Raw genomic sequence first — 56000 nt, forward strand, 5'->3', positions numbered from 1 at the left:
CTTTTTTTATTTTTTGGTGCGCCCCCGGGGGTTGTGGGGGGGGGGGCCGCGGTTTGTTTTTGTTGGGGCCCCCCCCCCCCCCCCCGGGGGGGGGGGCCCCCCCCCCCCGGGGGGCCCCCCCCCCCCGCCCGCTCCCCGGCCCGGCCCCGCCCCGTCGGCGGGGCTCCGAAGCCGGGCTAGCTGCTGTACACGCCGACCTCGTGCAACGAGTACCCCCACTGGGTGCCGCGCTGCACGCCCTGCACGCGGACGTACCGGGCCGGGACGCCGGGGAACCGTGCGGTGTCCAGGCCGCCGTCCCCGGTCGTGGTGGACCACACCGACCGCCAGGTGCTCCCGTCGGTGGAGACCTCGATCCGGTACGCCCGCCCGTAGGCGCGTTCCCAGTCCAGCGTGACCCGCCCGACCAGGCCGGTGGAACCGAGGTCGACCTGGAACCACTGGTCGTCGCTCCACTCGCTGGCCCAGCGGGTGCCCGGGTCGCCGTCCACCGCCCGGCCGGGCGCGTAGCTGACGAACGGGTTCCACCACTCGGTGGTGCTGGCGGTGGCCGGGCGGTTCGCCGCCAGGTTCTCCGTCGACCGGTGCCGCTCCGCGGCCCCCCACGTGGTGAGGTAGGACTCGGCGCCGCGGAAGAGGTCGTCCACCACGCCCTGGCCGCCGACCTGCCGGATGTCCTCCAGCCAGTCCGGCACCAGGCCGTAGTGGGCGGCGCCGTCCGTGTTGATGTCCCAGGTGCGCGAGCCGGTGGTCTGGCGGTCGATCAGGGACCCGCCGTCCGCGCTGCGGAACGGGTAGCGCACCGGGTTGGCGGTGTCCGCCCCGCGCGGGCCGGGCCAGCCGCCGACGCCGTTCATGTCGGTGCCGTAGCCGTACCCCACGTTGTACTTGTCGCGCAGCGCGTCGGTCCGCTTGGCCTCGGCGCTGAACGCCTCGGCGCCGTTCATGTACTGGGCGACGAAGCCGCCGAGCTTGTAGACCCGCTCGATCCAGTCGAGGTCCATCCAGCTGTGCGAGGAGATCACGCCCGGGTAGGACTCCGACTCCAGGATGTCGAACGAGCGCGCGGCCGCCTTGACGCTCATGTGGTCGACTTCGAGCATCATCTTGCGTTTCATCATTCCGCGCACCGCGTACTCGCCGAGATCGGTCAGCCCGCGCGTGTTGCACTGGGCGCCGCCGGCGTAGGCCGGCACCGCGACCCCCGCCGGGAGCTGCTGCTGCGCCTCGGGCGCCGGGGCGAGGCCGATCGGGTTGTCGTGCTGCGGCCCGGCGCACTGCTCGGTCTTCCAGAAGGTGCCGGTCGACAGGAACTGCCCGACGTTGATCGCCGTCCCGAGCGCGCCCTCGTCGAAGCGCACCCCGCAGAGCGCGTTGTCGAACTTGTGGCAGAGGAACATGCTGCGCACGCCCAGCCCGTACAGCTCGTCCAGGCCGCGGTCGATGTCGGCCCTGCTGCACTGGGCGACGTCGAGGATCTGCTTGCAGCCGAAGGGCTCGGAGGTCTCCACGCCGAGGATCACGGCCAGCTTGCCCTGCTCGATGACCTCGCGGGCCTGCGCGCTGTCCGTGACGATCCGGAACCAGCCCTTGCCCGGCCCGCCGTACATCGTGTCGACGTAGGCCTGCAGCTCGTACGTCTTCTGCGCCTGGAGGCGGATGGAGGTCATCTCGTCGCAGCTGCGGTCCTTGAAGAAGTAGACCGAGCAGATCACCCCGTTGGTGACCAGGTCGTTGACCAGCACCCGCTGGCCGCCGCGCCAGGCCCGTTCGATCCAGGCGTAGTAGTTCTGCTGGTGGGTGAGCGAGTCGTGAGCCGGCCAGTCCTTGAAGGTCGGCCAGCCGACCGGGTCGTGCTTGCCGTCGCCGCCCTTGGTGATGAAGTCGAAGATGGCGAGCGAGCCGTCGGGGTAGTGCTCGGGGCAGTCCTTCAGCGCGTCCGCGATCCCGGCTTCGGAGAAGGACTTGCCGCAGATCAGCCGCCCGCCGAACGCCTCGTTGGCCATGATGTGGTCGTGCGCGTCGACGAAGCCCCGGACCCGCCCCTGGGCGTCGGTGCCGCGGAACGGTTCGCCCGTGACGCCGATCTGCGAGTCGGGCGCGGGGCGTGCGGTCGGGTTCCACCAGTCCGTCCCGCCCGCCGCGGCGGGCGCCGGCCCGGCGAGCGCCATGGCGGCGAGGGTGAGGAGTGCGGCCAGCAGTGCGACGAGTCCGCGTCTGCCGTGGGGGAGTCGGTGCATGGTCACCACCCGTGTCCGAGGTGAGGGGGTGGCACGGCCACGCGCGGGCCCGTCCGGGGCGCGGACCGACCCTTCCGGGCCGGCTGTCATGGACCGCGCACTCGGTGTGATGAGAATCGCCACTGTTGGACTGGTAGTCAATAGGCGTGCGCGGATTCCGGTGCGGATTCCGGTGCGGATTCCGGGCCGGCCCCTGCGGTCCTCGACGAGCCGATCGCATCCGCCTCTGTCAGGCTGATGGAGCGGTGCCGAGCGGCACCGCCGCGCGCGAGGAGGTCCGTACGGATGTCTGAGCGGGAACCGGGGCGGAAGCCGGATCCGGCCGACCGCAGGGCCCACACGGCGGCCTTCCGGGCCGCGGAAGCCCGCCGGGAGCGGCGCCGGCGGTGGCTGGTGCGCGGCACGATCGGCCTGGTCGCCGTGGCGGCGGTCGGCGGGATCGCCGCCGTGATCGCGACGAACCAGGGCTCGTCCGGTTCCTCGCACGGGATCCCGGCGCAGCCGCGGATCACGGCCGAGGGCCGCACCACGCCGCCGCCGTGGGACGCGCCGAGCGACGTCGCGGCCGCGGTGGCGGCGGCCGGGCTGCCGATGCTCGGCACGGAGGGCTCGGCGCTGCACATCCACACCCACCTGGACGTCCTGGCGGACGGCAAGCCCGTCGAGGTGCCGGCGCTGATCGGCGTGGACGAGGCCGCCCAGCAGATCAGCCCGCTGCACACCCACGACACCACCGGCATCATCCACGTCGAGTCGCCGGTGCACGCGGACTTCAGCCTCGGGCAGTTCCTCACCGAATGGCAGGTCTCCGCCTCCGCCGACCACCTCGGCGGCCTGAAGACCGACGCCACCCACACACTGAAGACCTACGTCAACGGCAAGCAGACCGACGGCGACCCGGCCGCGCTCCTGCTGCACGACCACGACGAGATCGCCCTGGTCTACGGCACGGCCGCGGAGGACGCCGGCGTCCAGGTGCCGAGCGGCTACACCTGGCCGAGCGGGCTGTAGGGACGGCCATGGCGTACGAGCCCGAGAGCCCCTTCCGCTCGCCCATCGTGGGTGACCTCAACCTCTCCCGGCCCGGGCCCGCGCCCGGGAGCGAGCCCGGCTCCCCGCCGGGGCTCATGCTCGGGGCCGTCGAGGAGGTCGACCCGGAGCAGCAGGTGCCGATGCTGATCGAGCTGAACCTGCGCTACCCCGGCGGGCTGCAGGTGGTCCGCGACGAGTTCTACGCGCTCTGGGAGCGCTACGCGGGACGGTCCCGCGGGCAGTGGCCCGACGAGGTCACGTCGGGGAGCCACGTGCAGCCCGAGGTGCCCCCGGGGCTCGCACTGGTCGCGCCGAAGCTGTACCAGACCGTCCTGTCCCGGGCGGACCTCGGCGAGCTGGTGGAGGACGACCGCCGCTCCGCCGCCCGCACCGGGCGACCGCCGACCGTCTTCCGGGTGTGGCCGGACTACCTGCTGCACCCGCAGATCGACCGCTCCGCACCCACGGTGAAGGCCAACGCCGCCTGGCGCGCCTACGACGCGCGCGGGAGCGGGATCGTCTGGGCGGTCATCGACAGCGGCATCGACGCGACCCACCCGCACTTCTCCGGGCTGGAGCTCGCGGCCGAGGGGCGCGGCGAGGACTTACCGCAGGGGCGGACCAGCGGCCTGCACCGGGACTTCAGCTTCCTGGTGAACCCGGCCGACCCGGTGGCGCAGCCGCCCGGCGGAGCGGCGGCCGGGGCCCCGGCGTCGCCGCTCGTGGACGACAGCGGGCACGGCACGCACGTCGCCGGCATCATCGCGGGCTGCACCCCGGACGGCATGACACCGCGGGTGGCCACGCCGGACGAGCCCGGGGACGGCGGGTTCGTCGCCAGGGCCGGAGCGGATCGGCTGTCGGGGATGGCGCCGGCCTGCGAACTGGTCAGCATCAAGGTGATGAGGCTCAGCAGCCAGGGCACCTACGTGACGTCCTCCAGCGCGGTCATCCGCGCGCTGACCTACCTGCGGACCGAGGTCAACGTGGACCCGGCGGTGCTGCGGGTGCACGGCGTCAACATGAGCCTCGGTTGCGAGTGGCGGCCCGACCAGTACGCCGCGGGCCAGTCGCCGCTGTGCCAGGCGGTGGGCCAGGTGGTCGCCTCCGGTGTGGTCGTGGTGGTCTCCGCCGGCAACTTCGGTGCCCGGAGCACGTCCCGGGACACCGCGGACACCTCGGCCGTCATGGGCTCGATCACCGAACCGGCGCACACCGAGGACTGCATCGCGGTCGGTTCCACCCACCGGGAGGCTCCGCACGCGTTCGGCGTCACGTGGACCTCGGGAAAGGGCCCGACGCTCGACGGGCGGATGAAACCCGACGTCGTGGCGCCCGGCGAGTGGATCGCCTCGGCGGCCAGCGGCAAGGTCCGGGCCACCGCCGGGCTGACCCCGGCCCCGGGGGACCCGCTGCCGGCGAGCCTGCTGACGTACGCCGAGCAGTCCGGCACCTCGATGGCGGCGCCGCACGTCTCGGGTGTGATCGCGGCCTTCCTCTCCGCCCGCCCGGAGTTCATCGGCCGGCCGCAGCAGGTCAAGAGCCTGCTCACCGCCTCCGCCACCGACCTCGGCCGGGAGCGCTACGCGCAGGGGGCGGGGCTGGTGGACCTGATGCGGATGCTGGCGAATGTCTGACGGACGGACGAACGGCCACCCGAACGGCCACTCGAAAGGCCACTCGAAAGGCCACCCGAAAGGTCACGCGCGATGAGACGACTGCCGACGAACGAGCCCGTGTGGGACGTCACCTTCGACGCGCAGGGGCTGCTGACCGCCCCCGCGGCGGCGGACTTCCTCGACCAGGTCACCGCCGAGGGGGTGCAGGACCTGTTCGTCTTCAGCCACGGATGGGGCACCGCCCAGCAGAGCGCCCGCGAGCTCTACGACGCGATGTTCCCGCTGATCCGGGAGGCCGTGAGCGACGCGGCGAGCCTCGGCACGGTCGGATTCGCGGGCGTCTACTGGCCCTCGCTTTGGTTCCCGCCCACGCCGGCCACCCCGCCGGCGGCGGCCGCCGCGCCGCAGGCCGGGGACGGTGCCGTGGTGGACCTCAGCGCCGGAACGGCGGCCGTCTCCGGGGCCGACATCGCCGCGTCGCTGGTCCAGGGCTTCGCCGACCCGGCGCAGCAGCAGACGGTGACGGACCTCGGCCGGCTCATCGACGAGGGGGTGGCGGCGGTCGGCTCGGACGAGACCGTCGAGGTCAAGGAGCAACGGCTGGTGCGGATCCACCAGTTGGTCCGGTCACTGGTGCCGCCGCCCGCGCCCGACGGCACGTTCGAGGACTCGGGCGAGCAGGCGCTGCTGCAGGACGCCGACCCGAAGACGGCGTACCAGGCGGCCGCCGAGGCCTTCGGCAGCGCGCCGCCCGGCTCCTCCACGCAGGGCATCGGCGACTGGTTCCGGCACGCCGTGACCGGGGCGAAGGACGCGCTGCGGGTGCTCTCGTACTCGGTCATGAAGGCCCGGGCCGGCGACATCGGCCGGACCGGCCTCGGGCCGCTGCTCGCCGCCCTGCACGCCCGCGCGCCCGGCCTGCGGGTGCACCTGCTCGGGCACAGCTTCGGTGCCCGGCTGGTCTCCTTCGCCCTGGCCGGGGTCGGTGCGCCGGCCGACAGCCCGGTCGCCTCCCTGCTGCTGATCCAGGGGGCGTTCTCGCACTGGTCCTTCGCCCACGCCCAGGACAACCCCTTCGGCAGCGCGGGCGCGCTGAACACCTTCGCGGACCGGGTGCACGGCCCGCTCGTCTCCACCTTCAGCGTCCACGACTGGGCGGTCGGCGTGTGGTACCCGAAGGCCTCCTTCCTCGCCCGCCAGGACTCCGAGGCCGACGTCGCCGGGCGCTGGGACGGCATGGGCGCGGACGGGTACCAGGCCGTGGCACCGTCCGAGGACCGGGTGATGCCCGCCGACGGCGGAGCCGCGTACGGCTTCGTGCCCGGGTCCTTCTACCGAGTGAACGCCGCCGCCGTCATCGACAACGTGGAGGGCGAACCGTTCTCCGGTGCGCACTCCGACATCCGCAAGCCGCAGGTGGCCGCGCTCGCGGCGGCCGCCGCCGGGGCGCACGCGTAGCAGGGGCTGGGGGTTCGGCGGGTCGACGCCGACGGCCACCTGCCGCCCGCGACGCTACCGGCCGGGCGCGGTCGGCGGCGGAGTCTCCAGCACCCGGAAGGAGATCCCCGCCGCGACCAGCCGGTCGATCAGCGGCCGGCCCATCGCCACCGCCGTGGTCAGCTGCCCCGCCAGCGGCGGCAGGTCGTCGTACGCCAGGCACAGCGCCGACTCCGCCAGCATCTTCGCGGTCTCCTGGTAGCCGGGATCGCCCCCGGACACCTCGGTGAGGACCGTCCGCCCGCCCTCCGCCCGGGCCACGAACCGGACGGCGAACCAGGACCGTGCCCGCTGCTCCGCGCTCGGCCCGGCGCCGGGCGCGCGCAGCCGCCCCAGGGCCCGGCGCAGCGGCGGCAGCTGGGCGGCGAGGGCGAGCGCCGCCACCGCGGCGACACCGCCGAGGGCGACCGGCAGGCGCCGTACCGCCGCGTAGTGCGCGTAACCGAAGTCCGGGCCGTACTCGTCCAGCGCGGCGGCCGAGCGGGACACCACCTGCGGGTCGATCGTGGGCATCGGCACCGCCCAGGCGCGGGCCGTCCGCGACCGGTGCGGCCGGCCGGCCGGGGTGCGGACCAGCCGGCCCTTCGGCCGGGGCTCGACCGCGCGGCGCTCCCGGGCGGCCCGGGCCATCGCCCTCGGCCGGGAGAGGGCCGTCATCGCGGAGGCGAAGGTGCCGCCGGAGACGGTGCCGCCGACGCGGACGAAGCCCTCGACCGACACCCGGGCCGCCGGGCCGCCGCGGTGCAGCAGTTCGTCGACGGTGAACAGCACGCCGAGGTCGTGCGGCACCGAGTCGAAGCCGCAGGCGTGCACCAGCCGTGCGCCGGTGGCCACCGCCCGCTCGTGGTGCCGGAGGTACATCCGGTCGACGAACTCCGGCTCGCCGGTGAGGTCCACGTAGTCGGTGCCGCTGTCGGCGCAGGCCGCGACCAGCGGCTCGCCGTGCCGCAGGTACGGGCCGACGGTGGAGACCACCACCCGGGCCGAGGCGGCCACCTCGCGCAGCGCCGCGCGGTCCGCGGCGTCCGCGACCAGCAGCGGGAGGTCGGCGCAGCGCGGGTCGATCGTCGCCAGCCGCGTCCGGACGGCGGCGAGCCTGCGCCCGTCCCGCCCGGCGAGCGCCCAGCGGCAGCCCTCGGGCGCGGTCCGGGCGAGGTACTCGGCGGTGAGCCCGCCGGTGAATCCGGTGGCTCCGAACAGGACGAGGTCGTACGGGCGGGTCTCGGCCATCAACAGTCCCTACGTGCAGCAGTCCCTACCGGCGGGTAATCGACTGCGCCACGCTAGGAGCCCCGTGCGGCACTGTCAACGGTTCCGAGCAGGCGGCGCGGGCGGCACCGTCGAGCGGGCCGGGGGCGTCGCCGACCGCGCGTTGACCGCTTGTCTACCACGGACTCCTACCGTCCGGGCCGTTGGCACGTTCCTCACGGCTCAGAAGGATTCCCATGATCGACCCGGCCGCGCCGTCGTGCGGTGACACACCCCGGATCGCCGACGATCCGCGCTTCGTCGAACTGCGCACCGCGTACCGCAGGTTCGTCTTCCCGGTGACGGCGGCGTTCCTGCTCTGGTACCTGGCGTACGTCCTCTGCTCGGCCTTCGCCCGCGACCTCATGGCGACCGAGGTCGTCGGACACGTCAACCTGGCGCTGGTCCTCGGACTGCTGCAGTTCGTCTCGACCTTCGGCATCGCCCTGGCCTACGGCCGATTCGCCGCCCGGCGGTTGGACCCGCCGGCCGCGGCCCTGCGCAGCGCGGCGGCGTGCCGTCCGACCACCCCGGGCCCGGCAGGCCCCGGCGGCGACCAGGAACCGACGGAGAACCGGACATGACCCAGCACCTTCCCACCGCCACCGCCGCGGCGGCCTCGGCATCGCACAAGGGCCTGACCATCGGCCTGTTCGTCGCCCTGGTGGCGGTGACCCTCGCCATCACCCTCCGGGCGCGGCGCAGCACCCGCGGCACCGGCGGCTTCTACACCGGCGGCGGCCAGTTCTCCGCGCTGCAGAACGGGATCGCGATCTCGGGCGACTACCTGTCGGCGGCCTCCTTCCTCGGCATCGCCGGGATCATCGCGCTCTCCGGCTACGACGGCTTCCTCTACTCGATCGGCTTCCTGGTCGCCTGGCTGGTCGCGCTGCTGATGGTGGCCGAACTGCTGCGCAACACCGGGCGGTTCACCATGGCCGACGTGCTGGCCGCGCGGCTGCGCAGCGGGCCGGTGCGGACCGCCGCGGGTGTGTCGACCATCGTGGTCTCGATCTTCTACCTGATCGCGCAGATGGTCGGCGCGGCGACGATCGTGGGGCAGCTGCTCGACGTCAAGGGCGCCTCCGCGCAGATCTGGACCATCGTCGGGGTCGGCGCCCTGATGATCGTCTACGTCGTGGTCGGCGGGATGAAGGGCACCACCTGGGTGCAGATCGTCAAGGCGGTGCTGCTGATGGCGGGCGCGGCCGTGATGACCCTGTGGGTGCTGGCGAAGTACGGGTTCGACCTCGGTCACCTGCTCGGGGACGCCGCCACGGCGTCCAAGAAGGGGGAGGCGTTCCTGCGGCCGGGCCTGAAGTACGGGGCCACCGACGGCTGGTCGAAGCTCGACCTGGTCAGCCTCGGCATCGCCCTGGTGCTGGGCACCGCGGCGCTTCCGCACGTCCTGGTCCGCTTCTACACCGTCCCGACCGGCCGCGACGCGCGCAAGTCGGTGAACTGGGCGATCGGCATCATCGGGGTCTTCTACCTGATGACCCTGGTGCTCGGCTTCGGGGCGGCCGCGCTGGTCGGCACGACGACGATCAAGGAGAAGGACCCGTCCGGCAACACCGCCGCCACCCTGCTGGCCGAGCACCTCGGCGGTGGCGCGGGGACCACCGGCGGCTCGCTGATGCTCGCCTTCGTCGCGGCGGTGGCGTTCGCCACCATCCTCGCGGTCGTCGCCGGGCTCACCCTCACCTCGTCGTCGTCGTTCGCCCATGACCTGTACGCCAGCGTCATCCGCAAGGGCACGGCCACCGAGCGGCAGGAACTGGTCACGGCGAAGATCGCCGCCGTGGTCATCGGTGCGGTCGCGGTCGCCCTGTCGATCTTCGCCAGGGACCTCAACGTCACGTTCCTGGTGGCCCTGGCCTTCGCGATCGCGGCCTCGGCCAATCTGCCGGCGATCCTGCTGACCCTGTTCTGGAAGCGCTTCACCACCTTCGGCGCCAAGTGCGGCATCTACGCGGGCCTGGTCGGCTCGATCGGCGTGGTGCTGCTCTCCCCGATCTGCTGGGGCGGCGCGACCGGCACGGTCCACGCCGTGAAGCTGACGGCCGCACAGGCGAAGGACTGCGGCGTGGAGGCGTCCAGCAAGCAGGTCGGCAACGCCACGGCGCTGATCTCCTGCACCGCCACCGCGCCCGTCCCGCTGCAGAACCCGGGCGTCGTCTCGATCCCGGTCGGGTTCGGGGCCGCCGTCCTCGGCTCCCTGCTCGGCGGCCGCCGCCGCCGCGACGAGGAGTCGGACCGGCGCGGGTTCGAGGAGCTCCAGGTCCGCGCGCTCACCGGGGTGGGGCAGTAGACGTGGAACCGGGCTCGAACCTCGACGAGTTCCTCTCCGACCTCGCGCGCATCGGCCCCCGTCGGGGACGGGGGCCGATGCGCGCGGCGCGGTCAGGCGTACGCCCTGGTCAGGGGTACGCCCCGGTCAGGCGCGGGGCTACGGGCACTTCTCGTCGATCCGGTACTGCAGGGCCCTCGGGTAGTCGTGCCGGCTGAGCCGGACCCGGGCCAGGATCGGCGCGTGGTTGAGGTCGTTGCCGGGATCGGCGATCTCCGTCAGGAGCGATTCGAGCTCGGCGTGGGTGGTGAGTTCGCGCCCGTGCATCCGGTCCTTCTCGGTGCCGAACACCTCGGCCAGCATCTCGTAGCGCCACGGGTGCAGCACGTTGTAGAAGTCGGCGCCGTTGGACGGCTTCTCCTTGTAGTAGCAGGGGCTGACCAGCATCTGCTCGATGCCGTAGAAGCCCTCGTTGTCCAGGACGAAGACCACCGGCCGCAGGTGGTGGCGCACCTGGGTGGACAGCTCCTGGCAGATCTCCTGGAAGGAGCCGTCCCCGACGAACACGAGCGGGCGCTTCAGCGGCTGCTGGCGGCCCAGCGCCACGCCGGTGGCGGCGCCGACGGAGTAGCCGATGGACAGCCAGCTGTTCTGGGCCAGGAAGCCGGCCCGCTCGGTGATCCGCAGGTTCATCGAGCCGAGGAGCGCGAAGGCGGCGTCCGAGACCACCGTGAACGGCGAGGGGGCCTGCGGGTCCCCGCCGGTGGCCCGGTGCTCCAGGAAGTGGTTCATGTGCTCGAAGAAGCTGTCGTAGGTCAGCTCCGCCGGGTACTGGTCGCTGCTCAGCGAGTCCAGGAAGTCGGCCGTGCTGGCCGGGACGTCCAGGCCCGCCGCGTGCGCCAGTGCGAAGTGGTCGGCGGCGAAGGTCCTGCCGCCCAGTGCGTCGCGCAACGCCCGGACGAAACGGCCGAGTTGGATCTCGGGGAAGTACTTGGCGCCGACGCTGACACCGTCGCGGGCCGCCACGATCCAGTCGTCGCCGATCGACTGCTCGCCGCCGAGGTTCTTGGACGTGGACCAGGTGCCCAGGCCGATCCGGCACCCGGCGTTCTTGAAGGTCGCCCGGATCTCCGGCAGGCTCGCCTTCCCGTTGTAGACGCCGGCGAACAGCGGGTGCCGTTCGGACACCACGGACTTCGCGCCGACCGTGGTGCAGAACTGCATCCGGGTGGCCTGCACGAAGTCCAGCAGCTCGTCCTCCAGCCGCTTGCGGACCAGTTCCTCGCCGGCCCACACGATCGGGGTGCCGAACGCCTCGATCAGCTCCACCGCGGCCGCGACCGCCTTCTCCAGCATCTCCTCGTTCCGCTGGGTGAACGGCCGCTCGTGGGCGCGGAGTTCGCCCTGCGGAGGCGCGCACGGTGCGTGCCAGAGGTCCTCCATCACCTCCAGGTAGACCGGCTTGCGCTCGGTGAGGCACGCGGTGATCGCGCTGTCGATCTGCGAGGGCGCGAGGCCCGGGTTGGAGAGCACCTGTGCGTCCACCGTGACCTGCCGGTAGACCTCCAGGTTGCTCTCCCGGCGCGTGCTCATGTGCGAGGTGAGCAGGCCGACCGCCTGCTGGTTGAGCCACTGCTCGTAGGAGGGCGCGGCGTTGATCGCGATCAGCGGCACGTCCTCGACGTACGCGCCGCCGACGGTGTTGAGCAGGCTGAACGCGCCCACCCCGTAGGTCACCGCGACGGCGCCGACGGCCTGTTCGCCCGTGGCCGGGTCGATGTCGGCGGCCCGCACCCGGGCGTAGGCGTCGGCCGCGTAGCCGCCGCCCATCTCGGTGGGGGTGCCGATCCAGCGCACGCCGGTGGTGGACTGCATGATCGTCAGGAACGGGCCGAGGAAGTCCCCCGGCACCCCGAACAGGTACTTGACGCCCAACTGCTCCAGCCGGGTGGCCAGGTAGCGGGCCACCGTCCATTCGTCGCCGCTCATCCGCGCAGTGCCTCCTGTCGGCTCTCCGACCGTCCTTCCTCCCGGGCCCGGGCCTCGGGCCGGAGCTCCGGTTCCGCCCGGGCCGGCGGCGGCGGGGCCTCGTGCACCGCCATGGCCGACCGGACGGCGGTCTCCACCGCGCCCTCGATCCAGGCGTGCTTGAACGAGACGTGCTCGCCGGCGAAGTGCACCGGGCCCTCCGGCTTCATCACGTCGAGGTGGAAGCTGGTCATCTGGTGGGGGGTGTACACCGCCGCCTCGCCGAAGGCGTACGGGTCGCGCAGCCAGCTCTGGGTCTGTCCGTAGCCGGTGTAGAACACCTCGATCCGGCGGCCGTGCACCGACTGGAGGTTGCGCAACGCGTACACGTACCGCTCGTCGTCCTCCATGGAGTCCCAGCGCACCGCGTCGTCCGACCAGCTGTAGCTCGCCAGGACCACGCCGCCGCCGTCGCCCTCGGGCACCGGGTGCGAGGGGTAGTACATGAAGCGGTTCGGGTTGTCGGTGGTCGAGCCGCCGCCGAAGCAGTCGGTGGCGGGGCGCACGCTCGCCCGGAGCAGCGGGGTGTGCTGGTAGACCTCCCGCTGGCCCTGGCCGATCCGGCGCTCGTCCACGCTCGCGTGCGCGCCGAGCAGCACCTCCGGCAGGTTGCGCGGGGGCCGGTGGCCGTTGTGGGCGGCGGCGACGGCCGCCTCGGCGTCGTCCTCGCCCGCCCGCTGGTAGTACTCGTACAGGCCGGGGGCGATGGAGTCGAGTTCGACCTTCCAGTCCGCCTCGGTGAACTCCCACCACCGGCGGGAGAACTCCAGCAGCACCTTGGTGGCCTGGTCGTAGTGGGTCTCGATGATCGCCCGGCGCTTCTTGTAGGAGAACGGCGGTGTCACCTGGACGAACCGCAGGGCGGAGAACGGGACGGTGACGATCGCGAAGTCGCCCTTCCAGACCGTGGGTTCGGCCTCCGGGTCGTCCTCGGGAACGGTGCTGACGGCGACCTGCGGCCCGATCGGGCCCACCTCCCGGGCTCCGCCGCCGTCCCGGCGCGAGTCCCAGTACTCCATCCGGATCATCCGCCGGCCCATCCGCAGTTCGTCGCGGAGCTCGTCGGCGAGCGCTTCGGGCAGCTTCCAGCTGCCGCCCTCGATCTCCCAGTAGGTGGCGTTCGGGTTGATGTCGCTGCGGCCCAGGAAGGTGTGGAAGAAGGCCAGGTGCAGCCGCGAGGTCATGTTCTCGATCGTGCCGATCGCCTCGATGGCCTCGTCGCTGAAGCCCGCGTACTCGCGCAGGAAGCGGCCCATCGAGTAGCCGTCGAAGTCGCGGATCACCCGGGCCCAGCCGTCCAGCCACTCGGCGAACGGCTTGTTCACCCGCTTGCCGTCCTTGATCTCCGAGTAGTAGTCGCGAACCGGCTCCAGGGCCTGGTTGACCATGTCGGCGGCGGTGATCCGCACCTCGTCGCCGGTGAGGTGGAAGCCCTCGTTGATGCAGCTGGGGTCGGCCGCGTACTCCTTGCGGCGGGCCTGGATCCGGTTCGTGCGGATCCAGGAGTTGAAGCGCTTGGCCGGTTCGCGGAAGTCCGGGCTGTCCGCGCCGTACTTCCAGACCTTGCCGGGCTCGAAGGACTCGTAGACCACCGGCGGGACGGGCGCGTTCTGGTTGCCGGTGTCCGGATCGACGTCGACGTTGAAGAACAGCTGCCGCTGCAGGCCGAGGCTGTCGACCAGCGCCAGGGTGAGCGGGTGGAAGCTGGGCAGCCGCATCGCCCCGGCCTCCGCGTACTGCCGGGGGTCGTAGAACGGCCCGTCGAGTTCGTCGTCGGTGGACCGGAAGGTCTTGATCCGCCCGCCGGTCCGGTTGGCGTTGGCCTCCAGGATGGTGACGTTGTGTCCGGCGTCCTTGAGCAGCTTCCCGGCGACCAGCCCGGCGATGCCCGCGCCGATGATCAGCACGTCCTTGGGCTCGTCCGTCGCCGGGATGCCGTCCTTGATCAGGACGTCGAGGTAGCGCAGCTTCAGGTCCTTGTCGTCCGGACCGACCAGCAGCAGTTCACGCGCCAGTTGTCGGCAGGTCTGCCAGCGGGCGCGATCGCCGGCGGTGCCTTCGATGACGGGGTTCTCCATGGTGTTCCTCGGGGGAGTGGGCAGTGCTGATGACCACGATGAGTGATTCGTATGCTACTCAAAGTAGCTTCGTCGCCGAGGGGCCTGTCAACCGGAGGTCGGTCCTTCGACGGGATCACGCAGTGCCCCCGGGCGAGTTCCCGCCCGGGGGGTGTGCGGGGGGCGAGTTGCGGGGAGCGGGCCCGGGCCGGGCGGGGAGCCCGTAGAGTGCGCGGCATGTCGGATGACGAGCTGCGGCGGATCAACGCCTTCCTGGCCGGGTTCGCGCGTCGGCGGGCCGAGCGCACGGTCGAACTCCAGGGCGGGTTCGCGGTGTTCGACGACCGCTTCGCGGGCTCGTGGTCGAACAACCAGGTCGTGGTTGACCGGACCGACGCGGAGCCGGCCGCCCTGCCCGGCGTCGTCGACGAGGTGATGGGCGAGCGGCCCTTCCGCGTCGCGTCCGTCCTGGACGACGACTTCGGCGTGGCGTGCGTCGGGCCCTTCGAGCGGGCCGGGTACCGGCACAGCACCTACCTGGTGATGCTGCACGCCGGCCCGGTCCCCGCCGCCCGCGACGGCCGCACCGTCGAGGAGGTCGGCCTGGCGGCACTCCGCGAGCCGCTCGCGGCGAGCTGGCGGACGGCACTGCCGGACGCCGACGAGGAGGTGATCCACCTGCTGGTCGAGCGACGCGTGACGACCCGCCGCGGAGCCGAACGCGTCCGCTTCCTCGGCTCGCGGGCGGAGAACGGCGAGGTCGCGGCCTGGAGCGACCTCTACCTCGAACCCGCCCTCGGGATCGCCCAGATCGAGGACCTGATGACCGCCGAGGCGCACCGCCGGCGCGGCCACGCCGACGCCGTCCTGGCCGCCGGGCTGAGCCGCGCGGCGGACGCGGGCTGCGCCACGCGCTTCCTGATCGCGGAGTCCGACGACTGGCCGCGGGAGTGGTACGCCCGCCGGGGCTTCGAGGTCATCGGGCGCGGCCACGGCTTCGAACGCACCTGAGGGACGGCTGGCGGGCACGGGAGGGGCCCGGTCGGCGCGGGCGAGGTCCCGTCGTGTTGAGGGAACGGCGCCCAGGGCGGGACGGGACGGGGCATGGCGGGACGGGACGGGCAGGGCAGCCGCGGCCGATCGGGCCCTCGCGCCCGTCGCCCGAGCGGCTCACACCTCCGGGGCCGTCCCGCCCGGCCAGTCCCCGCGGCCCGCCAGGTCCAGGACCAGGGCGGCGATGTTCCACGCGTCGTCGTCGCCCCGGTGGTGGCGCCCCTCCAGCGGGAGGCCGGCCACCGTCAGCGCCTGGGCCATGCCGGGGCGCCGCTGCAGGCCGTAGGCGGCGGTGAAGGCGACCTTCGCATTGGTGTGGCGCTGCCCGAACGGGTACTCCGTGCCCGTGGTCCGGCACTGGCGGGTGAACTGGTTGCGGTCGTAGTCGCCCCAACTCGCCCAGGGCAGCGTGCCGGTGCGGTGCCGGGCGGCCAGTGTCCGGCAGGCCTCGGCGAATGACAGGCCCCCGTCCACCTCGGCCTGCGTCAGCCCCGTCAGCTCCGTGCAGAACGGGCTCACCCGCGACCGCGCCGGCCGCACCAGCAGCCGGTGCTTGGCGAGGCGGGTGCGGGCGCGCAGGTCGACGACGGTGAGCCCGATCTCGATGATCTCGCTCACCTGCCCGGGCGGCGGCTGCCCCTCCCAGCAGGTCGCTTCGACATCGACCACGTTCAGCAGGTGCTCGTTGACGTCCATGAGGGGGCATCGTAGGAACCTCCGGCCCCCGGGTCACCCGGATTTCCGCCGCCGGGCCGGTGACCGTCCGCCGTTCCGGGCCTCAGTCCGCGAGGCCCAGCGGGTCGGGGGCGGTGTCCAGCAGTTCGGGGCCGTTGTTGCGCACGCTGTTGACGGTGGGGGCGACGGCGCGCACGCGCAGGTCGCCGTCGGCGGGGCGGCGCAGGAGGTGGTGGAGCTCGGCCGGGTCGGTGTGGGCGGGGGAGAGCCAGGTGGGGAGGTCGTCCGGGGCGATGGTGAGGGGCATCCGGTCGTGGATGCGGCCGGCGCTGTCGGTGGCGTCGGTGGTGATGACGGTGGCGGTGGCGAGCCAGGCGAGCGGGTCGTCGTCGGCGCGGGTGCGGTCGCGCCAGAACTCGTAGAGGCCGGCCATCAGCATGACGCCGCCGGTGCTGAGGAAGTACGGCTGCTTGTACTTCTTGCGGTCGGCATCGGCGGGCACCTCCCGCCACTCGAAGTAGCCGTCGGCGGGGATGACGCAGCGGCGGGCGGTGAAGGCCTTGCGGAAGGCGGGCTTGGTGTCGACGGTCTCCGAGCGGGCGTTGATCATGCGGGCACCGCCGGACGCGTCCTTGGACCAGGACGGCACCAGGCCCCAGCGCAGCGGGCGCAGTTGCCGCAGCACCTCGCCGGTGTCCCGGTCGACGCGTTCCAGGACGGCCGGGACGGGGTCGGTGGGGGCGACGTTCCAGCTCGGCGCGAAGGTCTCGGCCGGGTCCCAGCGGAGCTCACCGAGCAGCGAGACGAGGTCCTGGGGCGTGGTGGTGGAGACGAAGCGGCCGCACATGCCCCCCAGCCTGCCACCAGGGACGGACAACCGGGGCGCACCCCGCGGCTTCGACGCGTCGGCGGCTTCGGCGGGCCGGTGTGTTCGGTGTGCCGGTGCGATCGCTGTACCGGTGCGTTCGGTGTGCGCCGCCGCGGCGCACCCCGGCGCGGCGCCTCAGTGGGCGCGCCGCGCGTCCTCCGTCCAGGGGCGCAGCTTCTCCGGGTTGCGGACCGCCCAGATCCGGGTGATCCGGCCGCCGTCCACCTCGAAGGCCGCGACGGTCGCGGTGCGGCCGGCGCGTTGGGCGACCAGGCCGGGGCTGCCGTTGACGGTTCGTTCGAGGAGCGTGAGCCCGGGGGCCATGTCGGCGATCCGGACCACGTACCGGGCGATCGGGTCGGCGCCCACGACCGGCCGCAGGACGGCGCCGACCGTGCCGCCGCCGTCGGCCGTCATCGTGGCGTCGGGGGCGAGCAGGCCGACCAGCGCCGCGATGTCCCTGGCCTCCCAGGCCTCCTTGAAGTGCCGTACCAGACCGGCCTGTCCGGCCCTGGGGGCGGTCGGCGCCTGCGCGGCGCGCACCCGCCGTCGGGCCGAGGTGGCCAGCTGGCGGCAGGCCGCCGGGGTGCGGCCGACGATCTCGGCGACCTCAGGGAACGGGTACCGGAAAACGTCGTGCAGGATGAACACCACCCGCTCGGCCGGGGTCATCGCCTCCAGGACGACGAGGAAGGCCATGTTCACCGACTCGTCCAGGGTGACCCAGTCGGCCGGGTCGGTCGGCTCCTCGTGGCCGCCGCCCGGCCCGCCGATCCACTCGGCGCGGTCGGGCAGCGGTTCGGGTATCCACTCCCCGACGTAGCGCTCGCGCCGCACCCGCGCCGAGCCGAGCAGGTCCAGGCAGACGCGGGTGGCCACCGTCGTCAGCCAGGCACCGGGCGAGGCGACGGCCCGCTGCCGTTCCGGCGGCATCGCGTACCACCGGGTGTACGTCTCCTGCACGGCGTCCTCGGCCTCGGCCAGCGAACCCAGCAGCCGGTAGGCGAGGTTGATCAGCTGCCGCCGCTCGCCGACGATCGCGCTCGGGTCCGGTTCGGACGGGTGGTGCCCCGGCTCGGATGGGGTGGTCATGATCGGGGCCGCTCCCTGGCTCGTCTCGTCCGCCGCCGCCCGCACGGCGCTCGTGCGGACGGCTCCTGCCGCTCTCGCCGTTACGACCGAACGGCGCACCGGAGTGTGACACCGGAAACCCCGCCTCACACTCGGGGCCCCCACATCGTCGGTTGATCGAGACATCGACGATCACTGCCGCGGGGCGGCAGAGGGGAGCGCATCATGACCACGGCGACGACGGCTAGCACGGCGGCGACCCGGCGGGGCGTCACCTTCCTGAGGGCCGCGATCGCCCTGCAGACCGCGGCCGTCTTCTTCCAGGCGGTCACGGCCGGCCTGCTGCTGTCCACCTCCTCCGCCGAGGTGGTGCACGGCGTCGGGGCGCGGGTGATGTACGGGGCGTCGATGCTGTACGTGCTCGCCGCGGTCCTGGCGTGGCGGCCGGGCGGCGGGTCGCCGCGGCCGGTCCTGCACGCCGTCGGCTTCCTGGTGCTGGCCTCGGCGCAGGTCGTCCTGGGCATCGCGCACGTGCCGTCGGTGCACGTCCCGCTGGGCGTGCTGATCTTCGGCCTGAGCGTGGCGGCGCTGGTCCGGGCGCCGGCCGCCCGCGTGGTGCGGCGGTCCGGCGCCCGGTAGCGCGGGCTCAGGAGGCGACGGTCCAGCTCCGCCCGGCAGGCGGGTCGGTGGTGACGGGCGTGCCCGCGGCCGCGGAGCCGACGCCGAGGTCGAGCCCGGTGGCGACGTTGGTGACGGTGAGGGCACCGCCGGCCGGGGCCCGCGTCACCCGCCACTCCTGCCAGGGGTTGCCGGGCGCGAGGTCGAGCAGGTAGGCGCTGTTGCCGGCGGAGGCCCCGGCGGACAGCACGGTGTGCCGGTGGGTCGGGGTGTCGCAGCCGTCGGTGATCCGGACCGTGCCGTCCGGGTTGGTGGTGAACACCCACTGCTGCGCCGGGTCGCCGCCGCGCGGCGGCTCGACGTCCGCGATCGAGGTGAGCGGCGAGGCGCAGGAGCCGGAGACGCCCATCGCCAAGCCGCCGGTGGTCAGCGCGTGGTACCGGCCGTCGTCGACCACGCCCGACGCCCCGCCGCCGGTCTGCGCGGTGAGCCGGTACAGCGCCGCCCCGTGCGGCGGCAGGGTGCCGCCGAGCGGGCCGGTGACGGTCGAACTCGCGCCGGTCCACAGCTCCTCGGCGCGGTAGGCGGCGCCGCCGAGCCCGAGTCCGGCGAGGCTGGTGCTCACCGTCCGGGCGGCCGTCGGGTCCTGGTTGACCAGCAGCACGGCGGTGTCGCCGCCGGCCAGTTGCCGCTTGAGCACGACCGGTGCCCGCCCGTCGGCCGGCCTGGCGCCGACCAGGGTGGCGGGCTTCGCCAGGCTGTCCTGGTCGACGGCGATCACCCCGCGGTTCTTCAGGATCGCGAGGCTCTCGGCGCTGATCCCGGTGGACCAGGTGTAGCCGTCGGCGCTGTGCCCGGACTGCGCGGCGGTGCGCAGGTCGGCGCCGGAGATCAGCGGCGCGGCGAGCATCGCGAGGATCGAGGTCTCCGTCCGGGACTCGTCGTCGGTGAAGGGCTTGTGGCAGGTGCAGGTGTCGGTGGTGCCGTAGAGGCCGTAGACGTCCTGCCAGCCGGTGAACATCATGTCCAGGTCGTTCCAGCTGCCCGGTCGGACGTTGTCCGGGTACTGCAGCGCGGTCTGCAACTGCCCGTTCCAGAGCACCCCGTCGAGTTCGCTGTCCCGGTCGCCGCCGATCCGGCACAGGTGGGCGACCTGGCCGCACCAGATGCCGGTGGGCGCGTAGCCGGGCGCCTGGAAGGGGGCCGTGCCGGCGGCCAGGACGACCGGGTCGGTGCGGGCCGGGTCGTCGGCGGCCAGCAGGTACGGGACGCCGGTGTGGACGGGCTGGGCGGAGACGCTGAGGGTGACCCTGGGCCGTCCCTGCGCGGCGGAGGCCACGTCGAGGGCGCGCTGGAAGGTCTGCACCCGGGCGTAGACGGAGCGGGTCAGCTCCTTGCCCTCGCCCTGGGTGCCGTAGTCGTGCCCGTCCGGGCCGATGATCTTCGGGCCGTACGGGCAGTCGTCGTACTTGACGAAGTCGACGCCCCAGGCGACGAAGTCGGCCGCGTCGGTGCTCTCGTGGCCGAGGCTGCCGGGGTGCATCTGGCAGGTGAGGTAGGTGTCGGTGGCGTAGAGGCCGAACTTCATGCCCTTGTCGTGGGCGTACCGGGCGAGGTACTCGATCCCGTTGACGGTCCGGCCGTCGACGCTCTGCGCGGGGAAGTGGTCGGGCCGCGGGACGAGGTGGCCGCTGGTGGGGTCGTTTCCGGCGCCGTCGCTGCCGCCGACCGGGTTCCCGGCGGCGTCGTAGAGCTGCAGACCGCCGTCGGCGTTGCGGACCAGGTCGGTGGTCTGGCCGTCGCGGTGCCACAGCGACCAGCCGTCGTCGATGGTGACGGTGTCGTAGCCGGCCGAGACCAGGCCGTTGGCGGCCATGAAGTCGATGGTCTGGACGACCTGCTCCTCGGTGACCTCGGTGCCGAGGGAGTTCCAGGAGTTCCAGCCCATCGGCGGGGTGAGGGCGGGGCCGTTGCCGAGCGCGGCGGCTCCGGGGGCGGTGCCGAGGCCGAGGGCGGTGAGGCCGGCGGTGGCGAGGGCGAGTGAGAGGAGGGTGGCCGCCAGGCGGCGGGGGGTTCGGCGCATGCGCGCTCTCCTGGGGTGTGGGGGCGGGTGTGGGGGCGGTGTGACGGTCGGTCGGGAGGTGCGGGGGAGCCGCGGCCGGCCGGGTGGGGCCGGCCGGCCGCGGGTGGTGCGGTGTGGGGGTCAGTCGGTGACGGCCGCGGTCGCGGACCGGCCGGGGGCGAGGGTGACGGTGGCGTAGGTGTAGGTGACGCCGTCGACGACCTCGGTGCGGGCGTCCCGCGGCTTGCCGTCGACGGTGAGGTGCGCGTGCCGGCCCCGGAAGCGGGCCTCCCAAGTGAGCGTCTTCGCACCGGTGTTGGTGACGGTGCTGGCGCGCTCGCCGTCGTGGCGGACGGTCACCGTGCCGTCGCCGACCGGGATGCCGGCGACCTGCAGCCAGCCCGTCGGGGCGGGCAGCCGGGAGGTGGTGGCGAGGGTGCCGGCGGCCGCGTCCGGTTCGACGCCGAGCAGGCCCTGGACGGTCTGGGCGAGCAGGGTGAACGGGACCTCGGGGTAGTCGCCGTTGAGCATCCGCCCGCTCGCGTGCTGCTCGCCGGCGTTCTCGTAGACGTAGCGCATCCACTTCCAGGCGGTGGCGCCGTCGTTGCCGGCGAAGAAGGCGTCCGGCAGGTAGGTGTAGGCCTCCAGGTTGGCCGAGCGCTCGGGGCCGGAGTCGGCGGCGTCGATGGCGGCGAGGAGGCCGTCCCGGCGCGGCCCGGGGTCGAGCAGCTGCTTGACCGGCATCAGCACGCTCGCCTCGTAGCCCCAGCCGGTGATCGGCGTGCCGGCGGTGTCGTAGCCGTGCACCACCTCGCCGGGCCGGCCGGGGTCCACGCTCCAGGTGGTGTTGACGTAGGTGCGCAGTGCCTCGGCGGCCCGGCGGTACCCGGCGGCCGAGGCGGCGTCGCCCCGGGCGTCGGCGAGCGTGGCGGCGGCGAGGTAGGCCTGGTACTGGGCGCCCAGCGCGTCGCCGGCCTCGGCGTAGGTGCCGGTGGCGTTCTCGGCGTAGCCGGCGGTGCCGGCGAAGATGCTGCGGCTGGTGGCCTGCGGGATCGGCAGGCCGCCGTTGTCGATCGGGCCGGGGTGGCGGGCGATGAACGGGCCCAGGGTGTTGCGGACGTAGGCGCCGAGCGTCGCGTCGTCGGCGTAGTCGCGGTCGCCGGTCCAGCGGTAGGCCTCGCCGGCCTTCTGGACCAGCTCGAAGGGCGCGGGCAGCTCGCGGACGAAGCTGGCCGGGCTCCGGTAGTCGATGGCGCCGTACGTCCGGGCGTCGAAGTCGAGCGCCCAGACCGGGTACAGCCCGTTGGCCTCGGTGGCGGAGGCGGCGAAGCCGCGCAGCATGGTCTTGTTCTCGGCGTCGAGGCCCAGCAGGTGCGCACCGACCAGCTGGTGGGCGAAGTCGCGGCTGTAGAAGGCGGAGCGGAAGGGGTAGCCGGCCCAGTAGGTGGCGTCGTAGGTGGTGCTGCCGGTGCCGCCGGGGTGGTTCTCGTCCATGTCGAGGACGCCGGTGGCGCCGGCCTGCTGCACCCAGCTGTTGGCCTTGGTCTTGGCCCAGTCGAACAGCGCGACGACCTCGGGGTCGGAGGAGCTGGCGACCGGGTCGTTCGGGGCGGACGGGGCGACGGCGGCGTCGTCGACGTTGACCCAACCGGTGGGCGAGGAGCCGATGGTGAGGTCGATGCGGTCGCCGGCGGCGACCCGGATCCGGGGGAGGCTGTACTTGGCGTAGGTGGGCTGCTCGGGGAGGGTGAGCGAGCGCACGACGGCGCCGTTGACGCGGACCGCGAGGGTGCCGCCGGCGGCACCGGTCGCGATCCAGGCGGAGAGGTCGTAGCCGCCGGCGGTGACGGCGGTCGTCCGGTGGGTGACGGAGTAGCCGGAGCCGGCGTCGAGGTAGGCGAGGCGGGTGCCGCCGTGCGGGTTGTTGGTGGCGATGCCGGTGTGCTCGGTGAGGGTCCAGCCGTCGGCGCCCTGCTCGAAGCCGGGGTTGGCGAGCGCGAGGGGCTCGGTGCGGGTGAGGGTCCAGCGGTGGGCCGGGCGGGTGTCGCAGCGGCCGCGCGCCGCAGGCCGTCCGGTCCCGGCTTCCTGTCCGGCGCTGAGGCAGGAGCCGGTGCCGCGCGCGGCGAGGGTGTACGTGCCCTGCGGTCCGCGGGAGACGGTGAAGCGCTCGGCGTCGGGGGAGGTGCCGCAGTCGGCGGTGGTGGGTGGGCGGCCCGGGCCGTCGAGGGTGAGGCAGCGGCCGCTCGCGGCGTTGACGATCAGGAACTCGCCCCCGGTGCCGCGCAGTTGCCAGCGCTGGCTGAGCAGCCGTTGGCAGTGGGCGCCGACGACCGGCACCGGGTCGGGGCCGGACTGCGCGAACTGCGGGCCGAGGCAGCTGCCGTCCAGGGCGGAGCCGAGAAGGTAGCTGCCGCCGTCCACGAGCGGCGCCCGGTCGGGCGCCTGGTCGCCCGCGAACGCGGGTGGGCCGCCGAGGGCCTGGGCGGCGAGGACGGCCAGCAGCAGGAGACCGGACGGTAAGGCGCGGGTGCGGGCACGGGGCGGCATGGCGGGTCCTCTTCCGTCGGGTGGGTTGACTGCCAGGCGTTTGAACGTTCAAATCGATGCGCAACAGGTCGCATGTGATGGGTGACATTTCACATGGTCAGACAAGCCCGCGTCAACGGCCCGGACAGCACCGGCTGCGCGGCGCGGCGACGGCCCCTGCCCGACGGGGGTGGGCAGGGGCCGTCGCCCGGCACGCGGTCCGGGCTCAGCGTCCGAGGGCGGCGAGCGTGTCGTCCAGCGTGGGGCCGCCGGTGCGCGGGCGGTTGTGCGGGAGCCTGGCGAGCATCGTGCCCAGGGCGCAGGTGTTCGTCAGCGCGGAGAAGGCCAGCCCGGCGCCGACGGCTGCGGAGAACCGGCGGGCACCCGGCAGCACGAGGTCGAGCAGCAGCCCGGCGAGGACCAACGATCCTGCCACCAGCCGTACCTGACGGTCCATCGCCCAGGCCCTACGGGCGCCGGGCGCCTGGTCCAGCGCCTGCCCGGCGCCGGACCAGGCGTTGGTGCCGCCGGACAGGGTGAGGGTCGGGATGCCGGCGTCGGCCAGTCGGCGGCAGGCCTGCTCGGCGCGCGGCCCGGCGGCGCAGACGACGGCGAGTTCGTGCTGCTCGGCGGCGTCGCGCAGTGCGGGCAGGGCGCCGTCCAGCCGGTCGAGCGGGATGTTCAGCGCGCCGGGGATGTGGCCGGCGGCGTACTCGCCGGGGGAGCGGACGTCGATGAGGGTGAGCTGCCCGAGGCGGGGCTTGAGCTGCTCGACGGTCAGCGGCGTGGTCATGGGGGTCCTTCGGGCGGGGGTGGTCGCGGCCCGGGGCGGGTCGCGGGGGAGGGGGAGGGGGGTCTTGATGGCGGGCTGGGCGCGGTGCCCGGCTCGGCGGCCGTGCCCGGCTCCGCGGGGTGATCAGCTCAGCGAGGTGATCAGCATCAGCGCCGCGACGCCGAGCAGGGCGACGGCGAAGGCCTTCTGCAGGGTGCGTCCGCCGAGCTTGTCGGCGAGCCGCTTGCCGTCCCAGGCGCCGAGGATCGCGGCCCCGGTGAAGGGCGCGGCCACGGCCCAGTCGATGGCGCCGGTCGCGCCGAGGCGGGGCAGCAGGGCGGCGAGGGAGTTGGCGCTGATGACCAGCAGGCTGGTGCCGACCGCCTCGGCCATGGTGAGGGCGAGCACCGAGACCAGGGCGGGGACGGCCAGGAATCCGCCGCCGACGCCGAGCAGGCCGGTGACGGCGCCGAGCCCGGCGCCCGCCGCCGTCGAGCGTCCGGGCGTTGCGGCGGAACGTTCCTGCGCGTCCGACTTGGCCGGCTTCAGCATCCGCCAGGCCGCGAGCGCCGCCAGTACCGCGAAGGCGCCGGTCAGCAGCGCGCCCGGCAGGTGTGCGGACAGCGCCCCGGCGGCGGCCGCCACGGGCAGTCCGGCGGCGGCGAACAGTGCGCCGGTGCGCCAGTGGACCCGCCGCGCCCGGGCGTGGGCGAGCAGCCCGGTCAGCGAGGTCGCGGCGACGATCACCAGGGCGGCCGTGGTGGCCGGCGCCGGGCTGAAGCCCAGCAGGTAGACCAGGGCGGGCACGGCGAGCATGCTGCCGCCCCCGCCGAGCCCGCCCAGCGCGAGCCCGACCACGGCGCCGGCGGCCAGCGCCAGCAGCAGCGAGGTCATGCCACCCGCCCGGCTTCGCCGCCCGGGGTGGTGACCGGCAGCCCGGCCAGGGCCCAGGCGCGCATGCCGCCCGTGACGTTCACCGCCCGGACGCCGCGCTGCGCGAGCAGTTCCACCGCGTGCCGGGAGCGGTGCCCGGAGCGGCAGAGGGCGAGCACCGTCCGTCCGGTGGCCGCCGGCGGCAGCGGGGCGCCCGCCGCCAGGGCGATCAGCGGCTGGTGCAGCGCGCCCGGGGCGTGGCCGGCGGCGAACTCGTCGGCCTCCCGGACGTCGAGCAGGACGGCGTCGCCGGTGCGGGCGAGCTCCCGGGCCTGGACGGGGGTGGCCCGGTCGGTGTCCGGGTGGGGTGCGGGGTGCCCGAGGGCGGGCGGCAGCTGAGGCAAGGGAGTCTCCAGTGGTGCGGGCCGGACGGCACGTGAGTCCGGGCGGAGCGGGGGGTGTCGCGGCCGCCCGTACGGGCCGTGCGGCCCGGTGCGGCGGCGGTGTCGGCGCTTCCTCGGCCCCGCCCGTACCTGGTTTCGGTGGCGGCGGCCGGTCCCCCTCGGCGCCACCATAGTACCCCCGGGGGTATTATCGAAACTGTTCGGCGATACCCCCGCCGGTATCGGCTCCATGGCCACCGCATGCCGGAAGGAATACCGAGGGGGGTATCGCGACCGCCGTCCCGGCGCCCGACGCCTCCAGGAGGGCCACCCGTCGAACGCGTGGCCGGCTTGTCAGACCCGACGAGGAGACACCCCGTGATCTTCAGCCAGTACTACCTCGACTGCCTCTCCCAGGCGTCCTACCTGATCGCCGACGAGACCACCCGCCAGGCCGTGATCGTCGACCCCCGCCGGGACGTCGACGAGTACCTCGCCGACGCCAGGGCGCGCGGCCTGACCGTCGTCGGCGTGATCAACACCCACTTCCACGCCGACTTCCTGGCCGGCCACCTCGAACTCGCCGCCCGCACCGGTGCCTGGATCGGCTACGGCCGGCGGGCCGAGACCGAGTACCCCATCCGCCCCCTCGCCGACGGCGAACGCATCCCCCTCGGCGACGTCACCCTGCAGATCATGGAGACCCCCGGGCACACCCCCGAGTCGATCAGCATCCTCGTCCACGAGCACGCCACCGACGAAGTCCCGTACGGCGTCCTCACCGGCGACGCCCTGTTCATCGGCGACGTCGGCCGCCCCGATCTGCTCGCCTCCGCCGGCGTCACCGCCGAGGAGCTCGGCGCCATGCTCTACGACAGCGTCCACCGCAAGCTGATGGCCCTGCCCGACGAGGTCCGCGTCTTCCCCGCGCACGGCGCCGGCTCCGCCTGCGGGAAGAGCCTCTCCACCGAGAAGCAGTCCACCATCGGCGCACAGCGCCAGACCAACTACGCCTGTCAGCCCATGGACGAGGACGCCTTCGTCCGCATCGTCGCCGCCGGTCAGCCCGCCGCCCCCGCCTACTTCGGCCACGACGCCGCCCTCAACCGGCAGGACCGCCCGCTGCTCGACCGGACGAACGCCGACCGCCCCCTATGCCCCGAAGGCTTCAGGGAGGTCCGCGCCGCGGGCGCCGTCGTCCTCGACGCCCGCAGCCCCCAGGACTTCGGCGCGGGACACATCCGCGGCGCCGTCAACGTCCCGATCGACGGCCGCTTCGCCGAACAGGCCGGCACCGTCCTGACCCCCGACTCCACCATCGCGATCATCGCGCCGCAGGACCGCGAGGACGAGGTCGTCACCCGCCTCGCCCGCATCGGCTTCGACCGCATCGCCGGCTACCTGCGCAACCCCGGCACCGCCCTGCCCGCCCTCGCCGACGAGATCACCCCCGCCAGCCGCCTCACCGCCGACCAGCTCCGGACCGCACTCGCCGGCGCGCAGCCCCCCACCGTCCTGGACGTGCGCAGCTGCAGCGAACGCGAATCAGGAGCCATCGAAGGGTCCCTGCACATCACCCTGGCCGACCTCCCCCGCCGCCTGGACGAGATCCCCACCGGCCGCCCCCTGGTCGTCCACTGCGCCGGCGGCCACCGCTCCTCCATCGCCGCCAGCCTGCTGCGCCACCACGGCCGCGCCGACACCTCCGACCTCATCGGCGGCTACCACGCCTGGGACGCTCTCACCCACCCCGCCCGGGGCTGAACCCGGCGGCCGTCCCGGCCCGCGGCGTGCCCGGGGCCGTTCGGGTGCCGGGTGCCGGGTGCCGGGTGCCGGGCGGTGGGCGAACCGCCGGACCGCCGTCACGATGCGGGCTGTTCGTCTCCGTCTCCGAAGGCCTGTTCGACCCACACCGTCTTTCCGGTGGTGGCGAACCGGACGCCCCAGCGGTCCGCGAGCTGCGACACGATGTAGAGCCCGCGGCCGCACTCGTCCGTGGTCCGGGCGTGGCGGAGGTGGGGGCTGGTGTCCGCGCCGTCGCTGACCTCGACGCTCAGGCTGTCGGCATGGATCAGGCGTAGGCGGCACGGCGGATCGCCGTAGCGGACCACATTGGTCACCAGCTCGCTCACCACGAGCTCGGCGGCGTACACGGCCTCCTCGGGCAGCCCCCAACGCCCCAGTTGCGCCCGCACCAGCGAACGGGCCCGGGCGGGGGCTTGCTCGTCGGCGTCCAGGACCCATTCCACGGCGGCGTCGCGGGCCAGCCCGGCGGCCCGGCCCAGGAGCAGGGCCACCGCCCCCGCCTGCCCGGCGTCGCCCGACGCGAGCAGGAGTTCGTCGCACTGGTCGCGCAGCGGGCGGCCGCCGGGCACGAGGCGGGCGTGCAGGCCCCGGGCGCCGAGGGCGGCGTACAGGGCCGGTGTGGTGAGCGCCAGCACGGTGCCGTCGGGGACGGACATCCGGCTCGCGGCGAAGGGGGCGGTCTCGGAGGTTCCCAGGGTGGGTCCCTCCGGGAGGTCCGCCTCGGTGAGGGCCCCGTCGGGGGAGACGAGGACCAGGCCGGGGTTGCCGGCGCGGGCCGCGGTGAGGCTGCCGGAAGCCGGGTCGTAGACCGCGCAGAGACAGCTCGCCGTCAGCGCCCGGTCCCGCAGCGGGTCGGCGGCCGGCAGCGCGCGGCGTTCCGCGGCCAGCTGCCGCGTGGTCTCGTCGAGGCGGGCCAGCAGCTCGTCCGGTTCGAGGTCGAGGGAGGCCAGGCAGCGCAGCGCGGTGCGCAACTGGCCCATCGTCGCGGCGGTGTGGATCCCGTCGCCGCGGACCTCGCCGTCGCCGTGGGCCTCGCCGTCGCGGTGGACGTCGTCGTCGCCGTGGACCTCGCCGACGACGAGCGCGGTGCGGGCGCCCGGCAGGGGGATGACGTCGTACCAGCCACCGCCGGCCCGATGCGTCGGCAGGTGCCCCTGCGCGATCTCCAGGCCGGCGGCGGACTGCGGTGCCCGCGGCAGGAACCGTCGCCGCACCGTGGCGGCGACCGCGTGCTCGCGGGTGTAGCGGCGTGAGTTGTCCAGGCACAGTGCGACGTAGTCGGTGACCGTCGCGGCCAGTTCCGCGTCCTCGTCGGTGAACGCGGGGGAGCCCTCGCACCGGTACAGGGTCAGCAGGCCCAGGAGCGTGCCCCGCAGGATGAAGGGCGCCACCAGTACGGCGACGGGCGTCGCCCCGCGCAGTGCCGCGGCGTGGTCGGCGGTGGCGTGCAGCCAGGCGTCCTCGCCGGTCGGCCTGACCGTGACCGGCCTGCCCCGCGTCAGCGCCAGCCCGAAGGGTGACGCCGCGTCCGGCACGTGCGAGGACCCGAGCGGCCCGCCCGAGCGGTCGCTGCCGCGCCGTCCCACCGCCATGCCGTGCAGGGCCACGTACCCCGGCGGCGGGAAGAGCGGGGGATCGTCGCCGGTCATCAGGGCGTCGACGACCTCCACGACCACTGAATCGGCCATGCCGGCCGCAAGGACGTCGGCCAGTTCCCGGCAGATGTCGACGGCCTCCAGCGAGGCACCCACCTGCGCCCGTGTCGCGCCCAGGACCTGCGCGCCCGCCTCCGCGACCGCCAGTTCCGTCACGTCCACCACGGTCACGGCCACCCCGTGGAGCGTCCCCTCCTGCGACCGCAGCCGGAAGAACGACACCGAGTACGTGCGCGTCGGCGCCGGGGGAGGGTCGGTGAAAGCCCGGATGCGCCGTTCCAGCACGGGCCGCCCGTCCGTGAGCACCGAGCGTGCCAGGGCCTCCACGGCATCCGGGTCCTCCAGCGGGAACACGTCCCGGAGCGGGCGACCGACCAGGTCCCGGACATCGCGCCCCCGCATGCCGGCCGTCGCCGGATTGCTCCGCACCAGCCGCAGGTCGGCGTCGAAGATGTGCAGTCCCAGCGGAGACCTGCTGAGCAGAGCCTCCAGCGTCAGCCCCTCCGCCGGGTTCTCCGCGGCGCTCACCGGCCGGACCGCTCCGTCGTCCCCGCCGCAGGGCGGGGCGACCGGTCGCCCCGTGGACGGCCCAGCACAGAAGAGCACCCGACGGCCTCACGCTCGGTCATGCCACCATGATCCCCGATCCGTGGTCCGCCGACGACATTTCGGACACCAGCGTGCCACCGTCGGGGGACGCCACCGGCAGGGCCGGGGCCCGGCGGGCCTTCCCGCCCTCGTGCCGGCCGCCGTCACCGGTTGCGGAACTCCGGCGGGCGGGATTCGGTGGAATCCCGGCGAAGGAAGCGGCGCGACCGGCTCTTGGCGCCTGCGCCCGCTCGAACCCCTCTTCGTGAATCCCGCGGTCCCACCGGCGGGACCGACCTCCCAGATCCAGGAGACCGATCATGCCCTTCGTCAACGTCGGCCAGGAGAACTCCGCTCCGATCGACCTGTACTACGAGGACCACGGCGCGGGCCGGCCCGTCGTGCTCATCCACGGCTTCCCGCTCAGCGGCCGTGCCTGGGAGCGCCAGGAGCGTGCACTGCTGGCCGCCGGGCACCGGGTGATCACCTACGACCGGCGCGGCTTCGGGCGCTCCGGCCAGCCGACGACCGGGTACGACTACGACACCTTCGCCGCCGATCTGGACAAGCTGCTGACCGCGCTCGACCTGCGGGACGCCGACCTGGTCGGCCACTCCATGGGCGGCGGCGAGATCGCCCGCTACCTCGGCAACCACGGCTCCGGGCGGATCCGCCGCGCGGTCATCGTCTCCGGCGTGCCGCCGTACCTGCTGAAGACCGACGAGACGCCCCAGGGAGTGCCCCAGCAGGTGTTCGACGACATCGCGGCCGGGCTCACCGCCGACCGCCAGGCGTACTTCACCGAATGGAACAAGAACTTCTACAACCTCGACCTGACGCTCGGAAGCCGGATCAGCCCCGAGGCGGTGCAGGACGCCTGGAACACCGCCGTCGGCGCCTCCCCGGCGGGGACGATCGCCTGCGTGGCCACCTGGCACACCGACTTCCGTGCCGACCTGCCCAAGATCGACATCCCGGTGCTGATCCTGCACGGCACCGCGGACCGCATTCTGCCGATCGACGCCTGCGGCCCGCGCAGCCACGAGCTGATCAAGGACAGCCGGTACGTGACGATCGAGGGTGCCGACCACGGCCTGTGCTGGACGTACGCCGACGAGGTCAACGAGCACCTGCTCGCCTTCCTGGCGTGACCGGCTCGCGCTCCGTTGCCCGGCCGGCCCGCGTCCTGCCGGCCGGGGCCCGGACCACCTCCGCCGGGCTCACGCAGCGGAAGTCCCACGACCGGGAGATGATCGGCAGGACCCGGAGACCACCGTTGCCGACAGCGGCAAGAGCCACGACCACAGGAGGACGGCCCGTGATTCCCGAGAGCGCCTTCGACGCACTCGTCCCGCCCAGCGGCACCGGCTGCGTCGAATGCGACGAGGCCGGCGGCTGGTGGGTCCATCTGCGACGCTGCGCCCTGTGCGGGCACATCGGTTGCTGTGACGACTCGCTCGCCAAGCACGCCACCGCCCACGCCAGAGCCAGCGGCCACCCGGTCATCCGAAGCTTCGAGCCGGGGGAGACGTGGTTCTGGAACTACGACACGTCCGAGTACTTCGAGACCGGGCCCGAGCTGGCACCGTCACACAGCCACCCGGCCGACCAGCCGGTGCCCGGCCCCGCCGGCCGGGTCCCCGCCGACTGGGCCGACCTGCTCGGCGCCTCCTGACCGGCGCCCGCCGCGCCGCGACGGCACCCCGCTGGCGGTGGACGCCGAGGCCGGCACCCCCTCCAGGACGTCTTCCGCCGGCTCGCCCCCGTCCACCGGTCGCTGCTGCTCGCCGACGGGACGGAACTGCGCGCCCGACTCCCCGCCGACCTGCCGCTGTTGCTCCGACCCGACCCGTGGAACCAGCCCGACGACTTCGGGGAGACGCCGCCCGGCGGGGATCGGCGGGCGAAGTAATTGAACGCGTTCAGAACCCTGGGCTACGCTGGTCCGCGGAGATGAGGGGGAACGCATGAAGATCGTCATTCCCGGCGGATCCGGCGCGCTCGGCGCGCTGCTCGACCGCAGCCTGACCGCTGCCGGACACCGGGTGGTCACCCTGAGCCGCAGGCCCGTCCGACCCCGGCAGGTCGGCTGGGACGGGCGAACGCTCGGCGCCTGGGCGGAGGAGGTCGACGGCAGCGACGTCGTGGTCAACCTCGCCGGGCGCAGCGTCAACTGCCGCTACACGGAGGAGAACCGGCGCGAGATGATGGACTCCCGGGTCCTCTCCACCCGCGCCGTCGGCCAGGCGATCGCCGCCGCCCGGCGCCCGCCTGCGGTCTGGCTGCAGATGAGCACCGCCACTGTCTACGCCCACCGCCACGACGCCCCGAACGGCGAGCACGACGGCCTGATCGGCGGCGCCGAACCCGACGCCCCGGCCTCCTGGCGGTACAGCATCGACATCGCCCGCGCCTGGGAGGACACCCAGAGCGAGGCCGACACCCCGGCCACCCGCAAGCTCGCCCTGCGCACCGCCGTCGTCCTCGGCCCGGAACGCGGCGGCGCCCTCGACTCGCTCTCCTGGCTGGCCCGCCTCGGCGCCGGCGGCGCGATCGCGGGCGGCGCGCAGTACGTCTCCTGGATCCACGAACGCGACTTCGCCCGCGCCGTGGACTTCCTGATCGCGCACGAGGAGCTGACCGGCCCGGTCAACCTCGCCGCGCCGAACCCGCTGCCCCAGCGCGAGTTCATGCGCGACCTGCGCACCGCCTGGGGCATGCCGCTGGCCCTGCCCGCCGCGCGCTGGATGGCCGAGATCGGCGCCTTCGCCCTGCGATCGGAGTCCGAACTGCTGCTGAAGAGCCGCCGGGTCGTCCCGACCCGCCTGCTCGACGCGGGCTTCGACTTCGCGTACCCGAGCTGGCCCGCCGCCGCGCGGGACCTGGTCCGGCGCCTGCGCGGGAGGTGACGGGCGGCGCACGCAGGGTCGGTTCGTCACGGGCCCGTCACAGCTCCGGCGGCCCGCTTGTCCGGGCCGCGCGCCGGCCGCGAGGCTGGGAGCACGCGCGGGGAAGGGGGGCGGGATGACGACGGTACGGCTGGCGTTCATGCGACGCCGGGTGGACGCCATCGGGGTCGGCTGTCTGCTCGCCCTGATCGCGGTGATCGTGCTCAGCGGGACCGGCGCCGCGGGCGTGGGGCCGACCCTGCTGATCGGCGCCGCGATCGCCGCCGCCGCGGCCGTCGGCGGGCCGCGCACGTTCTGGCTGCGGGAGGAGGAGACCGGCCTCACCGTGGTCCGCCTGCTCGTGCCCAAGCACTACACCTGGTCGCAGATCGGCGGCATCGCCATGGACTTCGCCGAGGAGCCCGAGACCAGCGCCCACCAGGTCCGGCTCCGGCTGCGCCTGGTCGACCCGCCGGGCCGGTTCTGCGGCCCGTTCCTCGGCGAACTCACGATCACGGACGACGACCGGCCGCGCGGAGTCGAACCGCGCGCCCTCGCCGAGCTGTTCGCCCTCTTCGGCCGGCACGGACTGCCCGTCGACCGCCCGGAGTTCGCGAACGCCGTGCTCTCCGCCCACGCACTCCCGCCGCTCCCGCCCCCGGCCGTACCGACCGCGCCGGACGGGTCGGCCGCCGCGAAGGAGTAGCGCCACCTCGGCGGACCGCCGGGCCAGGCTCGACGCCTCACCGGCCCCGGTGGCAGGTCCCCGACGGCGTCGGCGGCCGTGTGGAAGGCGCGGACGCGGTAGGGCGAGGCGCCGTTCCACTCCAGGAGGAAGGCGATCCGCCGCCGCGCTTCCGTCGGGTCCACCGCCGCGACCGCCTCAGGGCGCCGCGAGGGTGAGCGCCGCGAGCTCGTCGACCACGGCGGTCAGCCGGCCGTGGCGGCGCAGGGCGCGCCGCTGGCGGTCGGCCCCGGTGCCCCGCCGGTGGATCCGGCCGAGCGCGGTCTCGACCGCGGTCAGGTCACCGGCGGCGGCCAGGCCGGGGGCGGCCCGTTCCAGCAGACGGTCGGCCAGCGCGGCCATCGGGGTGTACCGTCCGGTGAGCGGGTCGATGCCGTCCCCGGACAGGCCGGTGCGGGCGGCCTGCCAGTGGGCCGCGCGGACCAGGCCGGCCGGGCACGCCGGAGCGGGTCGGCCCTCGTCGATCTCGTCGAGGAGGACGCTGGCGAGCCCGCGCAGCAGCGCCGCCAGCAGCAGGACGGTCCGCAGGTCGGCGTTGACGTCGGCGACCCGCACCTCCAGCGTCGGGACGTGCTCCGACGGCCGGGCGTACCAGTACACCATCCGCCGGTCGAGAAGCACCCCGGAACGCACCAGGGCGGCCACCACGGACTCGTACTGCTCCTCGTCCAGCACCGGGGCCGGGCCGACGGTGGGCCAGCGCGCCCAGCGGACGGAGCGCCAGCTCGCGAAGCCGCTGTCCCGGCCCTCAGCGAACGGGGAGTTGACCGTGAGTGCCTGGACGACCGGCAGCCAGGGACGCAGGTGGTTGGCCAGCGCCAGCGCCCGTCCGCGGCTCACCGTCCCCACGTGGACGTGACAGCCGCACAGCGCGCCGCCGTAGCCGTCGACCACGCTCCGGTAGCGGGCCGCCATCTCCCGGTAGCGCGGATCGTCGGTGACCCGGCCCGGCCGCGGGTTGCTCAGCACCGGCGTGCCCGAGGCGACCAGGAGACAACCCGCCTCGGCCGCCGCGGCGGCGACCACCGCGCGCAGGTGGACCAGGTCGGCGGCCAGCTCGTCGAGCCGGGTGGCGGGCCGGGTGCACACCTCGACCTGGACGGGGAAGAACTCGGCCTGCACCTGTTCGCCCAGCTCGCCCGCGGCGTCCGCGATGACCTGCGGCGCGCGTTCGGCGGGCAGCCGGGTGCGCCGGTCGGCCAGCAGGAACTCCTCCTCCACCCCGACGGTGGGCAGGGCGCGCGGCGGCGCCGTCCCGGGCGCAGCGGCCGTCCGCTGCGCCGGGGCGGGCGTGGTGACGGCCGGGCCCGGGACGTGCTTCGGTCCGGGCCCGGCCCCGGCCGTGGCCGGGGGGCCCGGAGGCTCGTGGATCCGCATGACGGGCGTCTTGCCGGGCCGGTGGCGCCGAAACGTCACAGGCGACGGATCTTCGGTGGCGGCCGTCCGGGACGCCCTGCCGCGCCCCGGACGGCGCCGGTCAGTGGCCGAGGGCGTGTGCCAGTTCGCGTTTGTTCATCTTCGAACGGCCCTTGACGTTGCGGTGCTTGGCCTCGTTGTACAGCTGGTCGTAGGTCGGCCCCTGGGCACCGCTGTGCGAGCGCTTCCCGCCGCGGTGGCCGGAGGAGACGTCCTCCGTCGAGGTACGGCTGGCCGTCTCCGACTCGCCGTGCCGGGCCCGCTCCTTGTTGACCGTCCGGGCGGCGATCTCCTCGGCCCGCTTCTCGCTCTCGCCGCGGTCGAGCGCGCTCTCCTTGATGTGCTCGTACTGGCGCTCCCGCTTGGGGCTGGATCCTCGGGGCATGACGCCCTCCTCTCGTGACCGTCGGTGTGCCCGCGCCTACCCGGACAGATCAGAAGAAAACGAACCAAACATGAATTCACTGTCGTATGTCGGGTAGAACACCCATGCGGCGGCCGGGACCGGATCCGGCCGCCCCGGCACCCGCCCGGGTGCCACCGGGACCGCGCTTGAACAAGCAGGGCACAGGTCCTGGGGGAAGAAGCCCCGAAGGCGAGCGGGTTCGCACCGCACGCGCCACCGGGCGACCCCGTTGCCCAGGAGACATCAAGTGTCCATCCGACTGCAGACATCCGACCCGGATGTCGTCACCCGCCCTGACCAGCCCCCCGACATCCCGCCCGACATCCCGCCCAGGCCCACCACCGCCGAGCTGCGGGCGATGGGCAAGACCGAGGCCCGCGCACTCAGCGACGCGCTGTTCGAGCGACTGGCCGGCCTCGCCCGCGAGAGTCACGCCTACAGCTACGTCCGCGGCACGATCATCGAACTCAACATGCCGCTGGTGCGCTTCATCGCCGCCCGCTTCCGGCACCGCGCCGAGGACATGGACGACATCCTGCAGGTCGGCACCATCGGCCTGATCAAGGCCGTCGACGGCTACGACCCGCAGCGCGGCGTCGAGTTCATCACCTACGCGATCCCCACCATCACCGGCGAGATCAAGCGGTTCTTCCGCGACACCTCCTGGCCGGTGCGCGTGTCGCGCAGCATGCAGGAGCTGTACCTCACCGTCGCCCGCGGATCCGACCGGCTGGAACAGGAACTCGGCCGGCTGCCGGACCCCGAGGAGATCGCCGAGGGCCTGCACCTCACCGTCGAACAGGCCACCGAGGGCCTGATGGCGGGCCGGGTCTACCGCCCCAACTCCCTGGACGCCCTGCGCGAGCAGGACACCGACGACACCGGCAGCGCCCTGCTCGACCGGCTCGGCGGCTGCGACCCCGGCATCGAACTCGCCGACTTCCGTACCGCCGTCCGCCCGCTGCTCGCCGAACTGCCGCACCGGGAACAGACCGTCCTCAAGCTCCGCTTCTGGGACGGCTGCACCCAGTCCCAGATCGCCGACCGGATCGGCGTCTCCCAGATGCACGTCTCCCGGCTGCTCACCGCGACGCTGAACCGCCTGCGCGAGCAGCTCGACGACCTCGACGCGCCCGGCTGGGACGACGGCCCCGAGAAACCGGCCTGAGCCCGTCCGTCCGCCGCACCCCCCGGACGGACGGGCGGGCAGGCGGACAGACGGGCGGCACAACACGGACAGGCGGGCAGACGGGCGGCACGGCACGCACGGGCACGGGCAGGGCGAGGAGGCCGAAGGCATGGACGGGCGGCTGCGGGACGGAGTGGACCGGCAGGCCGGGCGGGCGACGGGCGCCCCGCCCTCCCCGCGCGGCCCGCTGTCCGCGGCGGTGCTCGGCCTGGCGGCCGCCGGGCCGCCCGGCGCCGGACGCCTGCTCGCGCCGCCCGGCCCCTTCACCCACCCCTGGAGCGAGGACCACCAGCTCGCGCTGTACCTCTGCTACGAACTCCACGACCGGGGCCTTCCCGGCGTCGCCGACGGGTGGGAGTGGGAGCCCGAACTGCTGTCACTGCGACGGTCGTTGGAGCGCCCGTTCCTCGCCGAGGTCCGCGCCGAGGCGGAGCCCGTCGCACCCCTGGGGGAGGCCCTGGAGCGCCTGCTCACGGAGCCCCCGGACGGCACCGGGCCCTCGCACTTCCTGCTGGCCGAGGGCGAACTCCGGCACGCCCGCGAATACCTGGTGCACCGGTCGCTCTACCACCTCAAGGAGGCGGACCCGCAGCTGTGGATGCTGCCGAGGATCCACGGCCCCGCGCAGGCGGCGCTGATGGCGATCCTCTTCGACGAGTACGGCGCCGGACGGCCGGAACGGGCCCACGCCGAACTGTTCGCCCGGATGATGACCGCCTTCGGCCTGGACCCCGGCTACCGGCACTACCTGGACCTGGTCCCCGCGCCCGGCCTGGCGGTGGTCAACCTGATGATGCTCTTCGGCCTGCACCGGGAACTGCGCTGCGCGGCGGTCGGGCAGTTCGCGACCATCGAGATCACCTCCTCGCCCGGCTCGGCCCGCCTGGCGTCGGCGCTGGAGCGACTCGGCGGCGGCCCGGACGGCACCCTCTTCTACCGCGAGCACGTCGAGGCGGACGCCGTCCACGAGCAGCTGGTGCGACGCGGGGTCATCGAGGAACTGGTCGCCGCCGAGCCGGCCGCGGCACGGGACGTGGCGTTCGGCATCGCCGCCGCCGAGGTCGTCGACGGCCGCTTCGCGGACCACCTGCTCGACTGCTGGCGCGCCGGGCGGACCTCCCTGCGCTCACCCCTGCCCGACGGCCCGGCCTGAGCCGCGTCCGGCACCGCCCGCCGGGCGTCCCGGCTCGCCTGCCGCGCGTCCCGCCTCGCTGGCCGGGCGTCCCGGCTCCGAGTCCCGTCCGGGCCGACCGCGACGGCGGTGGCTGGTGTCGCAGAACGGGTACGTCCGGCTCCGGCGGCACGCGCACAGCGCCACCACCGGGCGCTCGGAGACCCGTACCGTCCCGTCCGGCAGGACCACCTCCACCGGCCCCTCGACCAGCAGCGGACCACCCGGAACGACGACCACCCTGGTCGGCCCCCGGTCAGCCGTCGCGGACACCGCGCACCACCACCAGCTCCTCCTCGCGCTCGCCCGGCCGGATCAGCCCGCGCCGCTCGAACAGGGCGGCCCGCGCGGTCATCACCGGTCCGAACGCCTGCCGCCGCCGGGCCGCGACCTCCACCCGCAGCCCCGCCCCGCGCAGCAGCGCCAGGGTGGCGGGGACGTCGGCGAGCGCGGACTGCACCAGCAGCAGCACCCCGCCGGCGGCGAGCAGACCGGGGGCCGTCCGGCAGATCCGGTCCAGGACGAGCCGGCCGTCCGGCCCGGCGTCCCAGGCCAGCGCGGCCCCGCGGCCGCCGGCTCCCGCGGCGGGGTCGACCGGGACGTACGGAGGGTTCGCCGTGATCAGGTCGAAGCGCCCGCCGGCCACCGGGGCCAGCAGGTCGCCCCGGTGCAGGCGGATCCGGCGACGGTGCAGCCGGGCGTTGACCCAAGCGGTGGCCACGGCGCGGGCGGACACGTCGACCGCGGTCACCCGGGCCCCGGTCCGCGCCGCGACGAGCGCGACCGCCCCCGTGCCGGTGCAGAGGTCGAGCACCCGGCCGGAGGCGTCCAGACGCTCCCGGCGCACGCACGAGGCCAGCAAACGGGTGTCCCCCTGCGGGCGGTACACCCCGGGCGGTCGGAGCAGCAGCCGCACCTGGCTGCGCGCCGCCGGGGCGGCCGGGTGGCGGACGCGGACGTGCCCGGCGACGACGGCCGCCACCCGGATCCCGGGGCGCCACCTGCCTTCCGGTGCGTCGGCGTGCGGCGGGAGATCGGGGACGGCGGCGGTCATGGCTCCTCCTGTGGTGCTCCCGGGCGGCTGCCCCCGGCCGTCGGGGTGAAACGCCGTCCGGTGCCGACCGGTCGGGGCGGTGCCCCCTGGTGAGGGCCCCGGTGACGGCCCTGGTGACAGCGGGTCAGCCGGCTCCGGGCAGCCGCACCTCCAGGTGGCCCGAGAGCACCCGGGTCTCCAGCACCGGCTGCGGCGCGGTGGCCGGGCCGTGCACCACCTGGCCGTCGAGCAGCCGGAACTCGCTGCCGTGCCACGGGCAGCGCAGGCAACCGTCGGCGACGGTGCCCTCGGACAACGGCCCGGACAGGTGCGCGCAGCGCTCGGCCAGGACGTGACAGAGCTCGCCGTCCCGGACGACGACCACGGACAGCTCGCCGGCCGTCCGGCGCACGGCCCGGTCGGGCGGGAAGTCCTCCACGGCGCCGAGGCCGACCCAGTCGGCCGGGGCCAGCCGGGGCACGGCCGCGGCCCGGTCCGGCCCGGCGGCCAGTCGGTAGGACAGGTGCCCGCCGAGCGCCGCCCCGGCCGAGACCGCGGTCAGCCCGGCGAGGCCGAGCAGCCGGCCCCGGGCGCGGTGCCCCCGGCAACGGGCCAGCAGCGACCCGGCGTACAGCAGCACACCGGTGGTGTTGGAGAGCGCGTGCACCAGACCGGTGCGGCGGCGCGGCGGATCGAGCCGGGCCCAGTCCACCCAGCCGGCGAGCGCCGCGGGCCCGGCGGCCAGCAGCCCGGCCGCCACCAGGGTGCCGGCCGACCGGCGGCCGCCCGGGGTGAGGTCCAGCAGGGCGGCGGACGTCCAGCAGCCCAGCGGGAACTGGACCAGCGCCGGGTGGAGCGGGTGGCCGAGCCACACGCCGTGCAGGGTGTCCCGGTACGGCCCGAGCGGCAGCGCCTCCACCGCGCGGGCGAGGTTCCCGGCCGGGGCGTCCAGGACGTCCCAGTGCTCCGGCGTCTCCAGCGCGCGGCGCAGCCGGCGGGACCAGGGGTGGGTGTGCAGGGGTGAGATGTCCATACCGGGCGGCTAGCCGGGTACCGCCCGGTCAAACCCGCTGCGGGGTGTGTGACGCGGCGGTCCGGGTAGGCGTGCGGGGTGCGCAGGGCCCGGGGCCGTGGTCGGCCGCCGCCATCGGGCTGCCGGCGCCGGCGGTCCCGGTGGTGCCCGTCGCCGTGATCGTCGTCCCGATGCCGGTCGCACCCGTCCGGCCCCGCCGCGGTTACGCCGGCACCGTCGGGGCAGACGCGCGGGCGGCCGGGAAACACCCGGCCGGTTCCCAGCGAGGAGGCCCGCATGAGCATGGTGAAGGAGTCGGTCGACGTCGAGGTCCCGCTGCACACCGCCTACAACCAGTGGACCCAGTTCGAGGAGTTCCCGCGCTTCATGGAGGGCGTCGAGTCGGTGACCCAGCTGGACGAGCGCCACAACCACTGGCGCACCAGTATCGGCGGCATCACCCGTGAGTTCGACACCGAGATCGTCGACCAGCTGCCGGACGAGCGGATCGCCTGGCGGACCACGGACGGCGAGGTGGACCAGAAGGGCGTGGTGACCTTCCAGCGGCTCACCGAAGGACGCACCCGGGTCAACATGGCCATCGACTACCGGCCGGACGGCATGGTCGAGAAGGCCGGTGACGCGATGGGCATGGTCGACCGGCGGGTGAAGGGCGACCTGAAGCGGTTCAAGGAGTTCATCGAGCACCGAGGCATGGAGCAGGGCGGCTGGCGCGGGCGGATCAATCCGCGCTGAGCCCGTTCCGGCAGGTCCGGCGGTTCCGGCCCCTCCCGGGGCGGGAGCCGCCGGACGTGTGCGAGGGGTGTGCACGAACCGGTGTGCTCGAACCGGTGAGTGGGGCCGCGCGGGACGGGCCGCCGGTGGCGGGTCCTGCGCCCCGACGGGTTGGCCCCGGCCCGGCGGGGTAGGCGCGCGGCATGGAGGACCTCGGACCCCCGGCGGGCGACCAGGCCGGGAACGATGCGGAACCGCTCGACCTGTGCGACCAGTGCGGACGGGCCGTCCCCGACGCCGACCTGCTCGGCGCCCTGGTGCCGGACTCCTCTGCGCTGCACGCCACCGACCCCGACCTGGACGGCAAGCGGGTGCTCCTGGCCTGCTCCGTCGACCACCTGGCCACCCTGATCGAGGAGTACCGGCGCCGCCGGTTCGTCCCCCAGGAGCAGTGGGCCGGCAAGGTCAGCCGAGCGCTCGCCGACGTCGACGAGCCCGTTCCGCTCAGCGTGGTCGCGCGCATGACCGGCCTGTCCGAGCACCAGGCGGTCCAAGGCGTGGAGTGGCACAACGCCCGCGCCCGGGAGTGGCGCGAGCGCTACGGGGGCGGGGACCGGGACGAGAACTGACCGGTGGTCACCGGCCGGAACGCGGACCGGAACGGTGACGCTCGATCAGCCCGGCGAACCCGCCCCGCGCAGGCGGCGCTCGCACCGGCGCAGCTCCTCCGGCGCGCCGCCGGCCCGCAGGGCGGGGAACAACTGCTCCTCCTCGCCGCGCAGGTGGGCCCGGACCACCACGACCAGGACGGACACCGCGTGGCGCCGTTCGGTGGGGGTGAGGCGGCCGTCGTCCGCCCGGTCGAGCAGCCGGCGGATCGCCTCATGGGTGCGGACAGCGGCGTCCGCGAGCGCCGCACCCGTCGGCAGGGACCGACGCGCCAGCGGGTACAGGTGCTGCTCCTCGGACGCCAGGTGGGGGTCGACGATCCGCCGCAGCGAGTCCAGCAGGCGCAGCGCCTCGTCGTCGGTACCGCGGCGGGTGGCGATCCGGTCCAGCTGCCGCAGCAGCGCGTCGATGGCCCGGTGCTCGGCGCACAACCGGTTCGGGAAGTCCTCGGCACCGTTCATGGTGGTCTCCGTCCGACTGCGGGAGGCGGTTGAACCCGGACGCCTGCCCGGTCCGCTCGGGGCCAACCGCCGTACGGTGCCCGGATCGCGATCGGCCGACGGCTCGGCCGGTCGTCGCCGGTCGTCACGGACCGGCCCGGCAACGGGACGTCCGCCTCGTGGCCTCGGCTGCCCGCGCGGTCCGCGGCCGGGCCGCGGACCGGCCGTTCGCATCGCGCATCGCGCATCGCGCGCCCCGCCCGGGTGACGTTGGCCGTCCCGGTGGTCGTTCCAACCGGGACGTACCGGGCAGGTGCCCACGACCGGCCCCGCCACACCCGTCGCGCGGCGGCGTTTGGCAGCGGTCCGCCCGGGGACACGCCGGGGCGGCGGGGAACAGCGCCGAGAAGGAGGCGAGCGATGTCCAACGATGCCATCGTCCTGCTGCGCGAGGACCACAAGGAAGTCCGCCGTCTGTTCCGCGAGTACCGGGGGCTCGTCGAAGGCGACGGCGAAGGCGGCGCACAGGCGCGTCGCGAGAAGGTCGAACGGATCGTGGAGGAGCTGACCGTCCACACCTACCTGGAGGACGAACTCTTCTACCCCAGGATCCGCCGGGAGGTGCCCGGACTCGCCGAGGCCATGGACCGCGCCAAGGAGGAGCACCACGTCGCCGACCTGCTCTGCGAGGAGCTGAGCCGGATGACTCCCGACGACGAGGGCTACGACGCCAAGACCGCCGTCCTGATCGACGCCGTCGAGCGGCACATCGAACAGGAGGAGGGCGACTGGTTTCCGGAGGTCCGCTCCGCCCTCGGCCGCAAGGAACTGCAGGAGATCGGCGAACGGATGCAGGCCGTGCGGGAGACCGCGCCGCGCCACCCGACCGGCGGCGGGGTGCTGCACCGGATCGCCTCCGCTCTGGAGGGCTGACCAGGCGCGAGCCCGGGAAGGCCCGACCCGAGTCCAGGAAGGCCCGAGCCCAGGAAGCCCCGAGCCCAGGAAGGGGTACCACCCGTGAACCACGACGAAGACCTGCTGGAACAGCTCGTCGCCGACCACCGGTCGATGCTGGTCCACTTCAGCGAACTCAGCGGCATCCCCAGTGGGGACCGCCAGCGCAAGCGCCTCGCCGCCCTGGTGACCGACCAGTTGGTCCGCCACACCAGGGCCGAGGAGGAGCACCTCTACCCGCTCGTCCGCGACCGGCTGCCCGACGGGCCCGCCGTGGTCGAACGCGAACTCGCCGACCACCGCGGGGTCGAGGCCCTGCTGGTCGAACTCCGCCGGACCCACGTCACCTCGCCGACCTTCGACCGCCTGGTCGCCCGGCTGACGGAGGAGGTCACCCGGCACGCCGGCGACGAGGAGGCACGGCTCTTCCCCGCGGTCCGCGCGGTCACCACCGAGGCCGAGTTGCACGAGCTGGCGGCCCTGGCCCGCGAGACCAAGGAGTCCTCGACCGGTCGGCCCCGCTACCAGCGGCCGTCCGAACGCCCCGCGGACCACCTGCCACCCCCCGAACGCTCGCTCACCGAGCGGGTGCGCGAACTCCTGACGCCGGGCGGGCCGCACTGACGGACGAGCCATCCGGGCACCTCCAGCCGGGCACTCCGGCCGGACGCCGGACGACAGCGGCGCGACGAGGAGGGCGCGCCGCTCCCGCCCGGCGTCCGGCGCCGAACGACAGCGGCGCCCCGTACAACAGCGCCGTACAACAGCGCGGAGCCCGGCTCGGCGCTGCTCACCGACTGTCGGGCTTCACCGTCCGGCGATCCTCACCGACCGTCGGGCTTCGCGGGGCCCTGGAGCCGGTCGTCGCTGCGCCCGGACCCAGCCCCGTCCCCGGGGCCACCGTCCTCCCCGGCCTCGTCCGCGTCCTCGAAGGAGACGTCCACGCGCTGCTCGGGGCGGCGCTCCTCCTGTCGGGCGACGGAGGACAGCACCTTCTGGTCGGCGTCCGTGAGTGGTGGCTGCAGCAGGCTGCGCGGCCACAGCCGGCGGGCGAGCACCACATTGGTCTCGGCCGCGTACACGGTGATCTGCGCGGCCAGGTAGATCCAGAAGAGCAGGCCGATCACGGTCGCGAAGAAGCCGTAGACCTGGCTCGCGTGGCGCAGCTCGTGGGCGACCAGCAGGGCGCCGAACGCCTGCAGCACGGTGAACAGCGGGCCGGCGATCGCGCAGCCGGGCCACAGGGCGCGGGTGGGGATCTCGCGCGGGGTGAGCACCCGGAAGCAGGCCAGGCACAGCGCGGTGTTCAGCAGCGCCGAGACGACCAGGCCGCCGATCCGGGCCGGGGTGCCGCCCAGGGTGGTGCCGACCAGTGAGGCGGCCGCGGTGCCCAGGACCAGTCCGGCGCCGAGGACGGCGAACAGCAGCAGGCTGCGGGCCAGCCGCGGCCAGTAGCCGGGGCGCTGGACGCCGGGGACGTTCCAGACCTCGGCCATGGCGTGCTGGAGGACCTGGGCGATGCCGAGCGCCCCGTACAGCATGCCGAGCGCCCCGATGATCAGGGCCAGGCCGCTGCCCTGCAGGGAGTGCACGTTCTGGCGCAGCTGGTCGCCGATGATCGGGAAGTCGGCGAGCGCGGAGTCCACCACCGAGCGCTGGGCGCCGGGGTGGCCGTGCAGGACGAAGCCGAGGACGGTGCTGAGCAGGAGGAGCAGCGGGATCAGGGCGACGAATCCGTAGTAGGTGATCAGGGCGGACAGCAGCCCGCCGCGGTCGTCCCCGTACTTGCGCACCACGCCGACCACCACGCCGGTGGGCCGGTGGCGCTGCTGGAAACCGTCCACGCCCCGCAGGGTCCGTTCGATGGGGTTCACACGGCGGCGTCTGCCCCGGTCGGGCGGTCCGACACCCGGCGGCGACGCCTGTGTCGACCGGTGCGCGCGAGGGGCCTCAGGAGGCTGCCAGGGCGCGCTCGCACTCGCGGCAGCGGCGGTCGGCCAGTTCGGGCGGGTACCAGGGGTCACCGGGGCGCGTCGGGGCGTAGTGGCTGTGCTCCATGGAGCGGGTGTCGCGTTGACACAGCGTGGTGGGCTGGGGGTCCTCGGGGACGTCGGGGTCGGCACCGGCGGCGTGGACGGCCAGTACTCCCGGTCCGACGCCCTCGGCGCCGAGGACCTGCTCGGACTCCAGCTCGAACAGCACGATGATCGAGGCCATGTCTCCGACGGTGCGCCGGGGCGGACCGCTCCGCACTCCGGGCCGGTCACGCGTGGGACGGGTCGGCGGCCGGAGGTCCCCGCGCCGCGGGCCCGCCCGCGACCGACGAACCGGTGCGGGCGTGCAGCACCGGGCCGTTCCTGGGTAGGCGCAGGCCCGACGGGAGGTGTGAGGTGATGAGCGGCGACCATGCCGGGCTGGGCGGTGTGCTGGCACGGCTGCTGGCCCGAACCCGGGCGAGCGGACCGGCGGACCTGCCCGACCTGGTGCGGGCGGCGGCCCGCGAGCTGGGCGCGGTCGGGGCGTGGGTGTTCCTGGCCGACGTCCAGCAGCGCCACCTCGTCCCGCTGCCCGGCCCCGAGGGCGGGAGCACCGACCCGGTCGACGTGGAAGGGACACTCGGTGGCCGGGCCTACCGTCTGCAGCAGACCCAGCTGTCCTCCGGATCGCCCGGCGTGGGCTGGTTCCCGCTGGTCGACGGGGTCGAGCGGATCGGGGTGCTGCGGGTCGAGGACGGAGCACAGGGCGGGGACGCGACCGAGCGCTACGAGGCGTTGGCGGCGCTGGTCGCCCTGCTGGTGGTGTCGAAGAGCGCGTACAGCGACGTCATCATCGGCGTCGGCCGGCGGCAGCCGATGAGTCTGCAGGCCGAGCTGCTGTGGGCGTTCCTGCCGCCACGGACCATCGGCACCCGGCACGTCACGTCCAGCGCCGTCCTGGAACCGGCTTACGACGTGGGTGGGGACGCGTTCGACCACTCGATGGCGGGTGGTCGTCTGCACATCTCCGTGTTCGACGCGATGGGCCACGACCTCGCCTCGGGTGGTGCCAGCTCGGTCGCCCTGGCGGCCTGCCGCTCCACCCGGAGGTCCGGCGGCGGCCTGGCCGACATCGCCCGGGCCATCGACGAGGCGCTGGCCCGGTGGATCCCGGACCGGCTGCTGACCGCCGTCGTCGCCGACCTCGACACGTTCACCGGTGAGCTGTCCTGGGTCAACTGCGGGCACCCGCCGCCGCTGCTGATCCGGGACGGCCGCATCGTGACGGATGCCCTGAACCGGCGGGCCGAGCTGCCGCTCGGCCTCGGCTTCCACCAGCACGGGCCGCAGCCCGTCCACCACGAGCGGCTGCAGCCCGGCGACCGGCTGCTGGTGTACACCGACGGGGTCACCGAGGCGCGGTCGACCGTCGGCGAACTCTTCGGCGAGAGCCGGCTGACCGACTCCCTCGTCCAGCACATGGCCGGCGGGGACCCGGCTCCGGAGGCCCTGCGTCGCCTGATCCATGCCCTGGTCACGCACCAGGACCACGAACTGCGCGACGACGCCACCATCCTGCTGGCGGAGTGGCACCCGCACCGGCCCGGGACCTGAGGCGGGGACTCCCGGCCTATCGCAGCAGTCGGTCCAGAACCCGGCCGAAGACCAGGCGTCCGGTGGCGGCGACGACCGGATCGGCGAACCGCGGCACACCGGAGATCCGCAGTTCCTCCGCCCACACCGCCACGCTGCCGCCGCCCACCGCCCGGACCTGCAGCACCGCCCCGCCGCGCACCGGGCGGCCGCGCTTGGCCAGCCGGCACAGCCCGTCACGTCCGGGCCCGGGCGCGACCAGCTCGACGATCTCCATCGGGTCGTCGAACCGCAGCGGCCCGACGGCCGTCCTGGCCAGGACGACGTCACCCACCTCCCGGCCGGTGCCCCGGGCGACGCCGACCCGGGTGAACGGCACCCGCTCCCCGTGCCGGGGCCAGGTGGTCAGCCGCTCCCAGCAGACGGCTGGGGGCAGCGGCGTGCGGCGGGTCAGGACGAAACGGGCCATGCGGCCCACCGTAGCGCCGCGGTCGGCCGCCGGAGGCCGCACCGGGCGCGTCGGCCCGCGCACGTCGGCCCGCGCACGTCGGCCCGCGCACGTCGGCCCCCGCCCGTCGGTCTAGGCCCGGTCGCCCAGCAGCGCCGCCACCGCCGCCAGATCGGCCTCCTCGTCGACCAGCACCACCACCGGCGGGTGCGGTGGGGCGCCCAGCCGGGCGATCTCGTAGGCGGTGACGCCGAGCCCCGGCGGGGCGACCAGGACGACCGGGGCGCGGGACTCCAGCAGCGGGCCGAGCACCGGGCGGTAGGCGGCGGGCGGCGGGTCCTCCCCGACCGGGCGCAGCACGCCGAGGCCCTGCGGCCCGGGCCAGCCGCGGGCGGCGCCGGCCAGCCGGATCTGCGGGGCGCCGGGCGGGGGCAGCAGCAGGACCCAGCCCGCGTCCGGGAGGCCGGCCCGGTGCAGGACGTCCAGCCGCACCGCGGGGCCGTCGGGCGCGGGCGCGTCGGCGGCGTCCGGATCGGCGCCGCCGCCGGCCTCGCCGGCCTCGCCGGCCTCGCCGGAGAGCCGGGGCGCGGGCTGTCCGGCGAGCGTGGTGCGCAGCACCTCGGTGGTGCTCAGCCCGCTCGGCAGGTCCGGGAAGGCGCGCAGCAGGTGGGCGCTCTGGCTGAGGAGTTCGACGGCGTCCTGGTCGGCGAGCAGGGTGCGGTCGTGGGTCGTGGTGAGGACGAGCCCGCCGGTGGTGTCGTAGTGGGCGGCGAGGGTGATCGGGTACGAGGTGAAGGTGCCGGCCGGCACCGGGCTCTCCACGTGGATGCCGTGCGCGGCCAGGTCGGTCTCCAGCCGCAGGTGGTGCGCGGCGGTCGGCTGGTGCTCCAGGACGACCAGGCTGTTGGGCCGCCGTCCGCGCGGGCCGGCCGTCCAGCGGTGCGCCTGGCCGGGGGAGACCCACTCGTACGCGGCGAGGTCGAGCACCCCGTCGCGCAGGGCGGTGAGCAGCTGCGGCACGGTGGTGCCCGGGTGCAGCCGGACGGAGATCGGCAGCGGGTTGCGCAGTGCTCCGGGGAGCCGGTCGATGCCGTCCAGCGGGATGCCCCGGCCGGAGACGGTCACGGCGAAGCCGACCCGCACCGAGCGGGCCGGGCGGCGGGGCCGGTCGGACTGCGCGGCGCGGTACAGCAGCAGCGCCCAGGCGGCCTGCAGCGCGCTGCTCTCGCCGGCGCCCCAGGCCGCCGCCCAGCCGCGCAGCCGGACCGCCTCGTACGGGGTGAGCCGGCGCCGGGCCCGGCCGCTGCCGTGCCGGCGCGGGTCGGGGGCGAGCGGCAGGACGGCCGTGGCGCCGGGGCGGGTGGACCAGAACTGCTGGGCCGCGTCGGTGCCCTGGGCCTGCAGCCAGCGGGCGTGGTCGCGGACGTCGGGGCGGCGTTCGCCGCCGGGCAGGACGCCGCCGGTCAGGTAGGCGCGGTAGAAGGACTGCAGCAGCAGGCGCACGCTCCAGCCGTCCAGCATCGCGTGGTGGTAGCTGAGCAGCACCCGGGTGGCGGGCCCCTCGTCGGCGTCCGGCGGGGCGTCGAGCAGGGTGGCGCGCAGCAGGGCGGGGCGGCGCAGGTCGAAGCCGCGGCGGCGGTCGGCGGCGAGCAGTTCCTCCCAGTCGGCGGTGCCGTGCGGGTGCCGGGTGACCTCGGGGACGGCGCGTTCGTGCAGCACCGTCCAGGGCTCGGTGTCGCCGCCCTCGTCCCAGTCGAAGGCCGCGCGCAGCACCGTCTCGTGGTCGATGACGGACTGCCAGGCGGCGGTGAAGCGCTCGGTGTCCAGCGGGCCGTGCCAGTGCCAGGACAGCTGCTCGACGTGCCGTCCGTCGTGGTCCGGCTGCCCGAGGACCTGGCGCAGCAGCTCCCGCTGCAGCGCGCTGGTGGGTACGGTGACGGGCTCCGGCGGGTGCGCCAGGGCCTCGCGCAGCTCCTGCAGCAGTGCGAGGGCGCGCCCGGGCGGGCCGGGCGCGAGGCCGACGAAGAGCCTCGGCTCGCGGGCGCCGTCCCGGTCCTCGACGAGCACCGCCCGCAGCCGGGGCCCGGTGGCCAGGCTGTGCCCGAGCTCGGCGAGCACCCGGTCGAGGCCTTCCGGGCCGTCGGCCGTGCGCTGCCACAGCAGCTCCTCGCCGGCCTCCGGCCGGACGGCCCGCAGTGCGGCGCGCAGCACGTCCGGCCGGTACGCCCGGTACAGCTCGACCAGCAGGAACTCCTTGGCCCGCGCGGGCCGGGCGGCGGCCTTCCGGGGCCGGGCCGCGGTCCGGGCCAGTGCGGCGCTGACCGCCCCCGCGTCGAGGCGTCTCGGCGGGCGGGCGGCGGGCAGGCAGGGCTCGGGCGCGGGGGCGCCGGACACCAGCAAGGTGACGGGTGCGCTGGAGAACTGACGGTTCGTCATCACTGATCAGCGGGCACCGGAGCCCGAGTCCTTCCCGTGGGCCGGCCAGGATCGCGCCGGGGTTACTGGGTGGCGAGTCCGCCGCAGACGTTGAGTGCCTGGGCGGTGATGCTGGCGGCGGTCGGGGTGGTGAGGTAGCCGGCCAGCGAGGCGACCTCCTCGGGGGTGGTGTAGCGGCCGAGCGGGATGTGCGTCTGGAAGTGCTGGTGGATGGTCTCGGGCGTGGTGTTGTAGGCGGTCGCGTACTCGTGGTGGATCCGCGTGGTGTGCGGGGTCTGGACGTAGCCGGGGCAGATGGCGTTGACGGTGGTGCCGGTGGGTGCCAGCTCCTTGGCCAGCGCCCGGGTGAAGCCGATCACGGCGTGCTTGCTCGCGGTGTACGGCGCGCCCAGGGTGACGGCCTGCTTCCCGGCCGTGGAGGCGATGTTGATGATGCGCGGGTTCGCGGTGCTGGTGATGTGGCCCTGCCGGAGGGTTTCCCGGGTGACCAGGAAGACGGCGTTCAGGTTGGTGTCGATGACGTCGTACCACAGGTCGTCGGTGGTGGTCGCGGTCGGTCCGCCGCCGGTGCGTCCGGCGTTGTTGACCAGCACGGTGATCGGGCCGTGCTCGGCGACCGCGTACCGGATCAGCTCGGCGACCTGGCCGGGGTCGCGGACGTCGCAGGTGCGGCCGTCGGCCTGGTGGCCCTCGCCGCGCAGGGTGACCAGCGCCTGGTCGATGTGCGGGGCGGTGCGGGCGCAGATGAAGACACGGTGGCCGCGGCTGCCGAGTTCGCGGGCGATGGCCAGGCCGATGCCGCGGGTACCGCCGGTGATCAGGGCGAGGGGTTGCTCGGGTGCGGTGGTCATGACGCGTCCTGTGGGTGAGGGCTGGGAGAGGTCTGCGGGGACGGCCGTACGGACGGGGCTCAGGCCGAGTACAGGTTGTAGGTGGTCGGGTGGGCGGTGGTGGGCGTGTTGAGGGTCGGGTCGAGGGTGAGGATGGCGTGCTGCAGGTGCTGCAGGTGCGGGGAGGGCTGGATGCCGAGTTCGGTGGTCAGCCGGTGCCGCAGGTGGTGGTAGGTGGTGAGGGCGTTGGTCTGCCGGCCGGCCCGGTAGAGCGCGACCATGGCCTGGGCGTGCAGGCCCTCGTGGTGCGGGTGCTGGTGGGTCAGGTGGGTGAGTTCGGGGATCAGTTCGTTGTGCCGGCCGAGCCGCAGGTCGGTGTCGATCCGCCGTTCCAGGGTGATCAGCCGGCTCTCCTCCAGGCGCATGATCTCGATGGTGAGGATGGGGCCGGGCCGTACGTCGACCAGGGCGGGGCCGTGCCAGAGCGCGAGGGCCTGGCGGAAGTGGGTGGCGGCCTGGTGGTCGTGGCCGTGGTTGAAGGCGTGCTGGCCCTGGGTGATCAGCAGGTTGTAGGTGTGGACGTCCAGGCTGTCCGGGTGCGCGGTGAGCTGGTAGCCGCCGTGGCGGGTGGTGAGGATGTCCTTGGCGGTGGTGTCCGGGGTCGGTCCGAGGGCCTGGGTGATGCGGCGGCGCAGCTGCAGGATGTACGTCTGCATGGTGGTGAGCGCCTGTCTGGGCGGGTCGTCGCTCCAGATCTCCTCGATGAGGGTGGCCGTGGGCAGGATCCGGTTCGGGTAGAGCGCGAGCAGCGCGAGGATCTGGCGCTGCTTGGCGGCGGAGGGGACGACGGATATGCCGTTGAGGTCGGCGGTGAGGGGGCCGAGGACTCTGAGCTGCATGGCGGTTCCCCTTTCGTGCGCGGGACGGTTGTCGGGCGCGTGACGTGTGCTCGGGAGCGGATCGGTCGGCCGTGCGTGGGGCGGTGGGTCGGGCGATGTGTCGTGCTGGTGTTCGAAAGCAGGGGATGGTGGGGGGTTGCGTCGCACCTTAGTTGCGCCGGGAGGCGGGGGCCGGATTCCTCAAGTGCCCGTCGAGCGCGGTTCCGGGCGCTCTGGTGGGGCTCTCCGGGCACGACGGGGCGGCGGGGCGCCGGCCCGGGTGGGGCCGGCGCCCCGCAGCGGGGCGGGAATGGGTGCGTTCAGCCGCGGGTGGCGCCGCTCCGGGCGCTGTCCGGTGCGCCGTCCGGTGCGCCGTGGGGCGTGCCGCTCGCGGGCGTGGCGGCCGGCGCCGGGAGGTGCGCCTGCCGGTCCGGCGGGTAGAACTGCCGGGCCCAGTGCCGCATCGCGCCGATCGGCCCGTCCCCGGCGGCGAGCCGGGGCGGCGACTGGTACCGCTTGGTGGACCAGATCGGGAAGTCGGCCGAGGTGAACTCCAGGTTTCGCTTGAACATCGGCCCCGCCAGCACCGCGGTCACCGCGCGGCTGACCGTCCGGGCGACGGCCGGCGGCAGCCCGGCCGGCTCCCGCATGGCGAAGCGTCCGGCCTGCCGCAGCTGCATCCGGCCGGGGGAGACCTGGGTGGCCATCACCAGCGAGCAGATCTCCAGGTCGAGCGAGGGCGTGCGCACGTCGGTGTGCAGCGCGGTCAGCCCGTACCCGTCCACCTCCACGTCGACCTGCCGCATGCCGAGCAGCGGGAAGGTCTCCCGCACCCGCATCGAGACGTGGAAGCGGGGGCCGTCGAACTCCACCGGTGCCGCCAGCTCGCCCTGCGGCCAGCCGTGCAGGGTGACGAAGTGGCCCAGGTCGAAGGAGTTCTCCATGACGTCCTGGGCGTGGCCGGGCATCTCGAAGGAGGCGTACCGCAGCGGCTGCCGGCCGTCGCCGAGCCGGTGCCAGGACGGGATCTCCCAGTCCGGTTCCCGGCCGTCGTGGTGGCGCCAGACGAAGACGGCCTCGTTCACCTCCCGCACGGGCAGCTGCGCCAGGGCGGCCTTCGGCGGCGGGGTGCCGTAGCCGGTCCGCACGCAGCGGCCGTCGGGGTCGAAGGCGAACCGGTGGAAGGGGCAGACCAGGTCGTCGCCCTCGACCGCCGCCAGGCCGAGGTGGGCGCCCAGGTGCGGGCAGTACGGGCGGATCGCGCGCAGGCGGCCGTTGCGCAGCCGGTACAGCACGACGTCCTCGCCGGCGAGTCGGCGGGTGAGCACGGTGCCCGGCCGGAGTTCGGCGGAGAAGGCGAGTGCGGACCACCCGTCGGGGTAGGGCAGGGCCGGTGGCAGGGCGACGTCGGCGGCCGTGGGGCGGTCGCTGACGGGGTGGACGTGCTGGTGGGACACGCGCATGAACTCTCCTGTCGGGTCCGTCCGGCGCCGCCCCTCCCAGGCGATGAGCGCTCGAACGACATGCATTTCAGATGCTAGCCAGGGGTGGTGTGTGTCCGCACGACAACCTCCTTGTGGCAGTGGAAGTCTGATGATCAGTCAGTCGTGCATGGTCAAAGCTTGGCAAATTCCGGTCGCTCCTCTGGATGTGCCATTGCACATGTCACATCATGCTCCCCATGAGAAAACCCCTCGCCCTGCTCGCGGCCCTCACGGCCGTCGCCGCCCTCGGCGGAACCTCCGCCTCCGCCGCCGGACCCGACGCCACCGACCTGGCCGACACCGGCCAGGGTGCGCTGGTCTGGAGCTCCTGCAACGACGCCACCACCCCCGCGCTGCAGTGCGCGATGCTCGACGTGCCGGTGGACTACGCCGACCCGCACGGGCGGAAGATCGCCATCAAGCTGAACCGCCTCCCGGCCACCGCGCCCCGGGAGAAGCAGCAGGGGCCGATCCTGCTCAACCCCGGCGGCCCCGGCGACTCCGGGCTCTGGATGCCGGTGTCCATCGCCTCCCAGCTCCCGGCGGACGTCGCCTCGACCTACGACTGGATCGGCTTCGACCCGCGCGGCACCAACGGCAGCGACCCCCATGTGGTCTGCGACGCCCACTACTTCGACGCCGAGCGCCCCGACTACCAGGTGAGCCAGGGCACGTCGAAGGCCTGGCTGAAGAAGGCGGCCGGCTACGCCGCCGACTGCGCGGCGGACTGGTCCTGGCTGCTGCCGCACATGACCACCGTCGACAACGCCCGCGACATGGACAGCATCCGCCGGGCGCTCGGCGTCCCGAAGATCAACTTCTACGGCGGATCCTGGGGCACCTCGCTGGGCTCCACCTACGGCCAGCTGTTCCCCTCGCACGTGCGCCGGATGGTGCTGGACAGCATCGTCGGACCGACCATCAGCTGGTACGACCACAACATCCTGCAGGACAAGGAACACCAGCGCCGCTTCGAGGCCTTCGCGGCCTGGACCGCCAAGGCCGACTCCGTCTACCACCTGGGCACCGACGCCGCCGCCGTCGAGCGGGCGTACGGCCAGGTCGAGGACGCCCTGCGCAAGGAGCCGGTGGACGCCGCCCCCGCGCCCGGCCGGATCGGCCCCGCCGAGTTCGAGGACACCTTCTACGGCGGCGGCTACAACTTCCTGCGCTGGCCCCGGATGGCGACCGTGCTCTCCGCCTACCTCACCCAGCACGACACCCGTCCGCTGGCCATCGCGTACAACCGGTACGCCGCCCCGGGCGCTGACGACGGCACCTTCCCGGCGTACAACGCGGCGCAGTGCACCGAGAACGCCTGGCCGCGCGACTGGGAGGTCTGGAAGAAGGACCAGGCGAAGGTGAACGCCGTCGCGCCCTTCTACACCTATAACAACATGTGGTACAACGCCGCCTGCATGTTCTGGCCGTACCAGGGCAACCCGGCGGGCCGGCTGAAGATCACCGGCAAGGGCCTGCCCCCGGTCCTGCTCTTCCAGGCCACCGAGGACGCCGCCACGCCGTACGAGGGCGGGCTCGCCATGCACGACGCGCTGCCCGGCTCCAAGCTGGTCGTCCAGAACGGCGGCAGCTTCCACGAGATCCTCTTCCACGGCAACGCCTGCCTGGACGACACCTTCACCGCCTACCTGCGCGACGGCAGCCTGCCCCAGGGCAAGGGACGGATCGCCAAGACCTGTGCGCCCGAGGCCGATCCGGACCCGGTGTACGTGACGCCGCCCCCGGCCGCGGCCAAGGCCGCGCCCGCGACCGCCCCGGTCACCGGCCTGGCGCCGACCGACCCGGAGGCCGTGCACGGCGTCCTGCGGTAACGACGCCGAAGCCGGGTGGCCCGTTCGACCGCGGGCTACCCGGCAGTCACATCCGCGGCGTATGGTCGGTCCCCGTCAATTCCGCGCCACCCTCACCTCACCCGGGATGACCATGAAGAGACTCGGAACGCGCCTGCTCGCCGCGGCCGCGTGCCTGCCCCTGCTCGCCGCCGTGCCGGCGGGCGCCGCCGCCGCCGCGCCCCGGGCCGGGGCCGCCGCCCAGGCCGGCGCGCAGGCCGTCCAGGCAGGCGTGCAGACCGGCCCCGAACTGGCCGCGTCCTGGACCGGACCGCTCAGCACCCGCGGGCGCTACATCGTCGACGCCAACGGCGCCCGCTTCAAGCTGAAGTCCGCCAACTGGGCCGGAGCCCAGGGCACCTGGGAGGGCAGCGGGAGCACCGACGACCCCGCGAACAACCAGGCCGGGCAGGTCTCGCACAACATCCCGCTGGGCCTGGACCGGGTGCCGCTGGAACGCCTCATGGCCGACTTCCACGGCCTCGGCCTCAACAGCATCCGGCTGCCGTTCGCGAACGCGATGATCCACGACCCCGCCGCCGTACCGGACTCCGCCGTCGCCGCCAACCCGCAGCTGCGCGGCCGCACCCCGCTGCAGGTGTACGACGCCGTGGTCGCCGCGCTCACCGCCGACGGCTTCGCGGTCGTCCTCAACAACCACACCACCGGCTACCGCTTCTGCTGCGGCCTGGACGGCAACGAGCGCTGGAACAGCGGGCAGTCGACCCAGGCGTGGGAGGACGACTGGGTGTTCCTGGTGAACCGCTACCGGGCGAACAAGCGGGTGGTGGGCGCCGACCTGCGCAACGAGGTCCGCCGCGACACCTGGGACGACCCCAACTGGGGCATGGGCGACGCCCACGACGAGTACGCCGCCTTCGAGGAGGCCGGCAACCGGATCCTGCAGGCCGACCCGGACATGCTCGTCATCATGGAGGGCATCAACTGGTACGGCATCCCCGCCGCGATCTTCAGCCACGGGCGTCCGATGCTCACCCCGGTGCGCAACCTCTCCAACACCCTGATCGACTCCGGCAAGTTGGTGTACTCCGCGCACTTCTACGCCTACACCGGCCCGGCCAACACCGGCGCGGGCAGCGGCCCGGGAGCGACCGGCGACCCCCGCTACGAGGACTTCACCCCCGAGCAGCTGGCCCAGGTCGTCGACGACGAGGCGCTGTTCGTCACCCAGGCCGGGCAGCACTTCACCGCACCGGTGTGGATCAGCGAGTTCGGCGCGGGCGGACGCGGCTCCACCGACGCCAAGGAACAGGCCTGGCTGCACACCTTCACCGACCTCCTGGCCGCCCGTGACGCCGACTTCGCCATCTGGCCGCTCGTCGGCTGGGCCGACACCGCCGGCCGCCCGCTGGACACCTGGGCGCTGCTCTCCTACGACCCGGCGGGCAAGCGGACCGGCCTGACCGACCCCGGCGACTGGCGGGCCGCCGACTGGACCAAGCTGGTCGGCGCCCCGGCACTGACCGGCCCGGTGGCGCCGGTGAACCACTGGAACATGCTCGACCTCGACCACGGCGACCAGAACGTCTCCCGCCGGATGGCCGGGGTGGACTGGAGCAGCGGCAACCGCAAGGGCAACTGCCCGGACGGCCAGCGCCTGGTCGCCCTCGGCCGCAGCGACAGCCGGGGCCTGTGCACCGACGCCGGCGAGCCCGCGACGGGCACCGGCGACTGGGTCACCGTCACCGACGAACGGTACGTCACCGGCGGCGACTGGGCGTCCGGCTACAACAAGCTCCAGTGCCCCGACCGCACCTTCGCCGTCGGCTACAGCGTGCACAGCGACGCCATGTCCGCCCTGCTCTGCGCACCCGCGGCCGGCCCGCTGCCCACCACCGGCCGCGCCGTGTGGTTCGACCACGGCGACAACCGCCCCGCCACCGGCGGCTCGGTCGCGAGCGACTGGGCGCCGGGCCACTACAAGGGCCAGTGCGCGGACAACGAGTACGTCGCCGGCGTCGCCTACACCTGGAAGTGGCTCCACTACGGCGTGCCGGACGCGCTGCTCTGCCGCCCCCTGGCCTGAGCGCCGCCGCCCGTCCGCGGGATCCCCGCCGCTGCCGGCCCGAGGCGTACGCGCCCCGGGCCGGCACCGGCCCGCGGCGGACGGGCGGTCAGTCCGCCGTGGGCGGCCGCATCGGCCGGTTCACGCCCGCCACTCCTCGGCCGGCAGCCCGAGCACCACCTGGTCCACGAACTCCCCGCACGCCCACGCCGCGCCGCGCAGCCGCCCCTCCGCGGTGAAACCGGCCCCGGTCGCTGCCCTGATCATCGGTGTGTTGTCCGCGAGCGTCTCCAACTGCAGCCGGTGCAGGCCGAGCACCACGAACCCGTACCGGCACAGCACCCGGACGACGTCCGTCGCGAACCCGCGGCCGCGGTGGCCCGGGCGCAGGGCGAGGCCCAGGTGGGCGCTGCGGTTGTGGGCGTCGATGCCCCACAGGAGGGCCTCCCCGGCCAGTTCCCCGGAGGCCGTGTCGACCACGGAGAAGCACGCCGCCTCGTCGGACGGCCCGGTGACGGCGTACGGCGACTGCGCCGATCCCGGTGGGAGGGGCCGCCAGGGGCGGGAGTCGGCCCGCGAACGGGTCGCCACGTCGTCGTGGAGCTCGGTCTGGAGCACCGGGACGTCGGCCTCGTGCCGGGCCCGGAGGGTGATGTGAGTGCCCTGTAGCATGTCACATTGCTAACACCGTCACCCGGTCCGCGGCCACCGGTTTTCCACGGGCGGACAGGACGGAGAGGACGGGCGGGACGGGGGGCCGGGGGGCGGTCGGTCGCCGCCTCCCTCCCGGGAGGGAGAAGCCGACCCTCCGGGGCGGGATCCGCGCAGGTCACAGCCCCGGTTGACTGGGGGCAACGACA

General features: G+C 74.3%; 48 protein-coding genes and 1 pseudogene. 22 read left to right on the top strand and 27 right to left on the bottom strand.

Going from position 1 to position 56000, the window contains the following annotated elements:
* Nucleotides 1-176: 176 nt before the first annotated feature.
* Nucleotides 177-2240: a discoidin domain-containing protein gene (locus tag ACIGG8_RS35315; RefSeq protein WP_396552716.1), complete on the bottom strand. Its 2064-nt coding sequence runs from the start codon at nt 2238-2240 to the stop codon at nt 177-179.
* A 285-nt stretch (nt 2241-2525) separates the two neighbouring features.
* On the opposite strand from ACIGG8_RS35315, the gene ACIGG8_RS35320 reads away from it, so the two are divergent.
* The 3 genes from ACIGG8_RS35320 to ACIGG8_RS35330 all read left to right on the top strand — a co-directional run bounded on the left by ACIGG8_RS35320 (nt 2526) and on the right by ACIGG8_RS35330 (nt 6349).
* Nucleotides 2526-3251, top strand: coding sequence for a hypothetical protein (locus ACIGG8_RS35320; protein WP_396552717.1), 726 nt, complete (start codon nt 2526-2528; stop codon nt 3249-3251).
* 8 nt (nt 3252-3259) lie between these two features.
* Nucleotides 3260-4909 carry a S8 family serine peptidase gene (locus tag ACIGG8_RS35325; RefSeq protein ID WP_396552718.1) on the top strand — a complete coding sequence of 550 codons (1650 nt, stop codon included), beginning with the start codon at nt 3260-3262 and terminating at the stop codon, nt 4907-4909.
* Between the two features lie 72 nt (nt 4910-4981).
* Entirely contained in the window at nt 4982-6349 is a 1368-nt protein-coding gene (locus tag ACIGG8_RS35330; protein ID WP_396552719.1) for a hypothetical protein, read from the top strand.
* A gap of 54 nt (nt 6350-6403) precedes the next feature.
* On the opposite strand, the gene ACIGG8_RS35335 is transcribed toward ACIGG8_RS35330, so the two are convergent.
* Nucleotides 6404-7618: a saccharopine dehydrogenase family protein gene (locus ACIGG8_RS35335; protein WP_396552720.1), complete on the bottom strand. Its 1215-nt coding sequence runs from the start codon at nt 7616-7618 to the stop codon at nt 6404-6406.
* Between the two features lie 215 nt (nt 7619-7833).
* Here ACIGG8_RS35335 and ACIGG8_RS35340 point away from each other — a divergent pair, with 215 nt between their 5' ends.
* Together ACIGG8_RS35340 and ACIGG8_RS35345 are read left to right on the top strand one after the other, a co-directional pair.
* Nucleotides 7834-8220: a DUF485 domain-containing protein gene (locus ACIGG8_RS35340; protein WP_396552721.1), complete on the top strand. Its 387-nt coding sequence runs from the start codon at nt 7834-7836 to the stop codon at nt 8218-8220.
* The gene (locus tag ACIGG8_RS35345; RefSeq protein ID WP_396552722.1) at nt 8217-9947 is read left to right on the top strand and encodes a cation acetate symporter; all 1731 of its coding nucleotides are present in this window, start codon (nt 8217-8219) and stop codon (nt 9945-9947) included. Before ACIGG8_RS35340 ends, ACIGG8_RS35345 begins: the two co-directional genes overlap by 4 nt.
* A gap of 138 nt (nt 9948-10085) precedes the next feature.
* Here the strand turns inward: ACIGG8_RS35345 and ACIGG8_RS35350 are convergent, their stop codons facing one another.
* Both ACIGG8_RS35350 and ACIGG8_RS35355 read right to left on the bottom strand, forming a co-directional pair.
* Nucleotides 10086-11915, bottom strand: a complete 1830-nt coding sequence (locus tag ACIGG8_RS35350) for an alpha-keto acid decarboxylase family protein (protein WP_396552723.1) — start codon at nt 11913-11915, stop codon at nt 10086-10088.
* Nucleotides 11912-14032, bottom strand: coding sequence for a flavin monoamine oxidase family protein (locus tag ACIGG8_RS35355; protein WP_396552724.1), 2121 nt, complete (start codon nt 14030-14032; stop codon nt 11912-11914). Before ACIGG8_RS35355 ends, ACIGG8_RS35350 begins: the two co-directional genes overlap by 4 nt.
* A gap of 216 nt (nt 14033-14248) precedes the next feature.
* Between ACIGG8_RS35355 and ACIGG8_RS35360 the strand changes: the two genes are divergently transcribed.
* Nucleotides 14249-15022, top strand: coding sequence for a GNAT family N-acetyltransferase (locus tag ACIGG8_RS35360; protein ID WP_396552725.1), 774 nt, complete (start codon nt 14249-14251; stop codon nt 15020-15022).
* Nucleotides 15023-15181: 159 nt separating this feature from the next.
* Here the strand turns inward: ACIGG8_RS35360 and ACIGG8_RS35365 are convergent, their stop codons facing one another.
* The 3 genes from ACIGG8_RS35365 to sigJ all read right to left on the bottom strand — a co-directional run bounded on the left by ACIGG8_RS35365 (nt 15182) and on the right by sigJ (nt 17699).
* A complete protein-coding gene (locus tag ACIGG8_RS35365; protein WP_396552726.1) occupies nt 15182-15760 on the bottom strand; it encodes an exonuclease domain-containing protein in 579 nt (192 codons plus the stop codon).
* Between the two features lie 82 nt (nt 15761-15842).
* The gene (locus tag ACIGG8_RS35370; protein ID WP_350523076.1) at nt 15843-16586 is read right to left on the bottom strand and encodes an SOS response-associated peptidase; all 744 of its coding nucleotides are present in this window, start codon (nt 16584-16586) and stop codon (nt 15843-15845) included.
* Nucleotides 16587-16742: 156 nt separating this feature from the next.
* A complete protein-coding gene (sigJ, locus tag ACIGG8_RS35375) occupies nt 16743-17699 on the bottom strand; it encodes an RNA polymerase sigma factor SigJ (RefSeq protein ID WP_396552727.1) in 957 nt (318 codons plus the stop codon).
* A 204-nt stretch (nt 17700-17903) separates the two neighbouring features.
* On the opposite strand from sigJ, the gene ACIGG8_RS35380 reads away from it, so the two are divergent.
* The gene (locus ACIGG8_RS35380) at nt 17904-18317 is read left to right on the top strand and encodes a hypothetical protein (RefSeq protein ID WP_396552728.1); all 414 of its coding nucleotides are present in this window, start codon (nt 17904-17906) and stop codon (nt 18315-18317) included.
* 7 nt (nt 18318-18324) lie between these two features.
* Here ACIGG8_RS35380 and ACIGG8_RS35385 read toward each other — a convergent pair whose 3' ends face one another.
* The 5 genes from ACIGG8_RS35385 to ACIGG8_RS35405 all read right to left on the bottom strand — a co-directional run bounded on the left by ACIGG8_RS35385 (nt 18325) and on the right by ACIGG8_RS35405 (nt 24933).
* Nucleotides 18325-20379, bottom strand: a complete 2055-nt coding sequence (locus ACIGG8_RS35385) for an alpha-galactosidase (RefSeq protein WP_396552729.1) — start codon at nt 20377-20379, stop codon at nt 18325-18327.
* Between the two features lie 120 nt (nt 20380-20499).
* Complete coding sequence (locus ACIGG8_RS35390) at nt 20500-22905, bottom strand: RICIN domain-containing protein (protein WP_396552730.1); 2406 nt, start codon at nt 22903-22905, stop codon at nt 20500-20502.
* Nucleotides 22906-23110: 205 nt separating this feature from the next.
* Nucleotides 23111-23677: a rhodanese-like domain-containing protein gene (locus ACIGG8_RS35395; protein WP_396552731.1), complete on the bottom strand. Its 567-nt coding sequence runs from the start codon at nt 23675-23677 to the stop codon at nt 23111-23113.
* A 123-nt stretch (nt 23678-23800) separates the two neighbouring features.
* Nucleotides 23801-24550 (bottom strand): sulfite exporter TauE/SafE family protein, encoded by a 750-nt coding sequence (locus ACIGG8_RS35400; protein ID WP_396552732.1) that lies wholly within the window; start codon nt 24548-24550, stop codon nt 23801-23803.
* On the bottom strand, nt 24547-24933 hold the full coding sequence (locus ACIGG8_RS35405; RefSeq protein WP_396552733.1) for a rhodanese-like domain-containing protein: 387 nt from the start codon (nt 24931-24933) through the stop codon (nt 24547-24549). Before ACIGG8_RS35405 ends, ACIGG8_RS35400 begins: the two co-directional genes overlap by 4 nt.
* A 357-nt stretch (nt 24934-25290) precedes the next feature.
* Between ACIGG8_RS35405 and ACIGG8_RS35410 the strand changes: the two genes are divergently transcribed.
* Complete coding sequence (locus ACIGG8_RS35410) at nt 25291-26676, top strand: rhodanese-like domain-containing protein (protein ID WP_396552734.1); 1386 nt, start codon at nt 25291-25293, stop codon at nt 26674-26676.
* A 98-nt stretch (nt 26677-26774) separates the two neighbouring features.
* On the opposite strand, the gene ACIGG8_RS35415 is transcribed toward ACIGG8_RS35410, so the two are convergent.
* Nucleotides 26775-28901, bottom strand: a complete 2127-nt coding sequence (locus tag ACIGG8_RS35415) for a SpoIIE family protein phosphatase (protein WP_396552735.1) — start codon at nt 28899-28901, stop codon at nt 26775-26777.
* 380 nt (nt 28902-29281) lie between these two features.
* Between ACIGG8_RS35415 and ACIGG8_RS35420 the strand changes: the two genes are divergently transcribed.
* The 5 genes and pseudogenes from ACIGG8_RS35420 to ACIGG8_RS35440 all read left to right on the top strand — a co-directional run bounded on the left by ACIGG8_RS35420 (nt 29282) and on the right by ACIGG8_RS35440 (nt 32555).
* The gene (locus tag ACIGG8_RS35420; RefSeq protein WP_350523067.1) at nt 29282-30112 is read left to right on the top strand and encodes an alpha/beta hydrolase; all 831 of its coding nucleotides are present in this window, start codon (nt 29282-29284) and stop codon (nt 30110-30112) included.
* Nucleotides 30113-30279: 167 nt separating this feature from the next.
* Nucleotides 30280-30636 carry a UBP-type zinc finger domain-containing protein gene (locus ACIGG8_RS35425; RefSeq protein WP_350523066.1) on the top strand — a complete coding sequence of 119 codons (357 nt, stop codon included), beginning with the start codon at nt 30280-30282 and terminating at the stop codon, nt 30634-30636.
* Nucleotides 30637-30711: 75 nt separating this feature from the next.
* Nucleotides 30712-30873: pseudogene (locus tag ACIGG8_RS35430) on the top strand (DUF7003 family protein); the annotation flags it as partial.
* 55 nt (nt 30874-30928) lie between these two features.
* Entirely contained in the window at nt 30929-31870 is a 942-nt protein-coding gene (locus tag ACIGG8_RS35435; RefSeq protein ID WP_396552736.1) for a TIGR01777 family oxidoreductase, read from the top strand.
* A 115-nt stretch (nt 31871-31985) separates the two neighbouring features.
* On the top strand, nt 31986-32555 hold the full coding sequence (locus ACIGG8_RS35440) for a hypothetical protein (RefSeq protein ID WP_396552737.1): 570 nt from the start codon (nt 31986-31988) through the stop codon (nt 32553-32555).
* Nucleotides 32556-32732: 177 nt separating this feature from the next.
* Here the strand turns inward: ACIGG8_RS35440 and ACIGG8_RS35445 are convergent, their stop codons facing one another.
* Nucleotides 32733-33971: a glutamate--cysteine ligase gene (locus ACIGG8_RS35445; RefSeq protein WP_396552738.1), complete on the bottom strand. Its 1239-nt coding sequence runs from the start codon at nt 33969-33971 to the stop codon at nt 32733-32735.
* A 100-nt stretch (nt 33972-34071) separates the two neighbouring features.
* Nucleotides 34072-34395 carry a plasmid stabilization protein gene (locus tag ACIGG8_RS35450; RefSeq protein ID WP_396552739.1) on the bottom strand — a complete coding sequence of 108 codons (324 nt, stop codon included), beginning with the start codon at nt 34393-34395 and terminating at the stop codon, nt 34072-34074.
* A 268-nt stretch (nt 34396-34663) separates the two neighbouring features.
* Between ACIGG8_RS35450 and ACIGG8_RS35455 the strand changes: the two genes are divergently transcribed.
* Together ACIGG8_RS35455 and ACIGG8_RS35460 are read left to right on the top strand one after the other, a co-directional pair.
* Nucleotides 34664-35584, top strand: a complete 921-nt coding sequence (locus tag ACIGG8_RS35455; RefSeq protein WP_396552740.1) for a SigB/SigF/SigG family RNA polymerase sigma factor — start codon at nt 34664-34666, stop codon at nt 35582-35584.
* 130 nt (nt 35585-35714) lie between these two features.
* A complete protein-coding gene (locus tag ACIGG8_RS35460) occupies nt 35715-36758 on the top strand; it encodes an iron-containing redox enzyme family protein (RefSeq protein WP_396552741.1) in 1044 nt (347 codons plus the stop codon).
* Here the strand turns inward: ACIGG8_RS35460 and ACIGG8_RS35465 are convergent.
* From ACIGG8_RS35465 to ACIGG8_RS35475, 3 genes are all read right to left on the bottom strand, one after another.
* A complete protein-coding gene (locus ACIGG8_RS35465) occupies nt 36732-37049 on the bottom strand; it encodes a CDGSH iron-sulfur domain-containing protein (RefSeq protein ID WP_396552742.1) in 318 nt (105 codons plus the stop codon). The two genes, ACIGG8_RS35460 and ACIGG8_RS35465, sit on opposite strands and share 27 nt — an antisense overlap.
* A complete protein-coding gene (locus tag ACIGG8_RS35470; RefSeq protein ID WP_396552743.1) occupies nt 37033-37830 on the bottom strand; it encodes a HemK2/MTQ2 family protein methyltransferase in 798 nt (265 codons plus the stop codon). The genes ACIGG8_RS35465 and ACIGG8_RS35470 overlap by 17 nt, the downstream gene beginning before the upstream one ends.
* 124 nt (nt 37831-37954) lie before the next feature.
* A complete protein-coding gene (locus ACIGG8_RS35475) occupies nt 37955-38842 on the bottom strand; it encodes a Rieske 2Fe-2S domain-containing protein (protein ID WP_396552744.1) in 888 nt (295 codons plus the stop codon).
* A gap of 276 nt (nt 38843-39118) precedes the next feature.
* Here ACIGG8_RS35475 and ACIGG8_RS35480 point away from each other — a divergent pair, with 276 nt between their 5' ends.
* Nucleotides 39119-39577 carry an SRPBCC family protein gene (locus ACIGG8_RS35480; RefSeq protein WP_350523057.1) on the top strand — a complete coding sequence of 153 codons (459 nt, stop codon included), beginning with the start codon at nt 39119-39121 and terminating at the stop codon, nt 39575-39577.
* 182 nt (nt 39578-39759) lie between these two features.
* Nucleotides 39760-40185, top strand: coding sequence for a hypothetical protein (locus ACIGG8_RS35485; protein ID WP_396552745.1), 426 nt, complete (start codon nt 39760-39762; stop codon nt 40183-40185).
* A 45-nt stretch (nt 40186-40230) separates the two neighbouring features.
* Here the strand turns inward: ACIGG8_RS35485 and ACIGG8_RS35490 are convergent, their stop codons facing one another.
* Complete coding sequence (locus ACIGG8_RS35490; RefSeq protein WP_396552746.1) at nt 40231-40686, bottom strand: hemerythrin domain-containing protein; 456 nt, start codon at nt 40684-40686, stop codon at nt 40231-40233.
* A gap of 399 nt (nt 40687-41085) precedes the next feature.
* Between ACIGG8_RS35490 and ACIGG8_RS35495 the strand changes: the two genes are divergently transcribed.
* Nucleotides 41086-41598 (top strand): hemerythrin domain-containing protein, encoded by a 513-nt coding sequence (locus ACIGG8_RS35495; protein ID WP_396552747.1) that lies wholly within the window; start codon nt 41086-41088, stop codon nt 41596-41598.
* An 84-nt stretch (nt 41599-41682) separates the two neighbouring features.
* Nucleotides 41683-42243 (top strand): hemerythrin domain-containing protein, encoded by a 561-nt coding sequence (locus ACIGG8_RS35500; RefSeq protein ID WP_396552748.1) that lies wholly within the window; start codon nt 41683-41685, stop codon nt 42241-42243.
* Between the two features lie 200 nt (nt 42244-42443).
* On the opposite strand, the gene ACIGG8_RS35505 is transcribed toward ACIGG8_RS35500, so the two are convergent.
* Together ACIGG8_RS35505 and ACIGG8_RS35510 are read right to left on the bottom strand one after the other, a co-directional pair.
* A complete protein-coding gene (locus ACIGG8_RS35505; RefSeq protein ID WP_396552749.1) occupies nt 42444-43493 on the bottom strand; it encodes a YihY/virulence factor BrkB family protein in 1050 nt (349 codons plus the stop codon).
* Nucleotides 43494-43569: 76 nt separating this feature from the next.
* Nucleotides 43570-43836, bottom strand: a complete 267-nt coding sequence (locus tag ACIGG8_RS35510) for a hypothetical protein (protein ID WP_396552750.1) — start codon at nt 43834-43836, stop codon at nt 43570-43572.
* Nucleotides 43837-44012: 176 nt separating this feature from the next.
* Between ACIGG8_RS35510 and ACIGG8_RS35515 the strand changes: the two genes are divergently transcribed.
* Nucleotides 44013-45209: a PP2C family protein-serine/threonine phosphatase gene (locus ACIGG8_RS35515; protein WP_396552751.1), complete on the top strand. Its 1197-nt coding sequence runs from the start codon at nt 44013-44015 to the stop codon at nt 45207-45209.
* Nucleotides 45210-45225: 16 nt separating this feature from the next.
* On the opposite strand, the gene ACIGG8_RS35520 is transcribed toward ACIGG8_RS35515, so the two are convergent.
* The 5 genes from ACIGG8_RS35520 to ACIGG8_RS35540 form a co-directional block, all read right to left on the bottom strand.
* On the bottom strand, nt 45226-45657 hold the full coding sequence (locus ACIGG8_RS35520; RefSeq protein ID WP_396552752.1) for an SRPBCC family protein: 432 nt from the start codon (nt 45655-45657) through the stop codon (nt 45226-45228).
* A gap of 111 nt (nt 45658-45768) precedes the next feature.
* Nucleotides 45769-48072: a condensation domain-containing protein gene (locus tag ACIGG8_RS35525; protein ID WP_396552753.1), complete on the bottom strand. Its 2304-nt coding sequence runs from the start codon at nt 48070-48072 to the stop codon at nt 45769-45771.
* Nucleotides 48073-48134: 62 nt separating this feature from the next.
* Nucleotides 48135-48923: an SDR family NAD(P)-dependent oxidoreductase gene (locus tag ACIGG8_RS35530; protein ID WP_396552754.1), complete on the bottom strand. Its 789-nt coding sequence runs from the start codon at nt 48921-48923 to the stop codon at nt 48135-48137.
* Nucleotides 48924-48982: 59 nt separating this feature from the next.
* Nucleotides 48983-49801 (bottom strand): BTAD domain-containing putative transcriptional regulator, encoded by an 819-nt coding sequence (locus ACIGG8_RS35535; protein ID WP_396552755.1) that lies wholly within the window; start codon nt 49799-49801, stop codon nt 48983-48985.
* Nucleotides 49802-50100: 299 nt separating this feature from the next.
* Nucleotides 50101-51243, bottom strand: a complete 1143-nt coding sequence (locus ACIGG8_RS35540; RefSeq protein ID WP_396552756.1) for a Rieske 2Fe-2S domain-containing protein — start codon at nt 51241-51243, stop codon at nt 50101-50103.
* A 218-nt stretch (nt 51244-51461) separates the two neighbouring features.
* Here ACIGG8_RS35540 and ACIGG8_RS35545 point away from each other — a divergent pair, with 218 nt between their 5' ends.
* A complete protein-coding gene (locus tag ACIGG8_RS35545) occupies nt 51462-53096 on the top strand; it encodes an alpha/beta hydrolase (protein ID WP_396552757.1) in 1635 nt (544 codons plus the stop codon).
* Nucleotides 53097-53202: 106 nt separating this feature from the next.
* Entirely contained in the window at nt 53203-55161 is a 1959-nt protein-coding gene (locus ACIGG8_RS35550; RefSeq protein ID WP_396552758.1) for a glycoside hydrolase family 5 protein, read from the top strand.
* 120 nt (nt 55162-55281) lie between these two features.
* On the opposite strand, the gene ACIGG8_RS35555 is transcribed toward ACIGG8_RS35550, so the two are convergent.
* A complete protein-coding gene (locus ACIGG8_RS35555) occupies nt 55282-55812 on the bottom strand; it encodes a GNAT family N-acetyltransferase (RefSeq protein WP_396552759.1) in 531 nt (176 codons plus the stop codon).
* Nucleotides 55813-56000: the final 188 nt, after the last annotated feature.

Source organism: Kitasatospora sp. NPDC085464 (assembly GCF_044541955.1).
Taxonomy (GTDB): Bacteria; Actinomycetota; Actinomycetes; order Streptomycetales; family Streptomycetaceae; genus Kitasatospora.

Excerpts from the sequence above, each read along its gene's own strand:
- ACIGG8_RS35345 (WP_396552722.1), top strand. The coding sequence starts at position 8,217 with ATGACCCAGCACCTTCCCACCGCCACCGCCGCGGCGGCCTCGGCATCG.
- ACIGG8_RS35445 (WP_396552738.1), bottom strand. The coding sequence starts at position 33,971 with ATGCGGATCCACGAGCCTCCGGGCCCCCCGGCCACGGCCGGGGCCGGG.
- ACIGG8_RS35525 (WP_396552753.1), bottom strand. The coding sequence starts at position 48,072 with ATGACGAACCGTCAGTTCTCCAGCGCACCCGTCACCTTGCTGGTGTCC.
- ACIGG8_RS35350 (WP_396552723.1), bottom strand. The coding sequence starts at position 11,915 with ATGAGCGGCGACGAATGGACGGTGGCCCGCTACCTGGCCACCCGGCTG.
- ACIGG8_RS35380 (WP_396552728.1), top strand. The coding sequence starts at position 17,904 with ATGACCACGGCGACGACGGCTAGCACGGCGGCGACCCGGCGGGGCGTC.
- ACIGG8_RS35400 (WP_396552732.1), bottom strand. The coding sequence starts at position 24,550 with ATGACCTCGCTGCTGCTGGCGCTGGCCGCCGGCGCCGTGGTCGGGCTC.
- ACIGG8_RS35475 (WP_396552744.1), bottom strand. The coding sequence starts at position 38,842 with ATGGACATCTCACCCCTGCACACCCACCCCTGGTCCCGCCGGCTGCGC.
- ACIGG8_RS35360 (WP_396552725.1), top strand. The coding sequence starts at position 14,249 with ATGTCGGATGACGAGCTGCGGCGGATCAACGCCTTCCTGGCCGGGTTC.
- ACIGG8_RS35530 (WP_396552754.1), bottom strand. The coding sequence starts at position 48,923 with ATGACCACCGCACCCGAGCAACCCCTCGCCCTGATCACCGGCGGTACC.
- ACIGG8_RS35520 (WP_396552752.1), bottom strand. The coding sequence starts at position 45,657 with ATGGCCCGTTTCGTCCTGACCCGCCGCACGCCGCTGCCCCCAGCCGTC.
- ACIGG8_RS35480 (WP_350523057.1), top strand. The coding sequence starts at position 39,119 with ATGAGCATGGTGAAGGAGTCGGTCGACGTCGAGGTCCCGCTGCACACC.
- ACIGG8_RS35340 (WP_396552721.1), top strand. The coding sequence starts at position 7,834 with ATGATCGACCCGGCCGCGCCGTCGTGCGGTGACACACCCCGGATCGCC.
- ACIGG8_RS35515 (WP_396552751.1), top strand. The coding sequence starts at position 44,013 with ATGAGCGGCGACCATGCCGGGCTGGGCGGTGTGCTGGCACGGCTGCTG.
- ACIGG8_RS35395 (WP_396552731.1), bottom strand. The coding sequence starts at position 23,677 with ATGACCACGCCGCTGACCGTCGAGCAGCTCAAGCCCCGCCTCGGGCAG.
- ACIGG8_RS35510 (WP_396552750.1), bottom strand. The coding sequence starts at position 43,836 with ATGGCCTCGATCATCGTGCTGTTCGAGCTGGAGTCCGAGCAGGTCCTC.
- ACIGG8_RS35315 (WP_396552716.1), bottom strand. The coding sequence starts at position 2,240 with ATGCACCGACTCCCCCACGGCAGACGCGGACTCGTCGCACTGCTGGCC.
- ACIGG8_RS35535 (WP_396552755.1), bottom strand. The coding sequence starts at position 49,801 with ATGCAGCTCAGAGTCCTCGGCCCCCTCACCGCCGACCTCAACGGCATA.
- ACIGG8_RS35320 (WP_396552717.1), top strand. The coding sequence starts at position 2,526 with ATGTCTGAGCGGGAACCGGGGCGGAAGCCGGATCCGGCCGACCGCAGG.
- ACIGG8_RS35495 (WP_396552747.1), top strand. The coding sequence starts at position 41,086 with ATGTCCAACGATGCCATCGTCCTGCTGCGCGAGGACCACAAGGAAGTC.
- ACIGG8_RS35540 (WP_396552756.1), bottom strand. The coding sequence starts at position 51,243 with ATGCGCGTGTCCCACCAGCACGTCCACCCCGTCAGCGACCGCCCCACG.
- ACIGG8_RS35450 (WP_396552739.1), bottom strand. The coding sequence starts at position 34,395 with ATGCCCCGAGGATCCAGCCCCAAGCGGGAGCGCCAGTACGAGCACATC.
- ACIGG8_RS35490 (WP_396552746.1), bottom strand. The coding sequence starts at position 40,686 with ATGAACGGTGCCGAGGACTTCCCGAACCGGTTGTGCGCCGAGCACCGG.
- ACIGG8_RS35470 (WP_396552743.1), bottom strand. The coding sequence starts at position 37,830 with ATGACCGCCGCCGTCCCCGATCTCCCGCCGCACGCCGACGCACCGGAA.
- ACIGG8_RS35555 (WP_396552759.1), bottom strand. The coding sequence starts at position 55,812 with ATGCTACAGGGCACTCACATCACCCTCCGGGCCCGGCACGAGGCCGAC.
- ACIGG8_RS35545 (WP_396552757.1), top strand. The coding sequence starts at position 51,462 with ATGAGAAAACCCCTCGCCCTGCTCGCGGCCCTCACGGCCGTCGCCGCC.
- ACIGG8_RS35335 (WP_396552720.1), bottom strand. The coding sequence starts at position 7,618 with ATGGCCGAGACCCGCCCGTACGACCTCGTCCTGTTCGGAGCCACCGGA.
- ACIGG8_RS35390 (WP_396552730.1), bottom strand. The coding sequence starts at position 22,905 with ATGCCGCCCCGTGCCCGCACCCGCGCCTTACCGTCCGGTCTCCTGCTG.
- ACIGG8_RS35325 (WP_396552718.1), top strand. The coding sequence starts at position 3,260 with ATGGCGTACGAGCCCGAGAGCCCCTTCCGCTCGCCCATCGTGGGTGAC.
- ACIGG8_RS35485 (WP_396552745.1), top strand. The coding sequence starts at position 39,760 with ATGGAGGACCTCGGACCCCCGGCGGGCGACCAGGCCGGGAACGATGCG.
- ACIGG8_RS35460 (WP_396552741.1), top strand. The coding sequence starts at position 35,715 with ATGGACGGGCGGCTGCGGGACGGAGTGGACCGGCAGGCCGGGCGGGCG.
- ACIGG8_RS35385 (WP_396552729.1), bottom strand. The coding sequence starts at position 20,379 with ATGCGCCGAACCCCCCGCCGCCTGGCGGCCACCCTCCTCTCACTCGCC.
- ACIGG8_RS35420 (WP_350523067.1), top strand. The coding sequence starts at position 29,282 with ATGCCCTTCGTCAACGTCGGCCAGGAGAACTCCGCTCCGATCGACCTG.
- ACIGG8_RS35440 (WP_396552737.1), top strand. The coding sequence starts at position 31,986 with ATGACGACGGTACGGCTGGCGTTCATGCGACGCCGGGTGGACGCCATC.
- ACIGG8_RS35355 (WP_396552724.1), bottom strand. The coding sequence starts at position 14,032 with ATGGAGAACCCCGTCATCGAAGGCACCGCCGGCGATCGCGCCCGCTGG.
- ACIGG8_RS35330 (WP_396552719.1), top strand. The coding sequence starts at position 4,982 with ATGAGACGACTGCCGACGAACGAGCCCGTGTGGGACGTCACCTTCGAC.
- ACIGG8_RS35370 (WP_350523076.1), bottom strand. The coding sequence starts at position 16,586 with ATGTGCGGCCGCTTCGTCTCCACCACCACGCCCCAGGACCTCGTCTCG.
- sigJ (WP_396552727.1), bottom strand. The coding sequence starts at position 17,699 with ATGACCACCCCATCCGAGCCGGGGCACCACCCGTCCGAACCGGACCCG.
- ACIGG8_RS35550 (WP_396552758.1), top strand. The coding sequence starts at position 53,203 with ATGACCATGAAGAGACTCGGAACGCGCCTGCTCGCCGCGGCCGCGTGC.
- ACIGG8_RS35365 (WP_396552726.1), bottom strand. The coding sequence starts at position 15,760 with ATGGACGTCAACGAGCACCTGCTGAACGTGGTCGATGTCGAAGCGACC.
- ACIGG8_RS35435 (WP_396552736.1), top strand. The coding sequence starts at position 30,929 with ATGAAGATCGTCATTCCCGGCGGATCCGGCGCGCTCGGCGCGCTGCTC.